The sequence below is a fragment of the Sphingopyxis sp. NFH-91 genome, from assembly GCF_021401285.1.
Taxonomy (GTDB): Bacteria; Pseudomonadota; Alphaproteobacteria; order Sphingomonadales; family Sphingomonadaceae; genus Sphingopyxis; species Sphingopyxis terrae_A.
In genome coordinates this window covers 168,609-225,477 of record NZ_JACBGA010000004.1, presented here as the reverse complement: position 1 = coordinate 225,477, position 56,869 = coordinate 168,609, and the positions used below count along the sequence as shown (strand labels likewise).

Sequence of the window (56,869 nt, the reverse complement as noted above, 5' to 3'; positions counted from 1 at the left end):
ACGTCAGCGCGATGCGACCGTCCTGCGGCACTCGGCGTTCGGCAATGTCGAGCCGCGCCATGACCTTGATGCGGCTGACGACGACGGGCGCGACATGCGGGGGCATGCGCAGATGTTCGCGCAGCACGCCGTCGGCGCGCATCCGCACGACAAGCCCGCTTTCATAGGGTTCGATATGGATATCGCTGACCCCCTGGCGCACCGCTTCGGCGATGATCGCGTTGATGAGGCGGATCGCGGGGGCATCATCGGCGCTGTCGAGCAGATCCTCGGCGCTCGGCATGCCGCTCGCAATCAGATCGATGTCGCCGCCATCGAGCGAGCCTGCCATTGCCGCCGCCGACGCGTCGACCGCATAATGGTCCGAGAGCAGCCGGTCGAAATCGGCGACGCTTGCCGTCACGACCCGCAGCGGGGCGGCGAGGTAGCGCTTTACCTCGATCAGCACCGCCGGGTCGCTCCCCTCGCGCAGCGTCGCGAGCCAGCCTTCACCGTCGGGTGCGATAACGACGCCGTGACCGCGCGCGAAGCCATAGGGGATGTCGACCGGCACCGTCTGCGGCGCGGCGGCCGGCACAGCGTCGGTCACGGCTGGCCTCCCTCGGACGGCGGCACATCGACGGGCGTGACGCTGCCGTCCGGACGGCGCAGCGCAGGCTGCTCGCCCGGCCCGACCGTCACGTCGGCGGCCGTCGCCGCGCTCGGGAGCGGCGGCGTCGTGCCCATATAATCCCGCACCAGCGTGTCGATCGCGGGTTCCTCGCCGGGATTCCGGCGCAGCTGGAAGTCGCGGATATAGCCATAGCGGCGCGCCGTCAGTGCGGCGTTGTCCTCGGCATTTTTGAGGATCGTCGGGCGGATGAAGACCATCAAATTGGTCTTGGCACGGCTGCGGCTGCGTGATTTGAACAGTTCGCCGATCAGCGGGATGTCGCTGAGCAGCGGAATCCGCTCGATCGTCTTGCGTTCGTCGTCGTTGAGCAGCCCCCCGATCGCGAGGATCTGACCGTCGTCGACGGTCAGCGTCGTTTCGAACGAGCGCTTGTTGAGGATGAGGTCGCTGTTGCGCGACGACACGGGGCCGGCGACGCTCGACACTTCCTGACGCAGGAATAGCTTGACCTCGCCCGCGCCGTTGACCTGCGGCGTGACCTCCAGCTTGATGCCGACCTCTTCGCGCTGGACGGTGCGGAAGGCATTGTCGAAATTCTTGCTCAGCGCCTCGCCCGTGGTGATCGGCACTTCCTGGCCGACTAGGAATTTCGCGGCCTGATTGTCGAGCGTGACGATGTGCGGCGTCGCGAGCAGGTTCGACGTCGTATCCGATTTCACCGCATTGATGATCGCGCCGAACACCGTGTTCTTGCCGATATCGCCCGCGAAGCCCGCAAAGCCGCCGGTGGCCGAGAGCAGCGACGCCGCCGCGGCTTCCTGCAGGCTGCTGCCGAGCGCGCTCGACGTCTGGGTGACGACGGTCGTGCCGTCGACGGTCGTCGAATCCTGCGTCAGCTTGGTTGCGGCATAAGCGCCCCCCAGCGTCAGGATATTGGGCTGGGCATTGCCATAGCTCGTCGCGGCGAAGGGGATATTCTTGCCACCGAGCAGGAACTGGACCCCGAGGCGCTTTGCCGCATCGTCGCCGATTTCGACCACGATCGCCTCGACAAGCACCTGCGGACGGCGCGCGTCGAGTTGGCGGATCAGTTCGCCGAGCATCCGCTGCACATCGGCATTGGCGGCGACGATGATCGCGTTCGCGCCTTCGTAGCGGGTGACGATCGCCGGACCGCGCGTCGCAATGCTGCCGCCTGCCCCGCTGACCGTGGTCGGCGCGGCGCTGGCGGTGGTCGTGGCCGCGGGGGCCGGAGTGCCGCCGCTGCCACCCGACGAAGACGATGAGGATGCCGGCGGCAATCCCGCCTTCTGCGCCGGGTCGCTGCCGCCGCCGACAAGCTGTTGCAGCGTCGGGAGCAGCGTTTCGGCATTGGCATGTTCCAGCCAATAGACGCGCAATTCGGTACCGCCCGCAGCGCGCATGTCGAGATCGCGCGCCATCGATACGAAGCGCGCCACCATTGCCTGATCGCCGCGCAGTGCCACCGCGTTGCTGCTGTCGATCGGAACGATCGCGACCGGCGCCTGCGCGCCCTCACCCGCCGCCGGGACCAGCGCCTGAAGCGCGGCGGCAATTTCGCGCGCGCCGGCATTCTTCAGCGCAACGACCTCGCTGGTCGAGGTGTCGCGGTCGATGCTCGACGCGAGCGCACGGATGCGCCGGATATTGTCGGCGAAATCCGCGACAACGAGGCTGTTCGCATTGCGGTTTGCGGTCAGCGAGCCCTGCGGGCTGACCAGCGGGCGCAGCGTTTCGACAGCCGCCATCGCGTCGATATGGCGCAGCCGGATGATTTCGGTGACAAACTGGTTCTGCGCTGCGCCGCCGCTGCCGATGCGCGTCGGCTGCGTCGCCGCGCCGTCGATCGGCTGGATGCGATAGCTGCCGTTGGGATTAGGCACCGCGACCAGACCGTTGGCACGCAGCGTCGAGAGGAAAATTTCGAAATATTCGCTGCGCGACAGCGGCCGGTCGGTGACGACCGATACCTTGCCGTTGACACGCCCGTCGATCACGAACGTCCGCCCCGTGATCCGCGCCGCATCCTGGATGAAGGCGCGAACGTCGGCGTCGCGGACGTTCAGCGTATATTGGGCCAGCACCGGCACGGGCGTCGCCGAGACAAGGGCGGCGGCCAGCATGAGAGGGAGTTTGAGGCGCATAAAACCTATTGTTTCGAAAGGAACAGGGCGACGGGAACGACGCTCGCGCCGCGCTCGACCTCGAGCGAGACGCGCGCACCGGGCGCAAATTGGCTGGCGAGCGCGGCGGCATCGGCGGCCGATCCGATCGGACGGCCGTTCACCGAACGAATGACATCGCCGGGGCGCAGGCCCGCGGCGCGGAAGACGGCGCCGTCGCCCTGCGGCTGGACCGAAAGGCCGGTGACCTTGCCGCCTTCCGTGCGCGGCGCGAAGCCGATGCCGGCCTTGAGCGCGGCGGGCGACATCTCGCCGCTCGCCGTGGTGCCGTTGGCCGCCGCACCGGGGGATCCAACCTCGGGCGTCGGGGCGGGCAGCGGCGTCGCGGGATTGGCGACCGGCGCGTCGCCGCTTTGATCGAGAAACAGGCTTTCGCGCGTGCCGCCGCGGTCGAGGAGCACATGGTCGAAGGCGACGCCGACCAGCTTGACGCCCGGCGCGATCTCTTCGCCGACGGCATAGCTGTTCTGCAGACCGTCATCGCCCGCGATGATCGCGGAGCCCCCGCCGGTCGCTTCGTTGAGATTGATCCCGAACAGCGTCAGGCCGAGCGACGTGACCGTCGCGCTGGCCGGCTCTTGCGGCCCGCTGCGGAAGAAGGGGTCGAAGCTCGAGAAAATCGCGCGGCGTTCGGCCGGCGATGCGATGACCGCGGTCTGCGGCTGCCACGTGCCCAGCGGGGCGAGCGGAACGATCAACGCCCAGAGGAGATTGACGCATTGCCAGATCAGCAGTGCGCCGAGGATGACGACGCCGATCAGCGGCGCGGCATCGCGCGGCGCCCGCCTGCCGGCACGCAGCCAGCGCGGCAGCCGAACGGCCGGTCCCCTCATCAGCGTCGCCATGACCCTATCTGTCCCCCAGCTGAAACCTGTCTCGCGAATCGCCTAGGCGCCGTCCGTGACAATCAGTTGACGGGAAGATTACAGTTTTTTGTCAGAGGGGCGAGTCCGGGCTGGCGCCGGCACCCGCCAGTGCCGCCCCGGCGCTGCGGCCGGGGCGGCTGGCAAGGGATGCCTCAGAATTTCAGCGACCCGCCCAGCGAGAAGGTCGTGCCGGTCTTGTACAGGTTGTAATAGATGCGGTTGTCGCCGCTTTCCTGCATTTCCTTGTATTTCGTACCGAAGATGTTGCGGGCCTCGAACTTGAGTTCGAGTTCCTTGCCAAACAGCGGGATACCCTGGCGCGCGACGAAATCGACCTGGATGCCCGGCCGTTCGAAGATGTCGGGCTGACCCGACGGGCCGCGCCGCGTGACGCGATCGGACGCATAGGAAATCAAGAAGGTCTGCTGCGACAGCTTGTCGGTGTCTTCGAGGCCGAATTCCAGATTGACCAGATGATCCGACTGGCCGGTCAGCGGCGCGCCGTCGCGGAAGAACTGACTCGCCAGCGTCGCGCCGGTGAACGGATAAGCCTGAACGGGATCGTTCGGCCCGACCTTCAGCTTCGATTGCGACCAGGTATAGTTGCCGATCAGCACCGCGCGGCGACTGGCCCAGAAAGCGCCATTCATGCCACTGAGGTCGAAATATTTCTGCGCCTCGAACTCGACGCCATAAAGCGTCGCCTCGGGCGCGTTGGCAAAGCGCGTCGTCACGCTGTTGCCGTCGAAGCTGGCGTAGGTTTCGATCGGATTCTTGATCTTTTTCCAGAAGCCGCCGAGCGACACGCGCTGTTCGGGTGCGAAATACCATTCGAGGCGCGTTTCCGCGTTATAGAGCTGGCTGTCGACGAGCTGCGGATTGCCCTGGAACGTGCGGTTGCTGTCCGGATCATAATAGGTCTGGAATACCAGCTCGCGGAACTGCGGCCGCGCGATCGTCTTCGACCCGCTCAGGCGGAATTGCAGCTGCGGCGAGATTTCGTAGGTCAGCGTCGCGGCAGGAAGCAGATAGTCGCGCTTGAGGTTGGTCGCCGGCGGCAGCGTCGGGTTGACCGTATAGACCTGCACCGCGCTCACGCCCTGATTGGCGCTTTCGTAGCGCGCGCCGATGTTGAGATTGAGCTGGTCGGTCAGATCGGCCTGGAGCTGGACATAGCCCGCATGGTTGCGCAGCGTCGCCTTGAAGGTCGGGTTCGACCCCGTGCTGTCGACGAGCGCGATCCCCGTCGCAACGGGGTTCGCCGGACAATCGGGTGCAACCGTCGCATCGACGCCGGGGAAGCAGATCACCGCCTGCGAGAGCAGCAGGTCGGGGCGCAGCAGCGAAATGCCGAGCGGGATGTTGTTGTTGCCCTGGAACAGGAAGTCGCGGCGTTCGGTGACGCGGTTGGTATCACTGAAGGCATAGCCGAGGATCAGCTTGACCCGCGCCGCCAGATCGTAGGTGACGTCGATACCGGCCGAATAGAGGTTTTCGTTGAGGTCCGAAAAGGCGATCGTCGCGCTGCCCGGCCGCTGGCCCGTGTTCAGCGTGTTGGTGAAGAACTGCCCATAGGGATCAGTCGGGCTGTTCGAACGGCTGTACATGAAGCTCAGCTCGAACGGCGCCTCGCGCTGCGAATTGGCGTAGCCGGCGCGGATATCGAAATCAAGGCCGTCCATCGGCTTGAACTCGCCGACAAACTGCGTGTCGATCAGCTGGCGGGCGTACCAGGCAGTGTCCTGATACTGGAAGCTGACGCCGGGGTTGGCATCGGCGGTGTCGGGCCGGTCTTCGGCACCGAGGCGCGCCTGTTTGATCGTGTCGCGGATATAAAGGTTGGTCCAGCGAATCTTGTTGTCGCCGAATTCGAGGCTGAGACCGAGCAGCGCGTTGGCAACAATGCGGTTGTCGGTAACGACGCGGCGGACATTGGTATTGAGCGACGACAGGTCGAGCGCGTTCGCAGTCTGCTGCGCAATGTCGCGCGTGCGCCATTTGGTCGTGTAGCCAGCGGTCGCGATCAGGCCGAGTTCGGCATCGCCGATCGTCCACGATTTGCCCCCGGTGACGTTCACGCCCCAGTTGACCGGCATATTGTTGTTCTGCTGCAGCACCGCATTACTGGCGTTGACGAACTGGCCAGCGATCGCCTGCTGGTTGACGCTGGGATCGTTGATGCGAAGCCCCGATGCGCGCCACGCCGCATAGGCGGGCGGCAGGTTGCGGCCGCCATCGCCGAAGCCGGTCCAGTCGCTGCCGGTGCCATAATAGGTGTAGCCGAGCTGTCCGGTGGTTTCCGAATTGCCGCCGATGCTGCCGCCGATGGTCAGAAAGGGCTCACGCGGGACCGCCTTGGTCGTCAGGTTGATGACACCGCCGCCGAATTCGCCGGGGAAATTCGCCGAATAGCTTTTCTGCACCAGCGACGAGGCAATGATGCTGCTGGGGAAAATGTCGAGCGGGACGACGCGCTTGAGCGGTTCTGGGCTCGGCAGCGGCGAACCGTTGAGCAGTGCGAGCGAATAGCGATCGCCAAGGCCGCGAACATAGACGAAGCCGTTGCCGACAACGCTGAGGCCGGTGACGCGGCCGAGCGCGCCGGCGATATTGCCTTCACCCGTACGCGCGATGTCGGCGGCGCCGAGTACCGAGACGACCTGCGGCGCGGTGCGCTCGATATTGGCGCTGCGGCGGCCGGTGACGACGATCTCCGCGCCGGGGATCGAAATGTCGGTATCGTCCTGCGGTGCCGGTTCGGCGGCATCCGCGGGCGCCGCGTCCGCGGCAGCTTCTGCCGCGGGTTCGGCCGGAGCGGGGTCGGTCTGCGCCATCGCCGTGGCGGGCGCGACGAGCGCCGTGGTGATCAAAAGCAGGCTGGCGAGCCGGTACGGCTTGGACATGGCGGTTTCCCCAGAATCCGGATCAGATATGCGGGAGGGGACGGCACGCGCCGCCCCCTCCCCGGTCGACGTTTCAATCTCAGCTGGTCGGCAGCGAGGTGCAAAGACCGCTGTTGCCGGTGCCGAAGCTGGCGGTGCCGCTGTTGCAGGTCCAGCCCTGGTACCAGGTGTCGTTGGCGTCCTTGACCGCACCGATATAGGTCGTCTTGTCGAAGAAGCCGGCGCGGGTCAGTTCGATGCTGTTGAAGGTCTGGCCGTTCAGCGTCGACATATCGAACGGCGTCACCGCGGTTTCGGTCGCACCATTGACGAAGAGGCTGGTCAGCGTCGGAACATAGGTGTCGCTGTTGCCGTTGCTGCCGGCACCGAAGATCGCCTGCACCTCGGCCGCAGTCACGCCGCTGCCGATATATTTGGTCGCCGAACACTGCATGAGCACCGACTGGAACACCGGCGCGCCAAATTCGTCGATCGCCGCATTCTGCGTCGCCGAAGCCGTCTGCGCGCGGCTGATGCGCAGGCAGGGGTTATTCGGGCTGAGCAGCACGCTGTTGTAGATGCCGTAGTCGGTGCCGCCGCGCAGCAGGATCGATGCCTGGTCGGATGAGGCGTTGGGCGAATTCTGGTAGAAGACATAGTTGGCAACGCGCGTGTTCTGGCGCGGATTGTCGCCGTCGAGCGCGTTGTCGGTATCGGCTTCGATCATCGCGTCGCCGATGTTCGCGCGCTGGACGACGATCCCGTACTGGAAGTTCGCCTTGGTTCCGACGTCGGTGTCGAGATTATCGTCCTCGGCGCCGACCGCGATGAAATATTTCATGTGCGCATGGCCGCCGAACACTTCGACCGCATCGTCCGAGCTGTTGTACGACATGATATGGTCGAGCTGGGTGCCCGAACCGACGCCCTGAAGCGTCAGCGACTGAAGCTCGCTGTTCGACGACAGGATGTAGCCCGAATAGCGGATCTGGACATAGCTCATCCGGCCGCTGCTCTCGCTGTTGCTCGCACCGCCATAGAGCGCCGGATCGACGGCGCCTTCGGTCTGGCGTTCGCACGCCGTCGTGCCCGGTGCCGCGCCGCTGGTGCCGCAATCGGTGATCTGCGCGCGGCCGCTCAGCACGACGCCGCCCCACTGGCCCGACGAATTTTCGGTGTTCAGGCCCTGGACGTTGTCGCGGCTGGTGAAGATGATCGGCAGCGTCGGGGTGCCGACCGCCTGGATCGAGTTGCCGCGGTTGACGTTGAGCCACGACGGACCCGATTCGCCGTACAGCATCACGCCCGGCTCGATCGTCAGCACGACGTTGGTCGTGCCCGACGTCGCCGCGCCCTGATCGGTGCCGACATCGACACGGCCGTTCATGCGATAGACGAGACCGGCGATCTTGGGCAGCGTGACGCTCTTGTTGATGCGCGCCGGCAGCGTGCAGACGCGGAACTCGCCGACGGTCGGATTCTTGATCGTGCCGCTGTCGGTCAGGCCCTGCGGGTCGGAAATCGTGGGACAGCCCGCGGCCGGGGTCACGCTGGGGGTCGGGGTCGGCGTCGGGGTCGGCGTCGGCGTGGGGGTCGGCGTCGGATTGATGATGATGGTGCCGCCCTCACCCGGCGACGCGATATTGTCGGCGCCGCAGGCTGCCAGGACAGAACAGGCCACGCCACTGAGCATGACCAAACGAACGCGCGCAAAAGCCGCCATGAAAATCTCCGTTCCCCGTGTGCGCGCCCTCGGCACGCTGCTGAACATTCATCCGCGAACGAGAAAAGGAATCGCCCCTCGCCCCCGGTGACGCCGCCACTAGGGTGATTCGATGACGGTCTGACGGTAGAGCCATGACAGTTGAGTGACTCTTCGGAGTCGTTTCGATGACATGGCGCGAACCTGCGCCTCTGCGCCGCCGCGCCAGTTGCGCGATCCCGAAAAATAATTGCGCGGTGCTCGCTTGCATCGCCAACAAAGCTTTGCTAGGCGCCCGCTCCTACCTGGTGCCGGACCCGATCCGGACCATCATGATGTGCGGTCGTGGCGGAACTGGTAGACGCGCAACGTTGAGGTCGTTGTGGCCGAAAGGCCGTGGAAGTTCGAGTCTTCTCGACCGCACCAGTCAGTCCTGCAGGACTTCAGAAATCGGCAGTAATCTGGGATCGCCCCGCAAGGGCGCGCCTTTGGGCGCGGTTTGCGTCTCGCTCGATCCGCACTGCAGTCAGAGACCCGCAATACTCGCCACCAAAACGGCAAAAAGGAAGCCCGGTCTCAGCCGGGCATTTTGGTGACTGCAGTCGATAGTTCGGTTCAGAACCCAAAGGCGGCACGTTGCTCCCGCCAGCACAGAGGCAGATCCATGCTGCTCAGCATCGTTGCCGTCAGCTTTGCAGGCTGGCGCCCTTCGACGATGGCTGTCACAATATCGGGGGCGAGGCACGACAGGCCGACCAGTTTCGCAAGACGCGTTCGGCATCGACCATGTTCCGCCGCGATCGACGCTACCGCTCGTCCCGGATTCTCCAGGACCAGCTTCCGCGCCGCGTGCGCTTCCGCGACAAGCTGGACCAGTTTCTCGTCTCGCGCTCGTGGCGGAACGGCGGGCGTCGATGGAGACAGGATCAGCCGCAGCGCATGTCCGCGCCTTACCTTGATGACTGGGCAATGCAGGACGGTCTCTTCGAGGGCGCCTTCTTCACTCGGCACTGTCCGCCGTCAGCACCAATGGCACAGATTTGAGGTTGTGATTTAAGGAGGATCTGGGCTTCGTCGTAGTGACGAAGGAACGAAGATGAAGCCCAGATCCTCCAATGTAAAATCGCCCGCCAAGGCCCCAGCAGAGCGGGTAGTGAAGGACATCCGCCGACAGGCCCGGCGCCACTTTTCGGCCGAGGACAAGATCCGCATCGCGCTGGATGGCCTGCGCGGGGAAGACAGCATCGCCGAGCTATGCCGCAAGGAAGGCATTGCCCAGAGCCTGTATTACACCTGGTCGAAGGAGTTCATGGAAGCTGGCAAGCGCCGCCTGGCCGGCGACACCGCCCGTGCCGCGACCACCGGAGAGGTCCAGGACCTGCGCCGCGAAGCCCGGGCCCTGAAGGAATGCGTGGCCGATCTGACACTGGAAAACCATCTGCTCAAAAAACGTATGGCCCGCCCCGTCTGCAAGGGGGATTTTGAAGTGTTCTGATCAGTCTGCGTCAACGTATGCGGTCTCATGGGTGACCCCATGGCCAAGATGGACATCCGCACGTCTGGAGCCACAATAAAGACGCCGGCAACGAGTGCCATTTTTTTGGCCGGGCTTTCCAGACGCCGATCGACTGTCAGGCCATCTTCACGATCCTTCCTGCAAACATCGTTGGCCTATGCACGAAGATGCGTGCGGCCGATCCGGTTATGCCGCGACTGGGTAGCCGCGTTCGAACGTCGCGTCCTTGCGCAAGGCCGCCCATGCGATCCGCGCCAGCTTGTTGGCCAGCGCGACGACGATAGCATTGCGGTGGACTCCTCGCTCGATCATTCCTGTCAACCAGCGCCCCAACGGGGTCTCGCTTCGCGCCAGCGACGGCAATGCTGCTCGGGCACCGTGGATGAGCAAGGTGCGCAAGTAGGTGTTGCCTCGCTTGGAGATGCCGAGCAGCCGCGGCTTGCCGCCGGTAGTATGCTGACGGGGCACCAGACCGAGCCAGGCACCCAGGTCTCGGGCTTTGGCAAAGCTGCTGGCATCGCCCACGGCTGCAATCAGGGCAGTTGCGTTCAGCACCCCGACGCCGGGGATGGATGTGAGCCGCCGGGCAGCCGCGTCATTGCGCGCCAGCTCGACAAACTCGCCGTTCAGCGCTTCCACCCTGGTATCGAGTTCGCGCCATTCGGCACGCAGTTCGGCCACCAACTGGCGCAGACGCGGTGACAAGGTCGTATCCTCATCGGCCAGCAGGGCATCGATGCCGAGTTCCAGCTTGCGCCGCCCAACCGGGAAAATGGTCCCGCGCTCCAGCAGGATCGCCCGCAACTGGTTGGTCAGGCTCCTGCGCTCAGCCACCAGGCGCGAGCGAACCCGGTGGAGCGTCTGGATGTCCAACTGCTCCTGGGTCTTGAGTTCGACGAAGCGCATCGTTGGACGCGAGGCGGCCTCCGCGATCCCCTCGGCGTCGCGGTCATCGTTCTTCTGTGCTTTGACATACGGCCGTACGTACTCCGGCGACATCAGCCGGATCTCATGTCCGTGCGCGGCGAACAGGCGCCCCAGATAATGGGCACCGCAACATGCCTCCATCGCGACCACGCACACAGGAAGCTTGGCAACGTAGTCGACCAGCGTCTGGCGGCGCATCGACCTGCGTACGACGACAGCTCCCGCCGCATCCACGCCAACCACACTGCAGGCATTCTTGCCCAAATCAACGCCAAGGATCACAATAGACATCGGTCCGCTCCTTTCCTCTTCAAGCACCAGCATCATATCCGATGCCGGGGAAAAGGGGCGGGCCATCCCATAAAGCATGGTCGCGGATGGGGGCAACGACGAATGAGATATCCCGCATCCGAGAAGCTCGAGATCATCAGAACCGTCGAGCAGTCGCACCTGTCGGCCAAGCGCACGTTGGACCAACTCGGCATCCCTCGTCGGACATTCTACCGCTGGTATGATCGCTACCTCGAAGGCGGGCCGGAGGCGTTGGAAGATCGGCCATCGACGCCGAGCCGGGTGTGGAACCGCATCCCGGCGGGCATCCACGACCAGATCATCGAGCTGGCGCTGGAACAGTCTGAGCTGAGCTCCCGGGGACTGGCCGTGCGCTTCACCGATGGGCAGCGCTACTTCGTGTCGGAATCCACGGTTTACCGCCTGTTGAAGGCCCACGACCTGATCACCAGCCCGGCCTATGTCGTGATCAAGGCTGCCGATCAGTTCCACACGAAAACCACGCGGCCGAACGAGATGTGGCAGACCGACTTCACCTACTTCAAGATCATCGGGTGGGGCTGGATGTATCTGTCGACCGTGCTCGACGACTTCTCGCGCTACATCATCGCCTGGAAGCTGTGCACCAACATGCGAGCCGAGGACGTCACCGACACGCTGGACCTCGCCCTGGCGGCTTCTGGTTGCGACAGCGCCACGGTGCTGCACAAACCCCGGCTACTCAGCGATAATGGCCCCAGCTACATCGCGGGTGAGCTGGCGGAATACATCGAGGCCCGGAAGATGAGCCATGTCCGCGGCGCCCCGTGTCATCCCCAAACCCAGGGCAAGATCGAGCGCTGGCACCAGACCCTGAAAAACCGCATCTTGCTGGAAAACTACTTCCTGCCCGGCGACGTCGAAGCCCACATCGAGGCCGTCGTCGAGCACTACAATCACCAGCGATACCACGAGAGCCTGGCCAACGTGACGCCTGCCCACGCCTACTTCGGCAGGCTCCGGCAATCATCAAACTGCGCGAAAGGATCAAGCGACAGACCATCGAACATCGGCGCTTGCAGCACCGCAAGTTCGCCGCCTAACATCAACCCCCTGACGAGGTACGCACTCCGCTAATCTACGCCGCGAGTTGTGCCGAATGTTCTGACGACGGACAGTCCCTTGCCGCATGGCAACCTCCCCTCCTTGGCCCCGCCCTCGCTGGCGGGGTCCTTCTTTTAGGCCCGGCGTGCTGACAATCGCGGCGGCAGCCGGCTTCTATCGCGGCCGCACCGCCATTGGCACATAGACGAGCAGGAACAGCAGGAAAGCCGCCGCCCACAGCCCGCCCGCGGCCGCAATGACCGTCAGATAATCGAAGGGCAGCAGCGGCGCGACCACGCGCAGCAGCGCGCCCGCGTGAACGAGAATATAGATGAGGACCGTCGCACGGTCGGCCTCGAGCGGACGACCGGTATGGCCGCGCGTCGCGCGCGTCATCACCGCCAGCGTCATCGCCCCCATCGCGCCCGCCCCGAGCGCATGAATCGCGCTCGACACCGGCAGCACCGGATGCAGCGTCGCGCAGCCGAGCAGGATCAGCCCCGTCGGCAGCCACGCGTAGGAGATGTGAAGGACGAAAACGAGCGGATCGCTGAGCGCCTTCATCCCAGCCCAGCGCGCGAGGCGAATGAACTGGAGCACGCCCGCCGCGATCAGCAACCCGGCTGCGATGGCGCTGGCTGGCTCCGCGACCCACGCCGCGAGCGCGAGCGCGGTGGCGCCGATCACCGCCATGTCGAAGCGGTTCGGCAAGGTCGGCAGGCCCTCGCTGCTCCCCCGTCGCATCAGCCAGTTGCGCGTGAAGGCGGGGGTGATGCGCCCGCCGATCAGCGAGATCAGCAGCAGGATCAGCGCAAAGCCCAGATGCACGCCGAGCGCGGGGTCGGCGAGCGCCCCCATCATCGCGGCATGATCGAGCGCGCAGGCGGCGGCGAACAGGAAAAGGATGATCAGGATCGGCTTGTTGCGGTTGCCCGAGGCGAAAATCTCGCGCGCCGCATAGGCGAGCAGAATCAGCAGATAGACGACATCGAGCACCGCGCCGACGAGCGGCGGCACCGTCGCCGAAAAGAGGATCGCCAGCCGCGCCGCCAGCCACAGGCCGTCGACCGCCGCGACCCGCCAGCCCGTCACCGTCGGCCGCCCGGTCCAGTTGGGCATGGCGGCGCTGACGAAGCCGCCGATGATCGCCCCGAGATAGCCGAACAGCATCTCGTGCTGGTGCCACGCGAGCGGCTCCATCGCGATCGGCAGCGTCAAGCGCCCGCCAAGCGCGCCGACCCACAACGTCACGACGACGACCGCCCACAGCGCGCCGCATCCGAAGAGCAGGCGATAGCCGCCGCGCAGCCAGAGCGGCGACCGCGCTCCGGCATCGGGCGCCGCGGCGGCCATCATCGCCATATTCATGCCCGCGCGCCCTTCCGCCACAGGCCGATGATCACGACCTGCCACGCGATCGCGACCGCGCCGACTATGAACACCACGTCGCCGAAGGTGCGGACCCAGCGCAAGGTTTCGAGGAAGCCCTGCTGCAGGAAGGTATCGCTGCGCGCATACCACATGCCGGTGGTCACGCTCGCCTCGAACTGGAACATGCCGACCGGCAGCAGGCTGGTGAAGATCATCAGCACCAGCCCCGCGTTGAGCCCCCAGAAGCCCGTGCGCATCAGCCGCTCGTTGAACGCGATCTCGGGCCGGATGTAGCGCAGCACCAGCAGGGTGAAGCCCAGCGCGAGAAAACCGTAGACCCCGAACAATGCCGCATGGGCGTGAACCGCGGTGGTGTTGAGCCCCTGGAGGTAAAAGAGCGCGACCGGCGTGTTGATCATGAAGCCGAAGACCCCGGCGCCAAGCATGTTCCAGAAGGCGACCGCGACGAAGCATATCAAGGGCCAGCGCAGCGAGCGCATCCACGGCGCGCGGTCGCGCAGGCTCCAATGCTCCCACGCCTCGTAGCCGAGCACGATCAGCGGTACGACCTCGAGCGCGCTGAACGCCGCGCCGACCGCCATCACCGGGGTCGTCGTCCCCGAGAAATAGAGATGATGGAAGGTGCCCGGCACCCCGCCGACCATGAACAGCGAGGCCGAAGCGAGGCTGGCCGCGGTCGCGATCCGTTTCGACACGAGGCCCATCGAGGCGAAGATGAAGGCGATGGCGGCGGTCGCGAAGACCTCGAAGATGCCCTCGACCCACAGGTGGACGACCCACCAGCGCCAATATTCCATGATCGTGATGTGGGTGCGCTCGCCATAGAAGAGACCCGAGCCGTAGAAGAGCCCGATCGCGACCGTCGAGACGGTGAGCAGCAGGAGCAGGCTCCGGTCGCCTTCCTTTTCGCGCCGCAGCGCGGGCATCATGCCGCGCAGCATCAGCACCAGCCAGAAGAGCAGCCCCGCGAACAGCGCGATTTGCCAGACGCGGCCGAGATCGAGAAATTCATAGCCCTGATGCCCGAGCCAGAAGCTCAGTCTCTCGGGCATCGCGTGCGCGATGGCGAGATAATTGCCCGCGAACGAGCCGGCGACGACGAGGATCAGCGCCCAGAAGAGCAGGTCGACGCCGAGCTTCTGATGCTTCGGATCGCCGCCGTGGATCACCGGCGCGAGGAACAGCCCGGCGGCGAGGAAAGCGGTCGCTATCCACAGTACCGCGCTCTGCACATGCCAGGTGCGGGTCAGTGCATAGGGGAACCACTGCGAGACATCGATGCCGTAGAAGCTCTGTCCCTCGATCGTGTAATGCGCGGTGAAGCCACCGATGAAGACCTGGAAGATGAACAGCGCGGCGACGACGAGCAGATATTTGCCGAGCGCGCGCTGCGACGGGGTCAGCGCCGCGAGCGTCAGCGGATCCGTGTCGGCAGGGGCGAGCGGCGTGTCTTCGTGGCGGCGCAGAAACGCCCAGCCCCAGATCAGCGAGCCCACGCCCGCGATCAGGATGACGACACAGGCGAGCGACCAGAGAATATTCTCCGGCGTCGGCTGGTTGCCGATCAACGGCTCGGGCGGCCAGTTGTTGGTGTAGGTCGCGACCGTCCCCGGCCGCTCGGTCGACGCCGCCCACGCGGTCCAGAAGAAGAAGTCGGCCAGCTTCTGCCGCTTCTCCGCGCTCGGCAGCGTATCCTCTTTCATCGCATAATTATCGCGCATTTCGCGCAGCGCCGGATCGGTGCCGTAGAGCGCGTCATAATGCGCCGCGACGATCGCAAGCGCGCGGGCGCGGCGGTCCGACACGGTAACGACGCCGGTCGCCGGATCGAGGGCGTTATGCCGATATTCCTGCTTGAGCTGATAGGTCAGCGCCGCCTTCTGCTCGACGGCAAGATCGTCGAACGGCTTGCCATAGCCGTCCTCGGCCGCAAGGCTCAGCCAGGCGGTGAGTTCGCGGTGCAGCCAGTCGGCCGACCAGTCGGGCGCCTGGTAGGCGCCGTGGCCCCAGATCGAACCGAGCTGCATCCCGCCGGTGCTCTGCCACGCCGCCTGCCCCGCCATGATATCGTCGTGGGTCATCAGGAGCGCGCCCGAGGCGCTGACGACCTTCGCGGGGATCGGCGGCGCCTTGCGATAGACTTCGGCGCCGGCCACCCCCAATATGGCGAAGGTCACGGTCAGCACCGCGATCAACGTCCACCAAAGCTTGCGATATTCGCCCATTGCAACCCCCTGTTTCTAAGCCATTATCCGCAGAACATGCGATTAGCCCGCCGGCGCCGCGGCCTCGGCACCGGGTTCGTCGAACAGGATCGTCAGCAGCAGCGACGTGTCCGCGACCGCTTCGAGCGCATGCGGGGTTCCCGGTTCGAGGAATAGCCAGTCGCCCGCCCGAAGCTCGGACGGCGAGCCGCCCTCGAAACGCACATGGCCCGCGATGCCGTATAGCGTCATCGATCCCGTGACCTGATGCGGGGCGATCGAGCTTCCGGCGCGAACGACGAGGTGAATCGCCTCGAATGACGCGGTGCGCGCGAGCGCCACGCTGTGCGTGGCGGCGTCGCCAACCGGTCCGAGCCGGGCAATGTCGCCCGAGCGGCAATGGGGCTGTGCCATCGTCAGGCGCGCACCCAGCGGCGAGCGAGGCGCCTTGCACGCGCGAGCGTCTCACCGATCGACCGGCGCAGGAGCAACACAGCGCCATCCTGTCGTAAGGGCGCGGCGCGCCGCAGATCGAGCGGTCCTGATCCGATCACTTCTCCGCATTCGGGACAGACCATGCCATCCTCCTTCGCCTGTTTTCGCCGGGGTCCTTCCGATCCCCGATGGCGACGCTTCTAGCACAGGCGCGACACGCCGATTTGCGCTGGCGCAAAGAGCTCCACTTTTGCTCCGGCGCCGTTAGAAGCGAGTCATGGCCGCCCGAACCTCCGTCGATCCCAGGACGATCCGCACTCTCGCGCTGCTGGCCGGACTGCCGTCGGCCACGCGCGAAGAGGTGATCGCATCGGGACGGTTGCGCGAACTGCCGCATGACACCCGCATTTTCGGCCAGGGCGAGCGCGCCGGCCGCGCGCACGCGCTGCTCGCAGGCTGTGTGCGTATCTCGCAGGTTGGGAGCGACGGCGAAGAGATGCTCGTGCGTCTTATCGGGGCCGGCGAGATTTTCGGCTGCGTCCCGTTCCTCACCGACGGGCTCTATCCCGCCGATGCGACCGCGATGGTCGACTCGGTCGAGATCAGCTGGGATCCCGCCGATCTGCTCGCGCTGATGCGGCGGCAATCGCAGGTCGCGATCAACATGGCCGGCATCATCGGCAAGCGCCTCGGCGAAGCGCAGGAGCGATTGCGCGAGCTCGCGACGCAGAGCGCCGAGCGCCGCATTGCGCGGACGCTGCTGCGCCTGCTCGAACAGGCCGGCTGCCGTGACGACGAGGGCGTGCGGATCGCCTTTCCGCTCCGGCGCAAGGACATCGCCGACATCGCGGGGACCACGCTCCACACCGCGAGCCGAACGCTCGCCGAATGGGATCGAAGGCGGCTGCTGGTCAGCCGGAATCAGCATCTGACGATTGTGTCGGAGGCGGAGCTACGGCGCATCGCCGAACGGACGGCGGACTGAGCGAGGTTGCTGAACCAGCGGCATAATCCGCATCCGTAAGCCGAGGCCCCCGCGCTGCCCGGCCCGGCGGCGCGACGGACCGGGAACCACACCGCTTGCGCGGTTGGAAGGCTAGCCCGCTTTTTCCCGATCGAAACGCCGGCCAATCCGTCAGACAGACCGCGCGCACTTGGTCGCGTTAAAGCACCTCCCTGTCAGCCTAACGCGGCATTAAGCCTCTTTTATCTTTAAAAGCGCCCGTCGCGCGCGCAACCTGCCCGTCTTGGTGTCGTGCCAGAACAGCGGATGCGCGCCGTCTCCTTGACGGCGAAGCCCTCCCAAAAATCGCAACAGCATAGCTAGATAGCAGGAGAGACTGCCATGCCTCGTCACGGCGTATATCCGCGCGACATCGTTCCGCCGCGCTCAAAATATTCCGACGCTGGCCGCTTCGGCCGCATGTTCGGCGAATTGCCCCCCTTTGCCGCCGATACCCCCGATGTCCGCGCCGCGCTGATGGAGATCGGCAAGCCTGGCGGGATCATGGATGCCAAGGACAATCTGGCCAAGACGCCCGCCGAGCTCATCACCAACCCGGCGCTGTCGGCGAAGAACAGCGACAACCCCAACCTGACCGCGGGCTTCACCTTCCTCGGCCAGTTCCTCGACCATGACATGACGTTCGACCCGACCTCCAGCCTCGAACGGCAGGCCGATCCCGAACAGATCGCCAATTTCCGCACGCCGAGCCTCGGCCTCGACAATGTCTACGGCGCCGGGCCGGGCGGCAGCCCGCATCTCTACGACACGCAAGGCGGCAAGGGCGGCAAATTCCTGCTCGAAGCGACGGGCACCGCGAACAAGTTCGACCTGCCGCGCAACAGCCAGAAGGTCGCGTTGATCGGCGATCCGCGCGATGATGAAAATCTCATCATCAGCCAGCTCCAGGTCGCGTTCCTGAAATTCCACAACGAGGTCGTCGATTATGTGAAGACCAAGATCAAGCTGACCGGCTCCGACGAGATTTTCGCCGAGGCGCAGCGGATCGTGCGCTGGCATTATCAATGGATCGTAGTCCATGAGTTCCTGCGCCGGACCTGCGGCGATGCGGTGGTCGACGATGTGCTGCAGAACGGGCGCAAATATTACAGCTGGCACAACGAGCCCTATATTCCGGTCGAATTCTCGGTCGCCGCCTATCGTTTCGGGCACAGCCAGATCCGCCCGTCCTACCGCGCGAACTTCACCGGCAACGGCGGCAATCCCTTCTTCGCGATGATCTTCAAGCCCACCCCGTCGGACCCCGACGATCCCGACGACCTGTCGGGCGGCTGCCGCGCGCCGCGGCGTTTCGTCGACTGGCCGACCTTCTTCGACTTCGCCGACGGCAATGTGAAGCCGAACAAGAAGATCGACACGACGCTGTCGACCGCGCTGTTCCGCCTGCCGGGCTCGGTGGTGCCCAACCCCGATCCCAAGACCAACCCGGCGTCGCTCGCGCAGCGCAACCTGCTGCGTCACCTGACCTTCGCGCTCCCCTCGGGCCAGCGCGTCGCCCGCGCGATGAAGCTGCCTGAGCTGTCGAAGGGCGACCTTGCCGACCTCAAGCCTCACGGCTTCGACGACCGCACGCCGCTCTGGTTCTACATCCTCCGCGAGGCGCAGACGGTGGAGAATGGCGAGCGGCTCGGCCCGGTCGGGGCGCGGATCGTCACCGAGGTGTTCCTCGGGCTGCTCCACGGCGACAAGGGCTCCTATCTGGCACAGGATCCCGAATGGCAGCCCTTCCTGCCGACCGTCGATGCGTCGAAGACGGGCGACGATTTCAGGATGGTCGACCTGCTGCATTACGCGAAGGTTGCGTAGAGAGCGGTCCGCGAAGATTGGCCGCCGGCATCGTGCGCCTATTGCCGGCGGCCAATTTGTGCCCTCCCCCCCCCCCCCCGCCCGGGATTATCGCCTCGCGCGGATGCAGCCTGCCGGGGGATGCGTTTCGGTCGACTTGGACTTCGCATTACTCGATCGGCGCGTATGCATTCTCGATCGCGAAAGGTCGATCCTCGGCAATTTCATGCGGCTGAACCCCGATTCCAGCGAAAATGCATGGCCGTGCAGGTCAAATCCGCGGCAACGAAGGAGACATTTCTCGATTATCGGACGCGGCTGATCGAACAGGGAGCGGCAGACAGCATGCTGCTCATCTGCCACTCCCCTTCCTTCGACGTCGCGAGTGCCGGTGATCCATCAGCCACAATCCTGACGGGCAGCCGGTTGGCCCGACTGGCGATCGATTGCGGCCTGACGCAATGGATCCTCGATCGCGCGCGCTAACTATCCGCCATTTGGCGATCCGGGCCGGAACTCCTCGTTCTCCTGAAATTCATCGGCCAGCGCCTGAAGGAAACGGCGCCGCGCTTCATCGCTCGGGATGACGCTGGACGAGAGGACATTAAAGGCGCCAGCCTTGTCCAAAGCCTGAAAGGCTCTCGTTCGCTGCGCGGGCGTGCCGGTCAATGCATCGTTTATAAGGGCGATGGCGATCGCCGCGCGCTTGGATACTTCACGCTCCTCACCATTGATGCGAACCTTGATCGGCTCACTGGCAACGGCGATGAGCAGTTCATTCATCATTCGATGATCGGGGGATCGGTCCTTCGGCGGTCGCCCCTTCGGATTGCCGGATCGCCCCGGCCGGAACCGATGCTCGCGCGGCGGCTTCCCCTTCCCCACCTCATAGGGCATTTCAGAATAATCATTCGACATGGTCGACTCCATTTTCAGTTGCTTCAACGTGGGGTTGTTCGGGTTCGGGCTCCGCGTGGACCAGCACGGCCTTTCTGCCGGTGAGGCGTTCCCATCGGGCAATGGTGCGGTCGACGTAGCGGGGCTCATATTCGACGAGGCGGGCGGCGCGATCGATGCGCTCGGCGGCTATCAGCGTGCTGCCGGAGCCGCCGAAGAGATCGACGACGATGTCGCCGGGCGCGGTCACATCGAGTAGCGCCTCGGCGACCAGCGCTACCGGTTTCACGGTCGGATGAAGCTCGAGCGCCTTCTTTCTTCGCTTCCCCACCCCGGCCATACCGGGAAAGCTCCAGATGTTCGTGCGGTTCCGACCGTTCTTTCCAAGCTCGACATTGTTGAGATGCGGCGCGGTGCCGTGCTTGAACACGAACACGAGTTCATGCTGGCTCCGATACAGCGAGCCCATTCCGCCCTGCCCCTTGTCCCAGACGCATATATTCAGGCGCTTGTCGAAGCAGGCGTCGCCGGCCTCGATCAGCTCGCCGACATGGGCATGGTCCATACAGACGAACGCGATCGCACCATCGGCGAGGATCGCGGTGAGGTTCGAGAAGGCGCCGGACAGAAAGGCCACGAACTGCTCGCGCGACATCTCGCCCGACGCCATCGCGAATTCGTCATGCTCGCCGCTACCCGAGACATGGCCGTTGATCTTCACATTATAAGGAGGATCGGTGAATGCCGCCTTCGCAACACCTCCGTCCATCAGACGCGCGATCACAGCGGGGTCCAGGCTATCGCCGCAGATCAGCCGGTGCGCACCCAGTATATAAAGGTCGCCTCGCTTGGCGCGCGGTGGAGCGGTGTCGTCCGCGGGCTCCTCATCAAGATCGTCATAAAGCCCGGCCTGGTGATGACCGACGATGCGATCAACTTCGCCGATGCTGAACCCGGTGAGGCCGATATCGAGTGTCGGCACTTCAGCGCGGATCTCTTCCAGCTCAAGCCGCAATGCCTCAACATCGAAGTTCGCAACTGCCGGCAGCTTGTTCGCTGCGAGCGCATAAGCACGCAGCTCGGCATCGCTCAAATGCTCGATGCGGATCACCGGCACCATGTGCCAGCCGAGCTGCTTCGCGATCTCCCAGCGCAGGTGGCCATCGACGATCACTCCGGCGGCGTTGATCGCGAGCGGTTGCAATATGCCATATTCGGCCATACTCGCCTCGACCATTCGGCGCTTGTGCGCGGGATGCTTGCGGACCCGCCGCGCGGCAGGCGACAACTCGGACAGCGCCACATGCTCGTGCGGACATTGCACCGACTGACGGTTTGATCCCGTCGAACTCTTGTTGGGCTTCGGCACGCGGACCTCCTCGTTTGAGGTCTCGCCGACATGCGAAAACGAGACCTGGTTAAACTCAGTCCTCGTCTTCTGGCGCCGCCCTTCCGCAGAAGGGCGCTTGCGGCCTATATACGCGTCCACGCGCTCGGCCGCAACCAGTCACGCGAATTTTCTGATTTTGTTTGAAGAGTTTACATTTCTTGGAAAGCGCGGCTTTCCCTGATCTGGCCGACTGCTTTCCCTGTTATTGGCAATATCTTTCCCTGTTCTGCCGCGTAGGGAAAATCGCTCCAGAAACACCAGAAAAGCGGGGCGTTCGAGCAGCAGAAATTAGCCAAAACAGATCAAAATTTGGAATTACCCTGTTTATTCCCTGCTTATCAGGGAAAATCAGGGTGAGACCGGAGCTGTCCGGACTGCGTCGCGCACCATACAGTCCTGCGGGACTTCAAAAATTGGGCATTCACTTGGAATTACCCCGCGGGGCGCGCCGTTTGCGTCGGCGCTTTCAGCTATTGTCGTCGCGCTTAAGCCCGGCCATCGAGATGAGTCCGCTGCGACGGGCGACGGTTGGTCCGCCGCCCGCCGCAACCTGTCTGCATCACCTCCGCGGCGAAGCAGGCATCGCTATTTGCCCGCCAGCTCCTTCACCAGCGCCGGCGCGGGATAGATGGTTTCGAGTGCTTCCTGCACTGCAGCGGTCGAAACGACGACGGTACGGTTGAGCGTGCCGTCGTAACCGTAATTGCCCCCGAGCGAGTGGATATTGCCGTCGAACGCGGCGCCGATGACGGTACCCGCCTTGTCGATCACCGGCGAGCCCGAATTGCCGCCGATAATATCATTGGTCGTCACGAAGTCATAGGTGACCGCCGGATCGATGGCCGCCTTTTTCGCCGCAAAAGCCGGGGCGACGTCGAACGGCGGGTTGCCCGTCGCGCGGTCGAAGGTACCGCCCATCGTGGTTGCGATCGGTACCGCATTGCCGCGCTCGATCCAGCCCTTCACTTGGCCATAGGAAATGCGCAGCGTGAAGGTCGCGTCGGGATAGAGCGTGTTGCCATAGGCGGCGAAGCGCGCGTCGGCGATCTTGCCGCCGGCGACGGCGAGCGGACCGCCATAGGCCTCGTCGACCGCGTTTTTTAGCGCGCGCTGGCGCGGCGCGAGGCGCAGCGCGAAGCGGATCATCGGATCGTCGCTGGCCTCGATCGCCGCAAGTCCGCCGTCCCACAACGTCTGGCGATAGGCGGGATCGGCGAGCTTCGATCCTTCGACGAGCCGCTTGGCGAGCTGTTCGGGACTTTCTTGACCGAGCAGCAATTTGGTGTCGGGATCGTCGGCACCCAGATATTCACGCGCCTTCGACAGGCTCCATTCGAGCGTCAGTTCGTCGAGCCAGGGATAGACCGGCTTCGCATCGAGCAGGCTCTTCTTGGTCAGCGGCAGCGCGCTGTCGGTGTAGCCGGGCAGGCGCTCGCCATTGGGCTTCGAGCGCTCCTGCGCCGCATAGACGAGCGTTTCGGCATAGCCATAAAGATCGCTCATCGGATTGGTGAAGCGCGCCGGCAAATAGAGCGAGCGATAGGCGCCGACCGCCTTGTCGACCGACGCCCAGGGATCGCCGATCGCGGCATTCCCCTCGCTCTTCTCCTTGAGCTCGTCCTCCTTGGCGACCAGTGTCGCGGTGAAGGCCGGGTCGTTCAGCGCCTTCTGGCGGCCGATATAGACTTTCAGGCTGTTTTCGAGCCCATTGAGAAGATCGAGCCCTTCGCGTTCATGATCCTTGCTTTCCTCCATCGCGCGCAGCAGGCGCCCGCGCAGTTCGGAATAGGTCGTCACCGTGATCGGCAGACGCAGTTCGCGCTCGAAGGCAAGCTGGCTGGTCGTGTAGAGCCGGCTGGTCGAACCGGGGTTGCCGACGACGAAGGTCATCTCGCCCTCACGCGGCGCGCGCGGGTTCCATTGCAGGTGCGCGGGCGTCGCGACCGGCTTGCCATTCTCGTACGCGCGCAGGAAGCTTGCATCGAGCGAATAGCGCGGGAAGTTGAAATTGTCGGGATCGCCGCCGAAGGTCGCGGCGCGATCTTCGGGCGCCCATGCCAGCCGCACGTCGGAATATTTGCGATATTTGTAGAGCTTGTACTGACCGCCGCCGAACAGGGTGACGACCTGACAGCGCGTCTTGTCGGTGTCGGGACAACCGCTCTTTTCGATCTCGGCGATCTTCGCGTCGCGCGCCTTGGTCAGCGCTTCACCCGCGAGCGATCCCATCGCCGCCTTGATGGCCCCGGTGACGTCGCCGATGCTGGTGACGACCTCGGCCTGCTGACCGGGGCATTTGAGTTCCATGTCGCGGCGGTCGGCGACATAACCGTCGTTGAGATAGTCGGCGCCCGCCTTCGAATTGTCGAACAGGCAGCTTGCGACACAATGGTGGTTGGTCAGGATCAGGCCTTCGGCCGATACGAAGCTTGCCGAACAGCCGCCAGTCAGACGCACCGCGGCCGCCTGCACCTTGCCCAGCCATGCCTGGTCGGGCGCCCAGCCATACGTCTGTTTCACCTGCTGCGCCGGAAAGGCATCAAAGGTCCACATCCCCTCTTCGGCGAGCGCGGGAGGGGCGAGCAGAGCAGCGCCGGCGAGCGCGGCCGCGGCGAACGAAATGGGGCGATATTGGGTCATTGGCAAAATCCATCATTTGAATCATCGACATCCCGCGCGGAGAATGGCCATGCGGGCATGGCGCACACCTTGCGCCGGATCGGCCGCAATCTCCACCGACAATTTCGCGTTCGCCAAGATTGCTTCGTGCCACCAGCCGGTTGCAGTTTCGTGCGCCGCCGCCTACGCCGCCTTCCCATGCGTATGATCCTGCTCGCCGCCGCGCTGCTCGCCGGCGCCTCGCCCCTCGCCGCACAGACGGCGACCGCCCCTGCCCCCATATTGACGACGCCCGAGGCGAAGGACGTGTGGACCCACGCCGATCCCGAGGTCGCCCGCGTCACCCATGTGTCGCTGAACCTCGATGTCGATTTCGCGACCCGCACGCTGGGCGGCACCGCGACGCTCAATCTGCTCACCGCCAAGAATGCGCAGTCGATCGTTCTTGATGCCGACAATCTGGCGATTTCTTCGGTCACCGATGCAAATGGCAAGCCGCTAAAATGGGCGGTCGGCGATGCCGATCCCGAACTCGGTTCGGCGCTGACGGTCGAACTCGATGGCGCGCAGCGCATCGTCCTGGCCTATCGCAGCCGGCCGGGAGCCAATGCGCTACAATGGCTGCCGCCCGAAATGACTGCGGGCAAGACCAAGCCCTATCTCTTCAGCCAAGGCCAGGCGATCCTCAACCGGAGCTGGATTCCGACGCAGGACAGCCCCGGTATCCGTCAGACCTGGGATGCGACGCTGACCGTGCCGGGCGATCTCGTCGCGGTGATGAGCGGCGAGAAGCTGAGCGGCGACAAGGGCGAAGCGCTGCCCGACGGTCGCCGCCGTTTTCGCTTTCGCATGGACAAGCCGGTGCCGCCCTATCTGATCGCTTTCGCGGTCGGCGACCTTAAATTCCGCTCGCTCGGCTCACGCTCGGGCGTGTGGACCGAAGCGACGATGCTCGACGCCGCGGCGCGCGAATTCGGCGATGTCGAAAAGATGATCGACGCGGCCTCGGCGCTCTATGGCCCTTATCGCTGGGGCCGCTACGACATGCTCGTCCTGCCGCCCTCCTTTCCCTATGGCGGCATGGAAAACCCGATGCTGACCTTTCTCACGCCGACGATCATCACCGGCGACCGGTCGAACACCGACGTCGTCGCGCACGAACTGGCGCATAGCTGGTCGGGCAACCTCGTCACCAATGCGACCTGGTCCGACAGTTGGCTCAACGAAGGCTTCACTACCTATTTCGAGAACCGGATCATGGAGGCGCTCTATGGCAAGGAGCGCGCGGCGATGTATGCCGATCTCGACTGGGACAATATGATGCGCGACATCGACGCCAATGGCGGCCAGACCGGCGCCAAGACCCGGCTGCACGGTGCACCCGGCGACGGCACGCTCGATTATACCAAGGGGTCCAACTTCCTGCGCATGATCGAAACGACGGTCGGCCGCGCGCGCTGGGACGCCTATCTCAAATCCTATTTCGACCGCCATGCCTTTCAGCCGCAGACGACCGCGGGTTTCCTGACCGATCTGCGCGAAAATCTGCTGAAGGGCGACCCGGCGCTCGAACTGTCGCTGCAACTCGACCGCTGGTCCTATGCCGCGGGCCTGCCCGACAATGCGGTGCACCACAAGAGCGCGACGCTGGCCGCGGTCGATGCCAAGTTTGTCGCCTTCAACGCCGGCGGTCCGGCGCGCGCCATCGCGCCCGAAGGATGGACGACGCAGCAATGGCTGCGTTTCCTGAACGGCATCCCGCGGACGCAGAGCGCGGCGCGGCTCAAGGAACTCGACGAAACGCTGGGTCTGTCGGCGTCAACCAACGCCTATGTCCGTTCGGCCTGGCTCGAGCTTGCCATCGCCAACCGCTACGAACCCGCGCTACCGTCATTGCGTCAGTTCGCGGGCACCGTCGGGCGCGGTCTGCTAATCCAGCCGCTCTACACCGGGCTGAAGCGTCAGGGCGCGTGGGGCGATGCGATCGCGCGCGACCTGTTCGCCCGCTCGCGCGCCACCTATCACCCCGCGGTGGCATCGGGGATCGAGAAGATCCTCGCTGGCGACTAAGCCGCCGGGGCGCCGCCGCCGAGCGCCTGATAGAGGGCGACATAAGCGTTCAGGCGGTCGGCGCGGAGCTGGATCAGCGCGAGATCGACGCCGACCAGCGACCGCTGCGCGTCGAGCTGTTCCAGATAGGGCGAATAGCCCGCGCGATAGCGGTTGGTCGCGTGCCGCAGCGCATCGGCCACCGCCGCGCGCTGCGCCATCAGCGCCTGTTCCTGCGCGTTGAGCCGGTCGATCGCCGCCAGCTGGTCCTCCACCTCCCGAAAGGCGGTGAGCACCGTCTTGTGATAGGCGAAAGCCGCCTGATCGCGCTGCGCGGTCGCGGCGTCGAACTGGCCTTGCAGCCGTCCGCCCGAAAAGACCGGCGCCAATATGCTGCCGCCGACCGACCAGATGCTGATCGGATCGCCCAGCGCCGAAGAGATCACCGCCCCCGCCGAAGCCGCCAACCGGACTTGCGGCAGGAATTGCGCCCGCGCGGCGCGCAGATTGGCGTCGGTCGCCGCCAGCGCATATTCAGCCTGCGCGATGTCGGGCCGCCGCCGCACCAGTTCCGACGGCAGCACCGCAGGCACCGGCGGCACCGCGAGCGCGGCAAAACCGCCGCCGCGCGCGATTGCATGCGGCGTATCGCCGACGAGCAGCGACAGGCCGTTTTCCTGCCGCGCGATTGCCGCCTCGATCGCCGGGATCTGCTGCGCCGTCGCCTGATATTCGGCCTCGGCCTGTCGCAGTTCGAGCCGCGAGGTATAGCCGGCCTCGGCGCGGCTGCGCGCGAGACGTAGCGCCTCCGACCGCGAGGTCAGCGTCTCGGCGAGCAACTGCCGCCGCGCATCGAGCGCGAGCAGCGTGATATAGCCGCTCGCCGCTGCCGCACTGACCGACAGTGTTGCCGCCTCGCGCGCCGCCGCAACCGCCGCCGCATTGGCCCGCGCCGCCTCGCGCGTCGCGGCTTTGCGGCCGAACAGGTCGATCTCGTAGCTCGCCTGGAACACCGGCTGCGCGGTGAAGCTTTCGGTTGGCTGGCCGAAGGCGTTGACGCTGCGCGCCTCGGCCCCTTGCCCGCTCAGCGACAGGTTCGGCAGCAGCAGCGACCGTGCGACGCGCTCTTGAGCCCGCGCTTCGGCAACGCGCGCCGCCGCGATGGCAAGGTCGCTGTTGTTCGCGCGCGCCTGTTCGACCAGCGCGGTCAGCCGCGCGTCGCCGAATGCCGACCACCAGCGGCTGTCGATCGCCGCACCGTCGGTCGGCAGCGCAGTGCGCCAGTCGGCGGGCGGTGCAACCGCGCTCGCGGCGGGCGGCGGCGTCAGCGCGGGCGCGCAGCCCGCCAATGCCAGCGCCAGACCGGCAAACGGCAAGGTGAGCCGCCTCATTCGCCGCGTCCGGTATGAACCGTCGCCACCACCGACATGCCGGGACCGAGCCGCTCGGCTAGTTTCTGTTTCGGGTCGATGCGGATGCGCACGGCGATCCGCTGCGGCACCTTGACGAAATTGCCCGATCCGGTGTCGGGTTTGATGATGCTGAACTCGCTGCCCGCCGCAGGGGCGATATTTTCAACAACACCCTTCAGCTCGGCGCCGCCCAGCGCATCGACGCGCAGCGTCGCGCGCTGGCCGACGCGGACATTCGCGGTCTGCGCTTCCTTGAAATTGGCGACCACCCAATGCTTCTCGGGCACGAGATACATGAGCTGGGTGCCCGGGCTGACGAGCTGGCCGACGCGGACCGACACTTCGCTCAGCTTGCCCGCGCGCGGGGCGCGAACGATCGTGTTCTGAAGATCGATGTCGGCCAGACCGCGCGCCGCCTTTGCATTGGCCACCCCGGCCTCCAGCCCGCCGCGCCCGACGCTCACCGATCGCACCTGCTCCTCGGCGATCGCGCGCTGCGCCTCGGCCTGCCGCACCGCTGCTTCGGCCTGGCGGAGCCCCGCGAGCGTCTGGTCACGTTCGCGGATCGACACCGATCCTTCGCCGACCAGATCGTTGACGCGCCGCATATCGGCCTGGGCACGGGCGAGCTGCGCGCGGGCGTTGGCGACCGCCGCCTCCTGCGCCTTCACTTGCGCCTCGGCCGAGCGCCTGCTCTGCGCGCTATTGTCGAGCGAGGCGGTCTGCGCGGCAATATTGGCGCTGCCCTGCGCAACGCGCTGGCGGTAGATGCGGTCGTCGATCCGCACCAGTTCCTGCCCCGCCGCGACAGTCTGGAAATCCTGCACCAGCACCGCGGTCACGTAGCCGCCGACCTGCGGCGCGATGATCGTCGTCTGGCCGCGCACATAGGCATTGTCGGTCGTCTGGCTGTTTGCTCGGAAGGGGGGCAGTCCCCAAGCGTAGAGAATGGCGAGCGCGCCGACGAGGATGATCGCGCCGAACAGGATGATCCGTCCGCGCGAACGCGGCGGCGCCCAGCCCTCGGCCGGCGCGTCGGCGGACGATTCCGCCGGGGTCGGATCGGCAGCAGCCGGCGCGGGGGTCGGCATCGGGTCCGGCGTCGGAGCCGGTGCCCGCGTTTCGGGCGCGGGCGGCGCGCCTTCCTGTTTGTCGTCTCTCATTGATTTTGCGCCCTCAGTTTCTGCAAGACTTCAAGTTCCCGTGCCAATGGATTGATTCCGCGGCGTCGATCATAAACCCAGCGCGCGAACATCGCGACGAAGGCGATCGCCGCCAGGCTGCCGATCACGACGAACACGTCGTTGAATGCCAGGATCGTCGCTTCGCGCGCCGCCTCGCGCACCACCTGCCCCGCGGCGGTCGCGCTGCGCAGCGCCGGGTCGGTGATGCTGCCGGTCAGACTCGCCGCGATCGCGTTGATCCCCTGCGCCAGTTCGGGGTTGGTCGTCGACAGGCTCTGCCCCAGCGTCATCAGATGCGCCTTGGTGCGCAGTGTGTGAAAGGCCGATAGCGCCGCGACCCCGGCAAGCCCGCCGATCGTCTGCGACAGGCTGAACACCGCCAGAAAGCTGACCATATAGGCAGGGCCGCGCGAAATGGCGCGCAGCAGCCCTTCGAGTAGCAATGGACCCATCACATAGACCGCGGCGAAGGCGATCGCGCCTTGCGAGAAATACAGGTTCACCGGTCCGGTACGCAGACCCGAATGGGTGTCGAGGAACGCGCCCACGGTAATGACGGCCAGCGCAACGAGGATCGGCCGCCGCAGGTCGGTCGGGTCGAGCCGCGCGATCGAAAGCACTGCCCCCATCAGCGTCGCGAACGACAGCACCGCATAATAGGTGACAAGCTGATCGTTGACGAGGCCGGTGGCGGACAGCAGCCCGCTCGCCCCGAAATTCTGTTCGGACGTCAGCACGCGGACGAGTGCGCCGGTCAGCGCGAATTTTATGAGGTTGCGGCTGCCGATCCAGCGCGTGTGGAGCATCGGATTTCGCCGGTAATGTTCGATCAGGAAGGCGGTGCCGATCAACACCACCGACGCAGCCAGCGCGCCGCCGAGCCACGGCGTCGACCACCAGATGATGCGCCCCTGCACCAGAAAGGCGCAGAGCAGCCCGACGCCGACTGCCAGGATCGGAAAGGTGATAAGGTCGAGCTTTTCGAACGAGCGGATCGTTTCGCCCGGCGGGAGCTGCAATATGTTGACCGCGCCGACCGCGACGAGCGAGAGCGCGAATTGCAGCACGAACAGATTGCCGATGTCCCCGTCGGCGAGCAACAGCGGCGATATGGAGCGCGCGAGCGGAATCGCCACCTGTCCCAGCCCGATGCCGAGCAGGAAGCCCGCAATCCGCATCTTCGCCGGCAAGCCTTGCATCATGTAGAAGGCAGCAAGCGTCGTCAGCCCGCTCGCAGCGATCCCCGACACGCCGCGCGCGATGAGCTCCATGCGGTAACCGGCATCGAAAAGCTGGACGAAATTGGCAATCAGGAGCGCGATCATCGTCGCACGCACGAAACGCTGAATACCGAATTGCTGGCGCGACTTATAGAGCAGGATGCTCATGCACGCATTGGTCATATTATAGGAAACGGTGACCCAGCCCGCATCTGCGGGCGTCAGGTCGAGATGCCCCTGCAGCACCGTCAGATTGGCGATGAGCAGGCCATTCTGGAAACCGCCGACGATCGCAAGATACAGGCCAATGACGAAATAACCGACCTTGCGCCCGACGGGATGGTCAGGCGACGCGGGCGACCCCGGCATGATCGGGCGTTCGTGCGGCTTGAACACATAGGCGCCGCCGGCTGCCGCGGGCGCTGCGGGATCAGCCACGCGCGTGCCTCCATCCTGCGCGCGGCCGTCGGCACGCGCGCGCCGGGCCGAAGTGCAAGGCGCCCCTGATCCGCATCTTGTGCGCCACGATATGCTCCTGACCGGCGAAGGCAAAGCGGGGAAATGCTTTGCCGCCGGTTCGGTTCCGCGCGGCGCATACGAATGGTGCCTGTCTGGCGATGCGCGTCAGTCGGCGGCGAGATCGCGGCGCGCGTGGCGGAAGACTTGGGCGCTTCCCCATATGGCAAGCAGCGCCATGATCGCGGCCACCAAAAGGTCGGGCCAGCCCTGCCCGGTGCCGAACACGCCGAGCGCCGCCGCCATCACCGCCAGATTGCCGATCGCATCGTTGCGCGAGCATATCCAGACCGAGCGCATATTGGCGTCGCCGGTCCGGTAGCGATAGAGCATCAGCGCGACCGCGACATTGGCGGCGAGCGCGACGACGCCGATCATCCCCATCGTTTCGGCATGCGGTGCGCTGCCGCCGATGAAGCCCCAGATCGTCGACGCCAATATCCACAGCCCGAACGCCAGCATCGTCGCAGCCTTCAGCATCGCCGCGCGTGCGCGCCATGCGATCGCCATGCCGGCGACCGTCAGGCTGATCGCATAATTGGCGCTGTCGCCCAGAAAATCGAGCGCATCGGCCTGCAGCGCGCGCGAATCGGCTGCGACGCCCGCGACGATTTCGACGAGGAACATCGCCCCGTTGATCAGCAGCGCGATCCACAGGATGCGCCGCCACTTGGGGTCGTTCAGCGCGGTCGCTCCGCTTTTTTCGGCGCAGCATTGGTCGGCCATCGCCTGCATCTCCTTCCGTCTCGGCCGCCGCAGGAATTGCCGGGCGGCCGCTTGGTTCTTCGAGTCGGCCTCCTATATGCACCCTGTAGCAACTACAGGGTCAAGCGATGAAGATCGGCGAACTGTCGCGTGCCACTGGCACCAACATCGAAACAATCCGCTATTACGAGCGGATCGGCCTCCTTCCCGCCCCGGCGCGGACCGATGCCAATTACCGCAGCTATGACGACGCGCATCGCGCGCGGCTGCGCTTCGTGCGCCACTCGCGCGAACTGGGCTTCACGATCGAGGAAATCCGCTCGCTGCTCGACCTCTCCGATCATCCCGAGCGTGACTGCACCGACGCCGATCGCATCGCGTCCGCGCATCTGGAACAGGTCGAGGCGAAGATCGCACAGCTTTCGGCGCTGCGCGATGAATTGACCCGCATCGTCGGCCGCTGCCGCGGCGGCTTGGCCGGCGATTGCCGGGTGATCGAGGCGCTGGGCGATCATGGTCAATGCGACGGCGCGCATTGACGAGACGCCGTCGCAGGGGCGACGCGAGAGGCGGCAGCTGAAAAAGGGAAAGGTGGGACGATTCTGTTGCCCGGCTCGTCCCCAGCCGCTGGTATCCGATTCTGTTGCCCGGTTCGGTCCGAACCGCGTTCTATTTGTCTAACCTTAGGCCGTGAGGCTTATCGGTTAGGCAGCAAGAGCGAGTGCTTCGTTATCGTTAGCACCTATTGGTTTTGAGCCTTTAACGGGTTACTCAGCCCGGAAGAAAACATCGTCTTTGAACACACGTCGATCCTGGTTCGGCCCCGTCAGAAGCCCGCGCACCCCTTCGAAAAGGACGCGGGCTTGTGGTGGAGCCGCCGGGTACTGCCCCCGGGTCCGCTGTGTCTATTCCACGACACCATTTATCCTCATAGCCGGTCGAAACCGGCTCTCCCCATATAGGAAGCCCGCCCGCACTTTGGAAGAGCGCAGGCGGGCCTTTCGTCCTGAATCGACACCGGACCCACGCCGGCGCGCGATGAAATGCTATTTCTTGCGCAGTTCGTCGCGGATTTCGGTGAGCAGATCGACCTCGCTCGGCCCCGCGGGCGCTTCGGCCGGCGCTTCCTTGCGCACCACCTTGTTCACTGCCCGCACGAGCAGAAAGATGATCCATGCCAAAATCAGGAAGTTGATCACCGCCGTAATGAAGGCACCATAGCCGATCATCGCGACGCCCGCCTTTTTCAAGGCTGCATAGTCGGTCGCGGCGATGCCGTCGGGAATGCTGCCGAGCAGGATGAACTTGCTCGAAAAATCGACCCCGCCGAACAGCCAGCCGACGAGGGGCATGATGACGTCCTCGGTCAGCGATCCGGTGATCGTCGCGAACGCGCCGCCGATGATGACGCCGACCGCCAGATCGATGACATTGCCGCGCGCGATAAATTCCTTGAACTCGTTCAGCATCTTATTGCTCCCCGAACTGCTGATCCTGCCGTCATGGTGGTGCGCCGGTCATTGCGCAAAAGCAAGGGGCATCCTATTATGTGTATTGTTGCGGCAAAACGCCGCCTGAGGGAGCCTGATGACCATGTCCTATCGTTCCGCCCGCTGGCTGATTGTTCCGGCCGCCGCGATGAGCCTGTCGGCCTGCGGCATCAACAGCGTTCCGACCAAGGAAGAAGCCGCGAAGGCCAAATGGGCCAATGTCGAAGCCGCCTATCAGCGCCGCGCCGACCTGATCCCCAACCTCGTCGAAACCGCCAAGGGTGCCGCGAAGATCGAGCAATCGACGCTCGAAGGCGTCATCCAGGCGCGCGCATCGGCGACGCAGGTGAAGCTGAGCACCGACGACCTGGAAGACCCCGCGAAGGTTCAGGCCTTCCAGCAGGCGCAGGGCAATGTGTCGAGCGCACTCGGCCGCCTGCTCGTTACCGTCGAACAATATCCCGAGCTCAAGAGCCAGGCGCGCTTTGCCGACCTGATGACCCAGCTCGAGGGAACCGAAAACCGCATCAACGTAACGATCCAGGACTATAACGCTGCGGTGCAGGACTATAACACGACGATCCGCACCTTCCCCGACATAATCGGCGCCAAGATCGTCCACGGCGCCAAGCCGATGACCCCCTATAAGGCGGTCGATCCCAACGCGAACGTCGCGCCCAAGGTCGATTTCGGTCAATAAGGTGGGCCTGATCGCCCAGCTTCGTTCCATAGCAACGGCGGCCCTCTCCGGGCTGCTGTTGCTGACGGCTGCGCCCGCGGCGGCGCAGGATTTCCCCAAGCTCAGCGGGCGCGTCGTCGATCAGGCGGATATCATTCCGGCGGCCGAGGAAGCCAATCTGACCGTCCAGCTCGAACAACTGGAAAAGACCACGGGGCATCAGCTCGTCGTTGCGACGGTGAACAGCCTCGATGGCAATGACATCAGCGACTATGGCTACAAGCTCGGCCGCGCGTGGGGCATCGGCGGCAAGGAGAATAACGACGGCGTCGTTTTCCTGATCGCCCCCAACGAACGGAGGATGAACATCTCGGTCGGCTATGGGCTTGAACCCGTGCTGACCGACGCGCTGTCGGGCCGGATCATCCGCGACGTGGTGACGCCCAAATTCAAGGCCGGCGACATGCCCGGCGGCATCCAGGACGGCGTGAATGCAATCGCCGAGCAGATCCAGCTGCCGCCGGAGGAAGCCGCGGCGCGCGCCGCGTCGGCCGCGAAGGCCGAGCGCGACCGCGCCGACAATGGAAATATCGGCGGGCTGATCTTCGTGGCCTTCATCATCTTCTTCTTTTTCATCCTGCCGATGCTCGGCGCCTTCGGGCGTCGTGGACGGCGGCATCGCAAGCATCGCCCATGGGGCGGCGCCCCGATCATCATCTGGGGCGACAATGACTGGGGCGGCGGTTCGGGTGGCGGCTGGGGCGGTGGTTCCTGGGGCGGCGGGGGCGGCTTCGGCGGCGGAGGCGGCTTTTCGGGCGGGGGCGGCAGCTTCGGCGGCGGCGGTGCCTCGGGCGGCTGGTAAGGGGGACGCGCAATGAAAGTCAGCCATGTCAGCGAAGCCGATCACGACATCGTGACCGCCGCGGTCGCCGAGGCCGAACGGCACACCGATGGCGAGATCGTCACGGTGATCGCCGCGCAGTCGAACGACTATGACGATGTCGCGCTCGTCTGGGCGAGCGTCATCGCCTTTATCGCCATGTCGGTGATCGCGCTTTTTCCCGATTTCTATCAGGGTCTCTACTACCGGCTGAGCGGGGGCTGGGGGCATGAACTGACCGCCAATAAATGGCTCGGCACCGTCATCGCGGTCGGGGTGCTCAAATGGATCGGCGTCTGGCTGGTCCTGCTGTGGCGCCCGCTGCGCCTGTGGCTGACGCCGCGCGCGATCCTCGCCGCGCGCGTCCGCGCCCGCGCCATCGACCTGTTCAAGGTCGGGACCGAGGCGAAGACAATGGGCCGCACCGGCATCCTGCTCTATGTTAGCCTGCGCGAACATCGCGCCGACATCGTCGCCGACGAAGCGATCGCCGCCAAGGTCGCGCCCTCGATATGGGGTGAAGCGATGGAAGCGCTGATCGACGAGGTGCGCGCCGGTCGTCCGGGCCATGGCATGGCCGAGGCGGTCCGCCGCATGGGTATTGTGCTGGCCGAACATTTCCCGAAGAGCGACGGCAACCCCAACGAGCTGCCCGACCGGCTGATCGAGCTTTGATCCTTACCCTTTCGCCGACGGAGACGATATGACCCGCCCCGCAGCCGGCACGCCCGTCGAAACGCGCTGGGAAGGCCGCTTCATCACGGTGAAACAGCAAGGCAATTGGGAATATGTGTCGCGGTCGCGCGGCATTCACGCCGCGGTGATCCTGGCGATCGACGAGGACGCCGACGGGCGGCACATCCTGCTGGTCGAACAATATCGCGTCCCGCTCGGCAAATATTGCCTCGAACTGCCCGCGGGGCTTGTCGGGGACGACAGCGCGGGCGAGGCGCCCGAGCTTGCCGCGGTGCGCGAACTCGAAGAGGAAACGGGCTACCGCGCGACCGAGTGGCTGACCGTCGGCGAATTCTACAGTTCGCCCGGCATGGTCAGCGAAAGCTTCACCCTGCTCCGCGCGACCGGGCTGACCAAGGTCGGCGAAGGCGGCGGCGTCGATGGCGAGGACATTGCGGTCCACCGCGTCCCGCTGCCCGAAATCGCCCCCTTTATCGCCGCAAAGCGCGCCGAAGGCTGCGGTATCGACGTGCGCGTCGCGATGCTGCTCGCGGGCGGGCTGCTCGCGCTGTCCTGACGGTCAGCGCGCGCCGAAGCGCCAGCGCAGCAACGGCCGTGCGAGCAATATCCCCGCGAGGAAGCCGCCGACATGTGCCCAGATCGCGACGAGGCCGAATCCCGCGCCGCCCGCAAAGCCGATCAGGACCTGCACCCCGATCCATGCTGCCGCCAGCCATAGTGCGCGCACCCAATGCGCCGGAATCGGTCCCAGCGCCTGCGTCTCGGAGCGACTGAAAATCAGCGCGAACACCGCGATCAGCGCCGAAATCGCGCCCGAGGCGCCGATCATCGGCACCGGCGATTGCGGATCGGCCAGATATTGCGCGAAGGCCCCCGCATAGGCGCCGGCGACGAGCAATACCGCCATCGCCTTCGTCCCCAGCGGCGCTTCGAGCTGGCGGCCGATGAACAGCAAGACGACCAGATTGAACACCAGGTGGAGGATGCCGCCGTGCAGTAAAGCGGAGGTCAGCGGGGTGAGCGCGAAGGGCACGAAAAAGCCCGGCGCCGCAATCGGCTCCATCGCAAAGCGCGCGGGAATGAAACCCGCGCGCACGATCGCCTCGACCTGATAGCCGCTGATCGACAGCAGGATGAAGATCACCGCGCATAGCACGGAAACTCCCGTGACCAGCGGTGCGTCCTGCGGTTTCATTTCGGCGCGATCGTCAGATGAATTCGATCTTCGTGACGAGATAATATTTGTCGCCCGCCGGAACGGTGACTTCGATCTCGTCATCGACCTTGCGGCCGATCAGCGCGCGGCCAAGCGGCGAATTATAGCTGATCTTGCCCACCTTGGCGTCGGCCTCGGCCTGCCCCACGATCTGATATTTGACCGGCTTGTCGTCCTCGTCGGCGAGCGTCACCGTCGCACCGAATACGATGCGGTCGCCCGACAGCGTCGTCGGGTCGATGACCTGCGCACGCGACAGCTTGTCCTCCAGATCGCCGATGGTCGCTTCGACCTGGCCCTGGCGTTCCTTCGCGGCGTGATATTCGGCATTTTCCGAAAGGTCGCCATGCGCGCGCGCTTCCTCGATCGCATCGACGATGAGGGGGCGTTCGGCTTTGAGAGTGGCGAGCTGCGCGCTCAGCTTCTCATAGCCTTCCTGCAGCATCGGAACCTTTTCAACGCTTGCCATTATCCTGTTGTCCTTCGTCAATAATCCACCGCCAGCGAAACTTCGCCGGGGCGGCTGAGCCGCTGTTTCCGTCAATGTAGGGAGATGAAGCGGTCCCTCAATAATAGTCCTGAAGCGGCTTTACTTCAAGAGAGTGCGAGCGCAGCGCGCCAATCGCATGGGTTGCGGCATCGCTGCCCGCCGCCGTCGTATAATAGGCGACGTCGGCCGCGAGCGCCGAGGCGCGGATCGACTGCGAGTCCTGGAGCGACTGCCACCCCTCGGTCGTGTTGAAGATCAGTTGCACATCGCCGTCCTTGATCCGGTCGACGATGTGCGGACGACCTTCGGCGACCTTGTTCACCCGTTCGACGTCGATGCCCTGCCCCGCCAGATAGTCGGCGGTGCCGCCGGTCGCGATCACCTGCCACCCCCAGGCGGCGAGCTGCTTCACCGACGCGACGATGCGCGGCTTGTCGCTGTCCTTCACCGACACGAAGAGCCGCCCGTCGGTCGGCAGGCGGTCTCCCGCGCCGAGCTGTGCCTTGGCAAAGGCGAGATTGAAATCGCTATCGATTCCCATGACTTCGCCGGTGGACTTCATTTCAGGCGACAACACCGGGTCGGTGCCAGGGAAGCGCGCGAAGGGGAAAACCGCTTCCTTGACCGCGACATGGTCGATGTCGCGATTGATCTTCGGCAGATCGGCAAGGCGTTCGCCCGCCATCACCCGCGCCGCGATCTTGGCGATCGGCGAACCCACCGCCTTGGCGACAAAGGGCACGGTGCGGCTCGCGCGCGGGTTGACCTCGATCAGGTAGACCTCACCATCCTTCACCGCATATTGCACGTTCATCAGCCCGCGGACGTTGAGGGCGCGCGCCAGCGCGTCGGTCTGCCGCTCGATCTCGGCGACGATGTCGGCGGGCAGACTGTACGGCGGGATCGAACAGGCGCTGTCGCCCGAATGGACGCCCGCTTCCTCGATATGCTGGAGTACCCCGGCCACTACGACATCGGTGCCGTCGCACAGCGCATCGACATCGACCTCGATCGCGTCGCGCAGATAGCGGTCGATCAGCACGGGCGAATCACCCGACACCTGCACCGCGGTCTCGATGTAATTTTCGAGCTGCGCCTGATCGTCGACGATCTCCATCGCGCGGCCGCCGAGCACATAAGAGGGGCGCGTGAGCACCGGGTAACCGATGCGCGCCGCGACCGCGACGGCTTCTTCGCGGCTGCGCGCGATGCCGTTCTCGGGCTGCTTGAGGCCCAGCTTGTTGACCAGCGCCGCAAAGCGTTCGCGGTCTTCGGCGAGGTCGATCGCGTCGGGCGAGGTGCCGAGGATCGGGATGCCCGCTTCCTCGAGCGCCTGCGCGAGCTTGAGCGGCGTCTGGCCGCCGAACTGGACGATCACGCCCACAAGCTCGCCCTTCGACTGCTCGACGTGCAATATTTCGAGCACATCCTCGGCGGTCAGCGGTTCGAAATAGAGGCGGTCCGACGTGTCATAGTCGGTCGACACCGTTTCGGGGTTGCAGTTGACCATGATCGTTTCATAGCCCGCCTCTCCAAGCGCGAAGCAGGCGTGGCAGCAGCAATAATCGAACTCGATCCCCTGCCCGATCCGGTTCGGCCCGCCGCCGAGAATGACGATCTTCTTGCGGTCCGACGGGTTCGCCTCATTCTCGGGCTCGCCGAAGGTCGGGGCTTCATAGGTCGAATAGAGATAGGGCGTTTTGGCGGCGAATTCGGCGGCGCAGGTGTCGATGGTCTTGAACACCGGCCGCACGCCGAGCTTGTGGCGCAGGCTCCGCACCTCGCCTTCGGTGACGCCGCCGGTCATCGCCTTCACTGCCTCGTGAATCAGCCCGCTGCCGCGCGCCGCCGCCGCGCCGGTGCCGGGCCGCAGATGCGCCGACTGCAGCGCCAGATAGGCGAGCCTTTTGTCCGAAAAGCCCATCGCCTTCAGCCGGCGCAGCCCCTCGGCATCGCGTGGCAGACCATTTTCGAGCACGCCGTTCTCGGCCTCGACAATCTCTGCGATGCGATCGAGGAACCACATGTCATAGCCCGCGATGCGGTTGATCTCGGCGAGCGACACGCCCTCGCGGATCGCCTGCGCCGCGATCAGCAGCCGGTCTGGAGTGCGCTGCGCCAGTTCGCTTTTCAATTGTTCGTGGCTCGCGCCGACCAGCCGATCGACGAAGTTGAAGCCCGACAATCCGGTCTCCAGCCCGCGCAGCGCTTTCTGCATCGATTCATGGATCGTGCGGCCGATCGCCATCACCTCGCCGACCGACTTCATCGCCGTCGACAGCAAGGGCTCGGCGCCCTTGAACTTTTCGAAGGCAAAGCGCGGGATCTTGGTGACGACATAGTCGATCGTCGGCTCGAACGACGCCGGGGTCACCCCGGTGATGTCGTTCAAGATTTCGTCGAGCGTGTAGCCGACCGCGAGCTTCGCCGCGACCTTGGCGATCGGAAAGCCCGTCGCCTTCGACGCGAGCGCCGAGGAGCGCGACACGCGCGGGTTCATCTCGATCACGATCAGGCGGCCGTCCTTCGGATTGACCGCGAACTGCACGTTCGACCCGCCGGTTTCGACCCCGATCTCGCGCAGCACCGCGATGCTCGCGTTGCGCATGATCTGATATTCCTTGTCGGTCAGCGTCAGCGCGGGGGCGACGGTGATGCTGTCGCCGGTGTGGACGCCCATTGGATCGACATTTTCGATCGAACAGATGATGATGCAATTGTCCTTGCGGTCGCGCACCACCTCCATCTCATATTCTTTCCAGCCGAGGAGCGATTCCTCGATCAGGACTTCGGTGGTGGGCGAGGCGATCAGGCCGCCGCGAACGATATGCTCGAACTCCTCGCGGTTGTATGCGATGCCGCCGCCGGTGCCGCCCATGGTGAAGCTGGGCCGGATGATCGAGGGCAGGCCGGTGCGTTCGAGCACCGCGAACGCCTCGTCGAGCGTGTGCGCGATGCCCGAGCGCGCACTTTCCAGCCCGATCTTGTCCATCGCGTCGCGGAACTTGATCCGGTCCTCGGCCTTGTCGATCGCCTCGGCATCGGCGCCGATCATCTCGACGCCATATTTGGTCAAGGTGCCGTCGTTGAACAAAGCCAGCGCGGTGTTCAGAGCGGTCTGCCCGCCCATCGTCGGCAGTACCGCATCCGGGCGCTCTTTTTCGATGATCTTGGCGACGATCTCGGGCGTAATCGGCTCCACGTACGTGGCGTCGGCCAGCTCGGGATCGGTCATGATCGTCGCCGGGTTGGAGTTGACGAGGACGATGCGATAGCCCTCCTCCTTCAGCGCCTTGATCGCCTGCGTCCCCGAATAGTCGAACTCGCACGCCTGACCGATCACGATCGGGCCGGCGCCGATGACGAGGATGGATTGGATGTCGGTTCTTTTGGGCATTATTTCTGTTCTTCTGCTGCGTATGATTCGTTGCCGACGAAGCCGAGTTTGATGTGGTCCGAGAATTCTGGCTTCTTCAGCTCTCGAAACACGCAATCGATCGTTTCGTATTTTGCATCCGGCGTCGGCATCACTGCGACCAAGTTATCGCTATCGAGTTTTAACGTGCCAGGCTTCGCGCCGCATTGTGTCTCCACACGTGCCAGCCCCGCCTTCAATCTTTCCGCGTCGGAATCTGTGGGGCTGGCCGCGCATCCCGCCAATGTCAGCATAAGCGTGATTGCCGTAACGGCGCGAGCAATCACTTCAACCCACCCACAAACTTCTCGAACAGATAGAAGCTGTCCTGCGGCCCCGGGCTCGCCTCGGGGTGATATTGCACGCTGAACGCCTGCTTGCCCATGATCGCGATGCCGCAGTTCGATCCGTCGAACAGGCTCTTGTGCGTCTCGACCACGCCTGCGGGCAGTGTCGCGGCGTCCACTGCGAAGCCGTGGTTCATACTGGTGATCTCGACCGCGCCGTCCGCAAAATCGCCGCCGACGCGCTGCACCGGATGGTTCGCGCCGCGGTGGCCCTGGTGCATCTTGATGGTCTTGGCCCCCGCCGCGATAGCGAGCATCTGGTGGCCGAGGCAGATGCCGAAGATCGGCACACCCCGCTCGAGCAGCCCCTGGATCACCGGCACCGCATATTCGCCGGTCGCCGCGGGGTCGCCGGGGCCATTCGACAGGAACACGCCCGCGGGCTGGTGGCTCAGCACGTCGTCGAGTGTCGCGGTCGCGGGGACCACGGTGACGCGCGCGCCGGCCTTCACGAGGTTACGGAAGATATTGTCCTTCGCGCCATAATCGATCGCGACGACATGAGGTCTGCTATCCCCCTCCCGCTCGCGGGATTGGTTAGGGGTGGGCATGTTCTCAGATATCGGTGCAGACGTTGGCCGACCGCCGGCTCCTCCCGCATGCAGGAGGGGAGGAGCATACCCCTTGCCCAGCGTCCAAGTCCCCGCATCCCAATCACCCGTATCCGTGCGGCTGACCTCCTTCGCCAGGTCCATGCCCTCCAGCCCCGGCCAACCGCGCGCCATCGCCAGCAGCGCGTCGATGTCGAATTTGCCGTCGGGGCTGTGCGCGATCACGCCATTGGGGGCGCCCGCATCGCGGATGCGGCGGGTCAGCGCGCGCGTGTCGATGCCGGCCAGCCCGATCAGGCCCTGTTCGGCCATCCATTCGGGCAGCGTCTGGACGCTGCGGAAATTGCTCGGCGCGGTCGGCAGTTCGCGGGTGATGCAGCCGATGGCCGCCCGTGCGCTGCGTTCGATATCCTCGGGATTCGCGCCGACATTGCCGATGTGCGGAAAGGTGAAGGTAATGATCTGCCCGGCATAGCTCGGGTCGGTCAGTATCTCCTGATATCCGGTCATCGCGGTGTTGAAACAGATTTCGCCGACACCCGCCCCGGCGGTGCCATAGCCCACGCCCCACAGGACCGTGCCATCGGCAAGAACGAGGACGCCGGTCGCTCCAGAAGGCGCGGCGGATGGATTGGCTGGTGCCATTTAAACTGCTCCGGACGGGGGGCTAAACGGCCGACCAAGTAGGCGGCAAAAAAGTGATTCACAAGCTATCGGATTTGGAATCTTCCCGCTAGAGAGGCTCTTTCCGAAATTTGCAGCACATGGGGACACGCATGATTCGCGATGACATCAAGGCTGCGCAGGTTGCCGCGATGAAGGCCGGCGACAAGGCGCGTTTGGGCACCATCCGGCTGATGCTGGCCAAGATCAAGGACCGCGACATCGAACTGCGCACCGGCACGGCGCCGGCCGACGACGATGTGCTCGTCACCGACGTCCTCCAGAAGATGGTCAAGCAGCGCCGCGAATCGATCGCCATGTACGAACAGGGCGGCCGCCAGGAACTTGCCGACGCCGAAGCGGCCGAGGTCGTGGTTATCGAGGATTTCCTGCCCGCCCAGCTTTCCGAAGCCGACGCCACCGCCGCAATCCGCGCGATCGTCGCCGAACTCGGCGCGACCAGCGTCAAGGAAATGGGCAAGGTGATGGCGGCGGTGAAAGACCGCCACGGCAGCCAGCTCGACATGAGCAAGGCAAGCGGATGGGTGAAGGCGGCGCTGAGCTGATTTGAAAACGGCCCGCCCCTGGCCCCTCCCGCAAATGGGAGGGGAACTGGATGGGCCGCCAACGCATATTCTCCCCTCCCGCTTGCGGGAGGGGTCGGGGGAGGGCCTGTTGGATAAGGGCTACAAGCGTCCAACCGCACGCTCCCGCGAACTGCGCCTCAATGCCACGCCTGCCGAACGAGCACTTTGGGCGCGACTGAGCGCCCGCAAGGTTGGAGGCGCCCGCTTCAATCGCCAATTTCCGATCGGACCGTTCATCTGCGATTTTGTTTCGCGTTCTGCAAAGCTCGTTATCGAAGTCGATGGCGGCCAGCACACGGTTGATGTAGCGAAAGACGAAGCACGCACCGCCTATTTGCAAGCTCAGGGATATCGGGTGATCCGTTTCTGGAACAATGACGTGTTGGAACGGATCGAGGGTGTCGTGACCGAGATCGAGGCCGTCCTTGAAATATGCCCTCCCCCGACCCCTCCCATAAATGAGAGGGAAAAAGATTGACCCTCACCCCGCAATGGCTGGATGAACTGCGCTCGCGGATCACGCTGTCGACCCTCATCGGGCGGACGGTGAAGATCACGCGTGCGGGGCGCGAGTATAAGGCCTGTTGCCCCTTCCATAACGAAAAGACCCCCAGTTTCACGATCAACGACGAAAAGGGCTTCTACCACTGCTTCGGCTGCTCGGCGCATGGCGATGCGATCCGCTGGATGACCGACCAGCGCGGCCTGTCGTTCATGGACGCGGTAAAGGAACTCGCTGCCGAGGCGGGGATGGACGTCCCCGCGCCCGACCCGCGCGCCGCGAAAAAGGCCGAGGAGCAGGCGAGTCTGCGCGACGTGGTGCAGGGCGCCGCCGACTGGTTCGCGCAGCAGCTTGAAAGCACCAACGGCGCCCCGGCGCGCGACTATCTGGCGAGGCGCGGCATTTCGGACGCCACCCGCCGCGCCTTTGCCTTCGGCCTCGCCCCCGACAGCCGCAGCGCGCTGAAAGAGGCGCTCAAGAAATTCCCGACCGCGATGCTGGTGGAGTCCGGCATGCTCATCGCGGTCGACGACAAGGAACCCTATGACCGGTTCCGCGGCCGGCTGATGATCCCGATCCGCGATGCGCGCGGGCGCGTCATCGCGTTCGGCGGCCGTATCCTTGGCGACGGCGAGCCCAAATATCTGAACTCGCCCGATACGCCGCTCTTCGACAAGGGGCGCACGCTCTTCAACCTCGACAAGGCAAGCCCCGCCTCGCGGCAGACGAACCGGGTGATCGTCGTCGAAGGCTATATGGACGTCATCGCTCTTGCCGAGGCGGGGATCGCCGACGCCGTCGCGCCGCTCGGCACCGCGCTGACCGAGAACCAGCTTGGCATGCTGTGGCGGATGGTGCCGGTGCCGCTGCTGTGCTTCGACGGCGACAATGCCGGGCAAAAGGCCGCGATGCGCGCGGCAACGCGGGCACTGCCACTGCTCCGCCCGGGCTTCAGCCTTGCCTTCGCGACCCTGCCTGCGGGGCAGGATCCGGACGATCTTGTTCGCGCCAAGGGCGCCGCAGGCTTTACAGCCATCCTCGACGAAGCGCAGCCGCTCGTCGAACGGCTGTGGGCACATGAGGTTGCGGCGGGGCCGCTCACCACCCCCGAAGAGCGCGCGGCGCTCAAGACGCGGCTGCTCGCCCATGCCGACGCGATCCAGGATGCCGACGTGCGGCACCATTATCGCGAGGCGTTTCGGGAGCGGCTCGACGCGCTGTTCGCGCGCCCGCGCGCCGAGCGTGGCGGGCGCGTTCCCTGGGCGCCGCAGGCATCGCGCGGGGGCGGGCGCCGCTTCGCGCCCGACCCGCGCCTGCAACCTCCGGCCGACGAGACGCGTTCCATCGGCAAGGCCGGAATCGCAGCGCCGCTTGCCGCGGCGTTGCTTGGCGGACTGCTCCGCTATCCACAGGCGATCGCCCGCAATGAAGAGGCGCTCATTCGGCTCGCTGTGCCCGATTCTGCCGACGCCGAACTGCTCCGCGCAATACTTGACAGCGCGGCAGCGCAAGAAGGGCTTGATACCGAGGGGTTGCTTGCCATATTGGAGCCAATGAAAGTGTATAATAGGGCGACGACATTGCTCAGAGCCGACGGAATGCACTTCTCATTCAATCGAAGGCTCGAAGGCGAAGAGGTTGAAGCGGCTCGGGAAATCGCGCTGCGTGACCTTGACGAATATATCGGCGTGCTCGTGACGCAGCCCGAAATCCGCGCTCGGCTTGCCGAGGCGACCGCGGACTATATGCGCACGATGGACGACGAGGGCCATGCCCGACAGCAAAAGCTGCGCGCGATGGATGAGGAACTAACCCGCCGCCTGGCCGCGCTGTCCGACAGCAGCCAGAGCTGACATATATTGCCCCAAGGCAGGAACGACTGAAGCATATGGCCACCAAGAACACCGAAGCCGACACCGACGCGCCGCTGATCGACCTCAACGAGGCCGACGTCAAAAAGCTGATCGCGCGCGGCAAGAAGCGCGGCTACCTGACCTACGACGAGCTCAACGAAGCCCTGCCGCAGGATCAGATGTCTTCGGAGCAGATCGAGGATATCATGTCAGCGATTTCTGACATGGGCATCAACATCGTCGAAAGCGACGAGGATGTGCAGGAAGAAGCCGAACAGGAAAGCGATGACGATATCGACGTCAGCGCCAACACCGGTTCGGTGTCCAATCCCGCGATCGAAAAGAAGAAGGAAACGGTCGATCGCACCGACGACCCGGTGCGCATGTACCTGCGCGAAATGGGCGCGGTCGAGCTTTTGAGCCGCGAAGGCGAAATCGCGATCGCGAAGCGCATCGAGGCGGGCCGCGACACGATGATCCTCGGCCTGTGCGAAAGCCCGCTGACCTTCAACGCGATCATCGAATGGTCGAACGCGCTCAACAACGGCGACATGCAACTGCGCGAGATCGTCGACCTCGAAGCGATGCTGTCGAAGGATCCGGCGCCCGAAAACCTTGATGACGAGGGCGAAGGCGACGACGGCGAAATCAGCGAAAAGACCGCGGGCGTCTCGTTCAAGGACGAGGACGAGGTCGAGGAAGAACCTTCGGCTGACGGCGATGACGAGGACGGCGAAGGCTCGTCGGGCAAGCGCGAAAGCTTTGAGGAAGACGACGAGGACAACACGCTGAGCCTCGCCGCAATGGAAGAATTGCTCAAGCCCGACGCGCTCGAGAAATTCGCCAATATCACCAAGAGCTTCAAGGCGTTCCAGAAGCTTCAGGACGCCCGGCTCGAGGCGCTGTCGACGGCGGGCGACTTCCCCGACGCGCAGGAAAAGAAATATCACAAGCTGCGCGAGGAACTTACCGCGCAGGTCGAAAGCGTGCAGTTCCACGGCACCAAGATCGAATATCTGGTCGACCAGCTTTACAGCTACAACCGGCGCCTGACTGCGCTCGGCGGCCAGATGCTGCGCCTTGCCGAACGCCACAAGGTGCCGCGCAAGGCCTTCCTCGACCATTATGTCGGGCGCGAGCTCGAAGAAAACTGGCTCGACGAAGTCGGCAAGCTCGACAAGAAGTGGGCGGCGTTCGCCGAGAATGAGGGCGCGGCGGTCGACCGCATCCGGACCGAGATTTCGGAAATCGCCCAGGCGGCGGGCATGAGCCTGCCCGAGTTCCGCCGCGTCGTGAACATGGTCCAGAAGGGCGAGCGCGAAGCGCGCATCGCCAAGAAGGAAATGGTCGAGGCGAACCTGCGTCTCGTGATCTCGATCGCGAAGAAATACACCAACCGCGGCCTGCAGTTCCTCGACCTCATTCAGGAAGGCAATATCGGCCTGATGAAGGCGGTCGACAAATTCGAATACCGCCGCGGCTACAAGTTCAGCACCTATGCGACCTGGTGGATCCGGCAGGCGATCACCCGCTCGATCGCCGACCAGGCGCGCACGATCCGCATCCCGGTCCACATGATCGAGACGATCAACAAGCTGGTGCGCTGCAGCCGTCAGTTCCTCCACGAAAGCGGCCGCGAGCCGACGCCGGAGGAAATGGCCGAGCGTCTGTCGATGCCGCTCGAAAAGGTCCGCAAGGTGATGAAGATCGCCAAGGAGCCGATCAGCCTCGAAACGCCGATCGGCGACGAGGAAGACAGCCACCTCGGCGATTTCATCGAGGACAAGAACGCGGTCATCCCGGTCGACGCCGCAGTGCAGTCGAACCTCAAGGAGACGGTTACGCGAGTTTTGGCCTCGCTTACGCCGCGCGAGGAGCGTGTTCTCCGCATGCGCTTCGGCATCGGCATGAACACCGACCATACCCTAGAAGAGGTCGGCCAGCAGTTCAGCGTGACGCGCGAACGTATCCGCCAGATCGAGGCGAAGGCGCTGCGCAAGCTCAAGCATCCGAGCCGCAGCCGCAAGATGCGCAGCTTCCTCGACCAATAGGTCGATCCGTACCGAAAAATCAGACACCCCGCCCCAACCGGCGGGGTGTTTTGCTTCGGCCTCGGCGTGACATTTTTGCTGCACCGCACAAAAACCTGGCACAGCATCTTAAAATTTTCATCTTTCCCAACCAGATGAGACGCCGTTGGCGTATCGCTTCAGCCTCGGTTCAGGCGATCACGCCGATTGGCACATTGTCCCGATTGATGGGAATAATTTCAACAAATACGGGCGTATTCCTCGAGCAGGGATGCAAAAAAGCCCGGAAAATGGAGAGAATGACCAATTGGCACGCCCATTGCTTAGTCATGGGCAGGAGCGGCCTCCCCACCGCCGCCAAGAGGAAAGACCGAACGATGGCAAACGAAAACCAGAATATCTTCTCCCGCCAGGACACCTTCTTCGGCATCTGCGAAGCGGTGGGCCAGGATTTCGGCTTCAACCCCCTGTATCTGCGTCTCGCGTTCGTCGCACCGCTCTTCTTCTTCCCGGTGCAGACCTTCGCGGCCTATTTCGGCCTCGGCCTGATCGTGCTCGCGTCGCGCTTCTTCTTCCCGTCGCAGCGCGCTGCCGATACGGCCGACGCCCCGGCGCTCACCGAAGCGGCGCCGGCAGCCAAGGCCGAAAAGGCCGAGGAACTCGCGCTCGCCGCCTGATTCGAACCGGGGCCGGCTCTCCCTCTCCCTTGCACCGGCCCCGCCCATGTTGCGGCGCTCCACTTGACCGCAACAGCGCAGGGACCGGCAGCTCAACCCGCTGCCGGTCCCTTTGCGCGTCGAACCGAGGCCCGCTGTGCAGGAGTGGGACAGAAGCGCCTGAAATCGCTCGCCCCTCATAAACGCGACGTTTACGACGTTCGGCTAATGCTGATCCCTGATTTGCAACGGCGCCGGTCGCAAGAGCCGCCGCAACAGACGAGGATGCAGCCTTGAGCCAGTCGCCCCAGCCCCAGGCCCAGCCGCGCGGCATTGCCGAACTGCTCGACACGCTCGTCGCGAGCGAGGGAACGGGCGCGCACGGCCATGTCAAATCGGGTGCGCTGTCGAGCGGCCCCGACGCGATGCGCAACCTTGCCGACGCGGTCCATTTTCTCTGCCTGCTCCACGGCCGCTATCCCGGCATCGTCGACAGCGCGGCGCGCAAGGCGGTCGATGCGGCATCGCGCAAATGGATGGATGAAACCGCGCAAGCCTTTGCGCAGGAACGCGCCTTCCTGTCGAAAATCGCGGCCGCAGTCGGTCCGGTGCCGAGCACCCAGGGCCAGGCCCAGTGCGAAGCGGCGGTCGCCGCGCAGCGCAAGGCGCTCGACATGCTCGCCGAATCCGATCGCAATGGTTGCGCGATTGGCGCGGCGATCGCGCTGACACTCGATTGGCGGACGATCCGCGTCCTGCTCGACATCAGTGCCCAGCGGCTTGACATGAAAGTCCCACGCTGCACCCTGCCCGACCTGCGCGAAACCGCTCGTCTTGCCAATGCCGTCGCCGAAACACCGGCGGTCGAGCGCGCGATGGCCTTTGGCGCGCAGCAGCTCATCGCACAGCACACCGGCCTGTGGGATCTGATGGCCGCCCGCGCCGCCAGCCGCACGCACGCCTGACCGGGAACGTCCACGCCGCGGCAGCCGTGGCGACGCTCCGCTTGCACCCTTCCCTCGCGCTCGCTATGCCCATCCCGGTTGACGTTCACGTTAAGGGAAAGGGCGAGCCGCCATGCGCTTCGAAGGAACCAGCGCCTATATTGCAACCGACGACCTGAAGGTCGCGGTCAATGCCGCGACGATGCTGCGCCGCCCGTTGCTCGTGAAGGGCGAACCCGGCACCGGCAAGACCGTGCTGGCCGAGGAAGTCGCCAAGGCGTTCGGTGCGCCGCTGATCACCTGGAACATCAAATCGACGACCAAGGCGCAGCAGGGCCTCTATGAATATGACGCGGTTGCGCGTCTGCGCGACGGACAGCTCGGCGAAGAGCGCGTCCACGACATCCGCAACTATATCAAAAAGGGCAAGCTGTGGGAGGCGTTCACCTCCGAACAGCTTCCGGTGCTGCTGATCGACGAGATCGACAAGGCCGATATCGAATTTCCGAACGATCTGCTTCAGGAACTCGATCGAATGGCGTTCCACGTCTATGAAACCAACGAAACGGTGACCGCGCGCGAACGCCCGATTGTCGTCATCACCTCCAACAATGAAAAGGAACTGCCCGACGCCTTCCTGCGCCGCTGTTTTTTCCACTACATCAAATTCCCCGACCGCGACACGATGGCCGAAATCGTCGAGGTCCACTTCCCCGGCATCCAAAAAACGCTGGTCAGCCGCGCGATGGACATCTTCTACGACGTGCGCGACGTACCCGGGCTCAAGAAAAAGCCCTCGACCAGCGAGCTCATCGACTGGCTGAAGCTGCTGCTCGCCGAGGACATGCCGCTCGAGGTGCTGCAGAACCGCGACGTCGGCAAAGCGATTCCGCCGCTGCACGGCGCGCTGCTCAAGAATGAACAGGATGTGATGCTGTTCGAAAAGCTTGCCTTCATGGCGCGCCGGCAGGGTAGCTGAGCCAGCCTCGCTCGCAAAGACCGCCGTTACAGCTGGTAGGCAACCTCGACGTCGCCCCAGCGGCGACCGTTGATGACCGCGGGCATATAGACGTTGCGCACCGTCACATAGTTGGTGCCGTCGCCTTCCTGGCGATACACCGACATGAAGAAGGGCGCGCTGCTGCGCTTTGCCGCCGCGTCTACATCGTCGAACAGGATGCGGCCGTTGCGACAATGCGCGGTGTCATGTTCCAGATCGCCCGTCGGCGCGCGCGAACATTCGGTGATATGCGTCGGCAGAAAGCCGTTCATGTCGCCCGCCGACGACATCTTGATTTCGGGATGCTGCGCCACGGTGCGGTCGAACAGTGGCCGCCAATGGGCGTCGGCCCAGTCGCAAAGGCTGGTACGGAAGCGTTCGGGGTTCGATCCCGGCACGCGCACATAATTGGTGTCGAACAATTGTTCCATCGTTAGCTCGCCACGCGCGAGCGCCGCTTCGGCCAAGGCGACGAATTCGTCGCGGACGGACGCAGCCAGATCGACGATCGCGCTGTCCTGGGGGCTGACGCCGGCGGAAATCACCGCGTTGAACATGCGGTTCGATACATTTTCCATCGTCAGGATCGAATCGCGCGTCCTGTTCAGCGTCGCGCCATTGTCGCGTACCGATCCGACGACGCGGTCGAGCGCCTCGCGCACCTTGGCGCCATTGGCGTGCACCATCGCGCTCGATTGCGCGATACGGTCGCTCTGATCATCGAGCAGCGCGACGAGATGCGTCGCATCGTGCAGCGCATCGGTGATCGTCTCGAACTGCGCCTCCGCCCGCCCCGACTGCTCGACCCCCGACTGGATTTCGGTGACGAGACCGGCGGCTTCGGTCGACAGGCTGCCGATCGAACGACGGATTTCGTCGGTGGCGCTGCGCGTATTCTGCGCCAGCTTCTTCACCTCGGCGGCGACGACGGCAAAGGTGCGGCCGGCATCGCCCGCACGCTCGGCCTCGATCGCGGCGTTAAGCGCGAGCATGTTGGTGGTCTTGGCAATCTGCTCGATCGACTGGCTGACCTGCTGCACCTGCTCCATCACCGACGCGAAATTGGTTACATGCGTGCCCAGCCGCGCGACCAGATCGATGACCGAGCGGAATTCGGTGACGGCGCTATTGACGCGCTCGGCCCCGGCGTCGAGCTGTTCGCACGCGCGCGCCGACAACAGCTTCGCCTCGTCGGTCGAATCGGCGATCTGGCGCTGGTCGGCCTCCAGGCTGACGACATAATCCTCCAGCCGGCCCAGCTCCGAAATCTGGCGCTGCATCTGGTCGGTGGCGCGCTGGATCTGGCCCGCGGCATCGCTGCAGCCGACGGCAAGCTCGCCGCAGTCGCTGGCAACCGACTGGTCGAGATTCTGCGCGGCGGAACTGATCGGTTCGAATTTCATTGGCGCACCCACTTCTGACTCCGGGCGAACCTTGGCGCACATTGGTTAACGCCGCGTCAATGCTTGGTCGGGACCAGTTCGATCAAAGCCTTGCTTCGAGTTGGGCCAGCAGCGCCTGCACCGGCCGCGCCGCTTCGTCGGCGGTCCATCCCGCCTCGATCCGCGCGATACGGTCGAACAGGCGCTCGCTCGCCGCGACGATCCTCTGGAGATTATCGTCAAAATGCGCGCACAGCGCATGGTCGGCAGGAACTGGCGCGCCGATGTGCGCTGCGCTGTCATCGGGACCGGCGCCGGGGTCGCCCGCGAACATGGCGCGGCGGTGGAGCAGCCAGGCGATGATGTGCATCAGCCGCGTTGTCGTCTTCAGCGATTCGCACGCCAGCCCGACCTGCAGGATCGGATCGCGCGCCACCGCCTCGAAATCGCGATGCGCGCGGAAGGCGGCATGCGCCTCGTCGGCGAGCAGCATCGCCTCGACATAGAGATTTTCGACCTGCGCGCGCTGCACCGGCTGCGTCGCCATGCCGTTCCGGATCGGTCCCCTGAACATCGGCATCGAATGCCACGCCACGCAGCGGCGCCGCAAGGACGCTAACCATGAATTTAGGGAGCGTCCCGTTTTGAATCAGGCGATTATGTCGGGCAGCAACTGATCCTCGCACCAGCTGATCTCGTCGCGCAGCTTGAGCTTGCGTTTCTTCATCCGGGCAAGCTGGAGCTGATCGGGAACCGTCGCGTCGGCCAGTGCGATGATCGCGGCGTCGAGATCGCGATGCTCGAGCCGAAGCAGTTCCAGGCGCTGGGCGATTTCTTCCGGGTTCACGCCGCTTCCCTGCCACGATCACGGCCCGTCCGCAACGGGGACCATCTGGCCGAAACGCGACCATCCGGGCGGGACAAGCGGGGCGAATCATGTTTTACTCGGAGCTGCCAACCGAGTCGAAAAGGAGAATGGCCTATGAGCAGCTCGCACCTTTCCGCCCTGAAGTCCCGCCACGCGGACCTCGACGCGAAAATTGCGAATGAAGAGCGCCGCCCCGCACCGGACATGGCCTTGCTGGCGCAAATGAAGAAGCAGAAACTCAAGATCAAGGAAGAGCTGCTCGCCGAAACCTGAGGCGAGCAGAGCGCTATCGCCCGCTGATGCCTTTCGACGCGAAACGCATCAGCGTCGGCGGTAGAGCGAAGCCTTCTTGTCAAGCGCCGAAATATAGGCCGGAACGTCCATCTTCTGAACCACCTGCCGCCGCACTGCATGCGGATCGATCGGTCGCTCAAACGCCACCCCGAACTTGCCTTCGCCTACCCAGACGACATGCCCCGGCACAAAGCCGATATTGCGCAGTTCGATCTCGGCCGTTGCGCCTTGCGCGAGTCCCGGCACGACGGCCTCGGCCAGCATGCCACCCGCCGACAGGTTGCGCACACGCACCGTCACGGGCCTGGACTGACCCGGAAAAAAAAGATTGGCCTGCATGAACAGGCTGTCGCGGTCGGCGCTGCGCGACAGCGAAGCGACCTCTTCGTCCAGCGTTGATGGTATGCGCGATTCCATGGCGACCCGTTCCCCGAATTGCGTTCGGAGCGACCCTAGGGCCCGGTACTTTACCGAATCGTAAACAGCGGCGCTTCTGTCCCGATTGGGATCAGTCTTCGCGCGAGATCCGCTCGTTGCGTTCGTGGCGTTCCTGCGCCTCCAGCGTCATCGTCGCGATAGGACGCGCTTGCAGGCGGGCGAGCGAAATCGGCTCGCCGGTCACGGCGCAATAGCCATATTCGCCTTCGTCGATGCGGCGCAGCGCCGAATCGATCTTCGCGATCAGCTTGCGCTGACGGTCGCGCGTCCGCAGCTCGATCGCCCAGTCGGTCTCGCTCGATGCACGGTCGGCAAGATCGGGTTCGCGCAGCGGACCGTCCTGCAAATGGGCCAGCGTCGATTCGGATTCGGTGAGGATCGACTTCTTCCAGGCGAGCAGCAGGTTACGGAAATATTCCTGCTGCCGCTCGTTCATGAACGGCTCGTCGTCGCTGGGAACATAATCCGAATCGAGATTGGACTTGGCTTCGCGGAGAGCGTCGGCGCCTACTTCGGCAACATTGGTCGGCATGAGGAGCGTCCAAGTCCTTTCCTGATCGCCTGGCTCGCCGAGCTTGGCGAACCAAGGATTGCGCCGGGCCTATAAACAGCCCTCCGATGCGATACAAGCGCGAAGCGGACCGCTTGCCCGCGCGCGGCTGAAGCGGTGCTGAACCGGCCCGGCGGAGGCCGCACTCACGACAAGCCGCGCCCCAGCTCTCTCGACCGCCGCATGCCGCTGCAAATTAACCGGTTGAGGCCATTTGGCGTGAAACACGTATTGTTTTGGGACAGTTACGCGCATTTCGGTTGATTTCGCATATCAATTCCCGCTGTCGGACAATCAAACGCGGTTAACGCAATTGCCGCGTTCACAAAGCTTTGGCCTTTTGGCGCTAGCGAAGGCGCGCACGGGTGTCGGTCAATGACATGGGGCGCACCTGCAACGGGAAAGAGAGAGTAACCTATGTCTGTCCGAATGGCCCTCGCCAAGCTTTGTGCCTGCACCTGCGGCGGCGCGATCATCGGTAGCGGCGCGATGCAGATCGCCGACGTACCGGCTGCGGCTGCGCAGGTCCAGAAATCGGGCTCCTGTTGCAAGAAGGTCGTGCGCAAGCGCCACGTGGCGAGAAAGCCCGTCAAGCGCGTCCGCCGCGTCGTCACGACCAAGCGCGTGATCCGTACCGTGACCCCGCAGCAGCAGGTCGTCACCCAGACGATCCCCCTGCCCCCCATCCCCTATGCCCCCTTCCCGCCGCGCGGCGAAGGCTTTGGCGGCGGCAGCAGCGGCGGCGGCGTGACCGTTATCGGCGGCGGCTTTGGCGGCGGCTTCGGCGGCGGCTTCTTCGGCGGTTTCTTCGGCGGCAGCTCGGGTGGCAGCAGCGGCAGCGTGGTCGTCACCTCGACCACCACCGGCGGCCTCAGCTCGACTACCAGCAGCACCTCGGGCGGCGTTTCGACCTCGACGGGCGGGGTGAGCACCTCGACCTCGACCGGCGGCGTTTCAACCTCCACGGGCGGCATCAGCTCGACCACGTCGACGGGCGGCGTCAGCACCTCCACCGGCGGCGTTTCGACCTCGACCGGTGGCGTCAGCACCTCGACGGGCGGCGTATCGACCTCCACGGGCGGCGTGAGCACCTCGACCGGCGGCGTTTCAACCTCATCGGGCAATGTCAGCTCCTCTTCGTCGAGCAGCAGCTCGTCGTCGAGTTCCTCGTCCTCCTCTTCTTCCTCGTCGTCGAGCTCGTCGTCGTCGGGCGGTGGCAGCTCACACGGCAGCTCTGGTTGGGGCAGTTCGTCGAAAGGCGGCTCCTCGCATGGCAGCTCTGGCTGGGGCAGCTCGTCGAAAGGCGGAAGCTCGTCGCACGGCGGGTCTTCGTCGCACGGCGGAAGCTCGGGCAGCTCGGGCGGTTCGGGCAGCAGCAGTTCCTCAAGCTCGTCGTCGAGCAGCAGTTCCTCTTCATCGAGCAGCAGTTCGTCGAGCGGCGCGACCTCGTCGGGCGCGACCGGTGGCAGCAGCAGTTTCGGCGGATCGAGCAGCAGCTCGTCGTCGTCATCCTCGTCGAGCAGCAGCTCGTCGAGCTCATCCTCCTCGTCCAGTTCCGGCGGCAGCACGAGCAGCGGATCATCCGGTGATCCAACCCCTGTTCCTGCGCCTCCGATGATGCTATTGTTCGGTGCAGCAGCAGCCGCGCTCGTTGCGCGCCGCCGCGCCGCGAATCGCAACGGCGACGAAGCTGACGCGGCCTAACGGATCCACTGGAGGTCATGGGGGGGGAGACCCAGACCACCTTCTGGGGGCCACTCTTAGGGGTGGCCCCCTTTTTTTGCGTCCTGATGATATCCGCGCAGGGTTGCGCCGCGAAGGCAGCAACGCCATAGCGCGGCGATGCACGATATCCGCCTGATCCGGGAAAACCCGCAAGCTTTCGACGCCGGCCTCGCGCGCCGCGGCTTCGAACCCATGTCGGCGACCATCCTCGCCGCCGACGCCGAATTGCGCGCGCTCCAGACCGCGATCCAGGCCTCGCTTGCGCGCCGCAACGAGGCCTCGAAACTGATCGGTCAGGCGATGGCGCAGGGCGACAAGGATCGTGCCGAATCGCTCAAGAGCGAGGTCGCCGCGCTAAAGGAAAAGCTCCCGGCAGAGGAACAGGCCGAACGCGACCGGCTCGCCGCACTGCAGGACATATTGGCGGCGCTGCCCAACCTGCCGGCCGACGACGTGCCTGATGGCCTCGACGAAGAGGGTAATGTCGAAATCGCGCGCTGGGGAACCCCGCGCAGCTTCGATTTCCAGCCGCGCGAACATGCCGATTTCGGTCCCGCGTTGGGGCTGGATTTTGAGACCGCGGCCAAGATGTCGGGCGCGCGCTTCGCCTTTCTGAAAGGGCAGATGGCGCGGCTCGAACGCGCGCTCGGCCAGTTCATGCTCGACATGCAAACGGGTGAGCCGGGCTATGTCGAATGCGCAACCCCGCTGATGGTGCGCGACGAGGCGGCGTTCGGCACCACGCAGCTGCCCAAGTTCCGCGAGGACCTGTTCCAGACGACCGATGGTCGCTGGCTGATCTCGACCTCAGAGATGAGCCTGACCAATGCGGTGCGCGAAGAGATCCTGCCCGAGGCCGACCTTCCCGTCCGCATGACCGCGCTCACGCCCTGCTTCCGGTCGGAGGCTGGATCGGCGGGGCGCGACACGCGCGGATATATCCGCCAGCACCAATTCTGGAAGGTCGAGCTTGTCTCGATCGTCCGGCCCGAGGATGCGGACGCCGAACTCGAACGTAAGACCCGCTGCGCCGAAGCGGTGCTCGAAGCGCTCGGCCTGCCCTATCGCAAGATGCTGCTATGTGCGGGCGACATGGGCTTTGCGGCGCGCAAGACCTATGACCTCGAAGTCTGGCTGCCGGGCCAGGGCGCCTATCGCGAGATTTCGAGCTGCTCGAACTGCGGCGATTTCCAGGCGCGCCGGATGAACGCCCGCTTCCGCCGCGACGACGCCAAGGCGAATGAATTCGTCCATACGCTCAATGGTTCGGGGCTTGCTGTGGGCCGCACGCTTGTCGCCATCCTGGAAAATTATCAGCAGGCAGACGGCAGCGTCGATGTTCCGCCCGCACTCTTGCCCTATATGGGCGGGATCACGCGGCTGGTGCCCTGATCCGCCATTGCGAGCGCAGCGAAGCAATCTCCAGCCTTCGACCAAGCGCAAATATTCCGCTGGAGATTGCTTCGTCGCTGCGCTCCTCGCAATGACATAAAGTCTGGAAAAGCCATGCGCATCCTTCTGACCAACGACGACGGTTATCACGCCCCCGGCATGGCCGTGCTCGAAGCGATCGCGCGCCAGCTTTCCGACGACATCTGGGTCTGCGCCCCGGCAGAGGAGCAGTCGGGCGCCGGCCACTCGCTCACCCTCTCGCGCCCGGTGCGCGTGCGCGAGCATGGCGAACGGCGCTGGTCGTGCACCGGCACCCCGACCGATTCGGTGATGATCGCGATGGGCAAGCTGATGCCTGAAAAGCCCGACCTGATCCTCTCGGGCGTCAATCGCGGCGCGAACCTTGGCGACGACATCACCTATTCGGGCACCGTTTCGGCGGCGATCGAGGGTGCGCTGGCCGGCATCCCCGCCATCGCGCTGAGCCAGGTCTATGCGCGCGAAGGCATGGGTGACGCCGTGCCGTTCGAGGCGGCCGAGGCATGGGGCGCCAAGGTGCTGCGCCCGCTCGTCGCCATGGCGATGACGCCGCGAACGCTGATCAACGTCAATTTCCCCGCCATCCCCGCCGAAGCGGTGAAGGGCATCCGCGTCGTGCGGCAGGGCTTCCACGATTACAGCCGCGGCTCGATCGTCGAGGGCACCGACCCGCGCGGGTATCGCTATTACTGGTTCGGGCTGCACGGGATCGAACATTCGCCCGGCCACGACACCGACCTCGAGGCGATCGACGACGGCTATATCGCAGTGACGCCGCTGCAACTCGACCTCACCCACGACGCCTCGCTCGCCGCGCTGCGCGGCGCCTATGCCGTGCGATTGGCGTCGGATTAACCATAGTAGATTTCCCGGCGCGGCTCTGCCAGAGGACCGCGGTGGGGAAAATTCATCATTATATCGGCGCGTTGACCGGCGCCCTCGCCTTGTCGGCCTGTATTCCGGCCACCACCGCTCCGGCTCCGCGTGCGGCTGCACCGACGCAGCAGGCCCGCGCTTCCGACTTCGAGCGCGGTTCACTTGGCGAGGTTGTCGGCGGCGACGCGCGCCCGACCTGGGCGCTTCAGCGCGTCGCGGCCAACGCCCGCGATATTGCCGCCTCGACCTATGTTGTGCGTCCCGGCGACACGCTGCGCGCGATCGGCGCGATGACCGGCGCGGGGTCCGAGGGCATCGCGATGGAGAATGACCTTGCGCCGCCCTATACGCTGCACCCGGGGCAACAATTGCGGATTCCGGCGGGTCGCT

The 56,869-nt window shown here is 64.8% G+C and carries 50 protein-coding genes, 1 tRNA gene, 1 other RNA gene and 2 pseudogenes (2 of these 54 only partly in view); 24 read left to right on the top strand and 30 right to left on the bottom strand.

The genetic code is table 11. From position 1 onward, the window contains the following. The 5 genes from L0963_RS11315 to L0963_RS11295 all read right to left on the bottom strand — a co-directional run. Positions 1 to 589, bottom strand: the 5' end (the start) of a protein-coding gene (locus L0963_RS11315) for a GspE/PulE family protein (protein WP_234179581.1). 914 nt of this gene lie to the left of the window's left edge; only the first 589 of its 1,503 coding nucleotides appear in the window; it begins with the start codon at positions 587 to 589; its stop codon lies beyond the left edge, outside the window. Continuing rightward, a complete protein-coding gene (gene gspD, locus L0963_RS11310; protein WP_234179579.1) occupies positions 586 to 2,778 on the bottom strand; it encodes a type II secretion system secretin GspD in 2,193 nt (730 codons plus the stop codon). The genes L0963_RS11315 and gspD overlap by 4 nt, the downstream gene beginning before the upstream one ends. Before the next feature lie 5 nt (positions 2,779 to 2,783). Further along, on the bottom strand, positions 2,784 to 3,650 hold the full coding sequence (locus tag L0963_RS11305) for a type II secretion system protein N (protein WP_234179577.1): 867 nt from the start codon (positions 3,648 to 3,650) through the stop codon (positions 2,784 to 2,786). Between the two features lie 185 nt (positions 3,651 to 3,835). Next, entirely contained in the window at positions 3,836 to 6,586 is a 2,751-nt protein-coding gene (locus L0963_RS11300) for a TonB-dependent receptor domain-containing protein (protein WP_234179576.1), read from the bottom strand. A gap of 79 nt (positions 6,587 to 6,665) precedes the next feature. Further along, positions 6,666 to 8,288: a hypothetical protein gene (locus L0963_RS11295; RefSeq protein WP_234179573.1), complete on the bottom strand. Its 1,623-nt coding sequence runs from the start codon at positions 8,286 to 8,288 to the stop codon at positions 6,666 to 6,668. Positions 8,289 to 8,606: 318 nt separating this feature from the next. Here L0963_RS11295 and L0963_RS11290 point away from each other — a divergent pair. The 3 genes and pseudogenes from L0963_RS11290 to L0963_RS11280 all read left to right on the top strand — a co-directional run. Next, positions 8,607 to 8,693: transfer RNA gene (locus L0963_RS11290), tRNA-Leu, on the top strand. Positions 8,694 to 9,053: 360 nt separating this feature from the next. Further along, on the top strand, positions 9,054 to 9,311 hold the full coding sequence (locus L0963_RS11285) for a hypothetical protein (RefSeq protein ID WP_234179570.1): 258 nt from the start codon (positions 9,054 to 9,056) through the stop codon (positions 9,309 to 9,311). A gap of 52 nt (positions 9,312 to 9,363) precedes the next feature. After that, a pseudogene (locus L0963_RS11280) lies at positions 9,364 to 9,729 on the top strand (transposase); the annotation flags it as partial. 240 nt (positions 9,730 to 9,969) lie between these two features. On the opposite strand, the gene L0963_RS11275 reads toward L0963_RS11280, so the two are convergent. Continuing rightward, complete coding sequence (locus tag L0963_RS11275; protein WP_066531508.1) at positions 9,970 to 11,001, bottom strand: IS110 family transposase; 1,032 nt, start codon at positions 10,999 to 11,001, stop codon at positions 9,970 to 9,972. A 72-nt stretch (positions 11,002 to 11,073) separates the two neighbouring features. On the opposite strand from L0963_RS11275, the pseudogene L0963_RS11270 reads away from it, so the two are divergent. Beyond that, positions 11,074 to 12,083 (top strand): annotated as a pseudogene (locus L0963_RS11270) (IS3 family transposase); the annotation flags it as partial. A 175-nt stretch (positions 12,084 to 12,258) separates the two neighbouring features. Here the strand turns inward: L0963_RS11270 and L0963_RS11265 are convergent. Genes L0963_RS11265 through L0963_RS11250 form a run of 4 tightly spaced genes read right to left on the bottom strand, consistent with a single transcriptional unit; the run spans position 12,259 to position 16,258 of the window. Further along, a complete protein-coding gene (locus L0963_RS11265; protein ID WP_234179567.1) occupies positions 12,259 to 13,452 on the bottom strand; it encodes an NnrS family protein in 1,194 nt (397 codons plus the stop codon). Beyond that, positions 13,449 to 15,701 carry a nitric-oxide reductase large subunit gene (locus L0963_RS11260; RefSeq protein ID WP_234179565.1) on the bottom strand — a complete coding sequence of 751 codons (2,253 nt, stop codon included), beginning with the start codon at positions 15,699 to 15,701 and terminating at the stop codon, positions 13,449 to 13,451. The genes L0963_RS11265 and L0963_RS11260 overlap by 4 nt, the downstream gene beginning before the upstream one ends. 42 nt (positions 15,702 to 15,743) lie before the next feature. Beyond that, entirely contained in the window at positions 15,744 to 16,094 is a 351-nt protein-coding gene (locus L0963_RS11255; protein WP_234179563.1) for a hypothetical protein, read from the bottom strand. A 2-nt stretch (positions 16,095 to 16,096) separates the two neighbouring features. Beyond that, complete coding sequence (locus tag L0963_RS11250) at positions 16,097 to 16,258, bottom strand: hypothetical protein (protein WP_234179560.1); 162 nt, start codon at positions 16,256 to 16,258, stop codon at positions 16,097 to 16,099. A 134-nt stretch (positions 16,259 to 16,392) separates the two neighbouring features. Here L0963_RS11250 and L0963_RS11245 point away from each other — a divergent pair, with 134 nt between their 5' ends. From L0963_RS11245 to L0963_RS11235, 3 genes are all read left to right on the top strand, one after another. Beyond that, on the top strand, positions 16,393 to 17,100 hold the full coding sequence (locus L0963_RS11245; RefSeq protein ID WP_234179557.1) for a Crp/Fnr family transcriptional regulator: 708 nt from the start codon (positions 16,393 to 16,395) through the stop codon (positions 17,098 to 17,100). 360 nt (positions 17,101 to 17,460) lie between these two features. After that, positions 17,461 to 18,945, top strand: a complete 1,485-nt coding sequence (locus L0963_RS11240; RefSeq protein WP_234179554.1) for a peroxidase family protein — start codon at positions 17,461 to 17,463, stop codon at positions 18,943 to 18,945. Positions 18,946 to 19,182: 237 nt separating this feature from the next. Further along, positions 19,183 to 19,410, top strand: a complete 228-nt coding sequence (locus tag L0963_RS11235; protein WP_234179551.1) for a hypothetical protein — start codon at positions 19,183 to 19,185, stop codon at positions 19,408 to 19,410. Here L0963_RS11235 and L0963_RS11230 read toward each other — a convergent pair whose 3' ends face one another. The 3 genes from L0963_RS11230 to L0963_RS11220 form a co-directional block, all read right to left on the bottom strand. After that, entirely contained in the window at positions 19,411 to 19,842 is a 432-nt protein-coding gene (locus L0963_RS11230; RefSeq protein ID WP_145923508.1) for a DUF5681 domain-containing protein, read from the bottom strand. Next, positions 19,832 to 21,043: a DNA modification methylase gene (locus L0963_RS11225; protein WP_442800561.1), complete on the bottom strand. Its 1,212-nt coding sequence runs from the start codon at positions 21,041 to 21,043 to the stop codon at positions 19,832 to 19,834. The genes L0963_RS11230 and L0963_RS11225 overlap by 11 nt, the downstream gene beginning before the upstream one ends. A 753-nt stretch (positions 21,044 to 21,796) precedes the next feature. Next, positions 21,797 to 23,851, bottom strand: a complete 2,055-nt coding sequence (locus L0963_RS11220; RefSeq protein WP_234179548.1) for a S46 family peptidase — start codon at positions 23,849 to 23,851, stop codon at positions 21,797 to 21,799. Between the two features lie 177 nt (positions 23,852 to 24,028). On the opposite strand from L0963_RS11220, the gene L0963_RS11215 reads away from it, so the two are divergent. After that, a complete protein-coding gene (locus tag L0963_RS11215; RefSeq protein ID WP_234179545.1) occupies positions 24,029 to 25,900 on the top strand; it encodes a M1 family metallopeptidase in 1,872 nt (623 codons plus the stop codon). Here L0963_RS11215 and L0963_RS11210 read toward each other — a convergent pair. The 4 genes from L0963_RS11210 to L0963_RS11195 form a co-directional block, all read right to left on the bottom strand. After that, the gene (locus tag L0963_RS11210) at positions 25,897 to 27,270 is read right to left on the bottom strand and encodes an efflux transporter outer membrane subunit (protein WP_234179543.1); all 1,374 of its coding nucleotides are present in this window, start codon (positions 27,268 to 27,270) and stop codon (positions 25,897 to 25,899) included. The genes L0963_RS11215 and L0963_RS11210 overlap by 4 nt on opposite strands. Further along, on the bottom strand, positions 27,267 to 28,454 hold the full coding sequence (locus L0963_RS11205) for an HlyD family secretion protein (protein ID WP_234179541.1): 1,188 nt from the start codon (positions 28,452 to 28,454) through the stop codon (positions 27,267 to 27,269). Before L0963_RS11205 ends, L0963_RS11210 begins: the two co-directional genes overlap by 4 nt. After that, entirely contained in the window at positions 28,451 to 30,133 is a 1,683-nt protein-coding gene (locus L0963_RS11200; protein ID WP_234179539.1) for an MFS transporter, read from the bottom strand. Before L0963_RS11200 ends, L0963_RS11205 begins: the two co-directional genes overlap by 4 nt. 186 nt (positions 30,134 to 30,319) lie before the next feature. After that, on the bottom strand, positions 30,320 to 30,937 hold the full coding sequence (locus tag L0963_RS11195) for a cation transporter (protein WP_234179537.1): 618 nt from the start codon (positions 30,935 to 30,937) through the stop codon (positions 30,320 to 30,322). A gap of 107 nt (positions 30,938 to 31,044) precedes the next feature. Here L0963_RS11195 and L0963_RS11190 point away from each other — a divergent pair, with 107 nt between their 5' ends. Next, positions 31,045 to 31,455, top strand: a complete 411-nt coding sequence (locus tag L0963_RS11190; protein WP_062902086.1) for a MerR family transcriptional regulator — start codon at positions 31,045 to 31,047, stop codon at positions 31,453 to 31,455. A 90-nt stretch (positions 31,456 to 31,545) separates the two neighbouring features. Here the strand turns inward: L0963_RS11190 and ssrA are convergent. Further along, positions 31,546 to 31,904, bottom strand: a transfer-messenger RNA (tmRNA) gene (ssrA, locus tag L0963_RS11185). 58 nt (positions 31,905 to 31,962) lie between these two features. Then, positions 31,963 to 32,385, bottom strand: a complete 423-nt coding sequence (gene mscL, locus L0963_RS11180; protein WP_003047324.1) for a large conductance mechanosensitive channel protein MscL — start codon at positions 32,383 to 32,385, stop codon at positions 31,963 to 31,965. A 118-nt stretch (positions 32,386 to 32,503) separates the two neighbouring features. Here mscL and L0963_RS11175 point away from each other — a divergent pair, with 118 nt between their 5' ends. Genes L0963_RS11175 through L0963_RS11160 form a run of 4 tightly spaced genes read left to right on the top strand, consistent with a single transcriptional unit; the run spans position 32,504 to position 35,217 of the window. Beyond that, on the top strand, positions 32,504 to 33,106 hold the full coding sequence (locus tag L0963_RS11175; protein WP_003047327.1) for a LemA family protein: 603 nt from the start codon (positions 32,504 to 32,506) through the stop codon (positions 33,104 to 33,106). Positions 33,107 to 33,116: 10 nt separating this feature from the next. Continuing rightward, positions 33,117 to 33,947 (top strand): TPM domain-containing protein, encoded by an 831-nt coding sequence (locus L0963_RS11170; RefSeq protein ID WP_409372296.1) that lies wholly within the window; start codon positions 33,117 to 33,119, stop codon positions 33,945 to 33,947. Between the two features lie 12 nt (positions 33,948 to 33,959). Next, the gene (locus L0963_RS11165) at positions 33,960 to 34,640 is read left to right on the top strand and encodes a TPM domain-containing protein (protein ID WP_234179536.1); all 681 of its coding nucleotides are present in this window, start codon (positions 33,960 to 33,962) and stop codon (positions 34,638 to 34,640) included. A gap of 28 nt (positions 34,641 to 34,668) precedes the next feature. Next, positions 34,669 to 35,217, top strand: coding sequence for an NUDIX hydrolase (locus tag L0963_RS11160; protein WP_234179534.1), 549 nt, complete (start codon positions 34,669 to 34,671; stop codon positions 35,215 to 35,217). A gap of 3 nt (positions 35,218 to 35,220) precedes the next feature. Here L0963_RS11160 and L0963_RS11155 read toward each other — a convergent pair whose 3' ends face one another. The 5 genes from L0963_RS11155 to carA form a co-directional block, all read right to left on the bottom strand. Further along, positions 35,221 to 35,856, bottom strand: a complete 636-nt coding sequence (locus tag L0963_RS11155; protein WP_062902082.1) for a rhomboid family intramembrane serine protease — start codon at positions 35,854 to 35,856, stop codon at positions 35,221 to 35,223. A 13-nt stretch (positions 35,857 to 35,869) separates the two neighbouring features. Next, the gene (gene greA, locus L0963_RS11150) at positions 35,870 to 36,346 is read right to left on the bottom strand and encodes a transcription elongation factor GreA (protein WP_003047342.1); all 477 of its coding nucleotides are present in this window, start codon (positions 36,344 to 36,346) and stop codon (positions 35,870 to 35,872) included. Positions 36,347 to 36,443: 97 nt separating this feature from the next. Then, positions 36,444 to 39,764, bottom strand: a complete 3,321-nt coding sequence (gene carB, locus L0963_RS11145; protein ID WP_234179531.1) for a carbamoyl-phosphate synthase large subunit — start codon at positions 39,762 to 39,764, stop codon at positions 36,444 to 36,446. Beyond that, positions 39,764 to 40,036 carry a hypothetical protein gene (locus L0963_RS11140; RefSeq protein WP_062767961.1) on the bottom strand — a complete coding sequence of 91 codons (273 nt, stop codon included), beginning with the start codon at positions 40,034 to 40,036 and terminating at the stop codon, positions 39,764 to 39,766. Before L0963_RS11140 ends, carB begins: the two co-directional genes overlap by 1 nt. Positions 40,037 to 40,065: 29 nt before the next feature. Continuing rightward, positions 40,066 to 41,325: a glutamine-hydrolyzing carbamoyl-phosphate synthase small subunit gene (gene carA / locus L0963_RS11135; protein WP_234179528.1), complete on the bottom strand. Its 1,260-nt coding sequence runs from the start codon at positions 41,323 to 41,325 to the stop codon at positions 40,066 to 40,068. 131 nt (positions 41,326 to 41,456) lie between these two features. On the opposite strand from carA, the gene L0963_RS11130 reads away from it, so the two are divergent. The 7 genes from L0963_RS11130 to L0963_RS11100 all read left to right on the top strand — a co-directional run bounded on the left by L0963_RS11130 (position 41,457) and on the right by L0963_RS11100 (position 48,894). Then, complete coding sequence (locus tag L0963_RS11130) at positions 41,457 to 41,909, top strand: GatB/YqeY domain-containing protein (protein ID WP_234179526.1); 453 nt, start codon at positions 41,457 to 41,459, stop codon at positions 41,907 to 41,909. A gap of 109 nt (positions 41,910 to 42,018) precedes the next feature. Further along, on the top strand, positions 42,019 to 42,408 hold the full coding sequence (locus L0963_RS11125; protein WP_234179522.1) for an endonuclease domain-containing protein: 390 nt from the start codon (positions 42,019 to 42,021) through the stop codon (positions 42,406 to 42,408). Further along, positions 42,405 to 44,285 carry a DNA primase gene (dnaG, locus tag L0963_RS11120; protein ID WP_234179519.1) on the top strand — a complete coding sequence of 627 codons (1,881 nt, stop codon included), beginning with the start codon at positions 42,405 to 42,407 and terminating at the stop codon, positions 44,283 to 44,285. The genes L0963_RS11125 and dnaG overlap by 4 nt, the downstream gene beginning before the upstream one ends. 35 nt (positions 44,286 to 44,320) lie before the next feature. Continuing rightward, positions 44,321 to 46,336 carry an RNA polymerase sigma factor RpoD gene (gene rpoD / locus L0963_RS11115; protein WP_058813480.1) on the top strand — a complete coding sequence of 672 codons (2,016 nt, stop codon included), beginning with the start codon at positions 44,321 to 44,323 and terminating at the stop codon, positions 46,334 to 46,336. A gap of 356 nt (positions 46,337 to 46,692) precedes the next feature. After that, positions 46,693 to 46,992, top strand: coding sequence for a PspC domain-containing protein (locus L0963_RS11110; RefSeq protein WP_062902077.1), 300 nt, complete (start codon positions 46,693 to 46,695; stop codon positions 46,990 to 46,992). 272 nt (positions 46,993 to 47,264) lie between these two features. Further along, positions 47,265 to 47,936, top strand: coding sequence for a DUF6975 family protein (locus L0963_RS11105; protein WP_062902076.1), 672 nt, complete (start codon positions 47,265 to 47,267; stop codon positions 47,934 to 47,936). Positions 47,937 to 48,048: 112 nt separating this feature from the next. Further along, on the top strand, positions 48,049 to 48,894 hold the full coding sequence (locus L0963_RS11100) for an AAA family ATPase (protein WP_003047362.1): 846 nt from the start codon (positions 48,049 to 48,051) through the stop codon (positions 48,892 to 48,894). Between the two features lie 26 nt (positions 48,895 to 48,920). Here L0963_RS11100 and L0963_RS11095 read toward each other — a convergent pair whose 3' ends face one another. The 3 genes from L0963_RS11095 to L0963_RS11085 all read right to left on the bottom strand — a co-directional run bounded on the left by L0963_RS11095 (position 48,921) and on the right by L0963_RS11085 (position 51,144). Next, entirely contained in the window at positions 48,921 to 50,318 is a 1,398-nt protein-coding gene (locus L0963_RS11095) for a methyl-accepting chemotaxis protein (protein ID WP_186401874.1), read from the bottom strand. Between the two features lie 82 nt (positions 50,319 to 50,400). Next, complete coding sequence (locus L0963_RS11090; protein WP_234179516.1) at positions 50,401 to 50,871, bottom strand: DUF1465 family protein; 471 nt, start codon at positions 50,869 to 50,871, stop codon at positions 50,401 to 50,403. 75 nt (positions 50,872 to 50,946) lie between these two features. After that, a complete protein-coding gene (locus L0963_RS11085) occupies positions 50,947 to 51,144 on the bottom strand; it encodes a YdcH family protein (protein ID WP_234179514.1) in 198 nt (65 codons plus the stop codon). Positions 51,145 to 51,279: 135 nt separating this feature from the next. Between L0963_RS11085 and L0963_RS11080 the strand changes: the two genes are divergently transcribed. Then, positions 51,280 to 51,438 (top strand): YdcH family protein, encoded by a 159-nt coding sequence (locus tag L0963_RS11080; protein ID WP_003047371.1) that lies wholly within the window; start codon positions 51,280 to 51,282, stop codon positions 51,436 to 51,438. A gap of 48 nt (positions 51,439 to 51,486) precedes the next feature. On the opposite strand, the gene L0963_RS11075 is transcribed toward L0963_RS11080, so the two are convergent. From L0963_RS11075 to L0963_RS11065, 3 genes are all read right to left on the bottom strand, one after another. After that, positions 51,487 to 51,876, bottom strand: a complete 390-nt coding sequence (locus L0963_RS11075; protein WP_234179510.1) for a PilZ domain-containing protein — start codon at positions 51,874 to 51,876, stop codon at positions 51,487 to 51,489. 91 nt (positions 51,877 to 51,967) lie between these two features. Beyond that, the gene (dksA, locus tag L0963_RS11070) at positions 51,968 to 52,429 is read right to left on the bottom strand and encodes an RNA polymerase-binding protein DksA (RefSeq protein ID WP_003047377.1); all 462 of its coding nucleotides are present in this window, start codon (positions 52,427 to 52,429) and stop codon (positions 51,968 to 51,970) included. A 707-nt stretch (positions 52,430 to 53,136) separates the two neighbouring features. Next, complete coding sequence (locus L0963_RS11065; protein ID WP_234179508.1) at positions 53,137 to 54,015, bottom strand: hypothetical protein; 879 nt, start codon at positions 54,013 to 54,015, stop codon at positions 53,137 to 53,139. Positions 54,016 to 54,289: 274 nt separating this feature from the next. On the opposite strand from L0963_RS11065, the gene serS reads away from it, so the two are divergent. From serS to L0963_RS11050, 3 genes are all read left to right on the top strand, one after another. Next, complete coding sequence (serS, locus tag L0963_RS11060) at positions 54,290 to 55,564, top strand: serine--tRNA ligase (protein ID WP_234179506.1); 1,275 nt, start codon at positions 54,290 to 54,292, stop codon at positions 55,562 to 55,564. 114 nt (positions 55,565 to 55,678) lie between these two features. Next, positions 55,679 to 56,458 carry a 5'/3'-nucleotidase SurE gene (surE, locus tag L0963_RS11055; RefSeq protein ID WP_062902069.1) on the top strand — a complete coding sequence of 260 codons (780 nt, stop codon included), beginning with the start codon at positions 55,679 to 55,681 and terminating at the stop codon, positions 56,456 to 56,458. A gap of 41 nt (positions 56,459 to 56,499) precedes the next feature. Continuing rightward, positions 56,500 to 56,869, top strand: partial view of a peptidoglycan DD-metalloendopeptidase family protein gene (locus L0963_RS11050; protein WP_234179503.1) — the beginning only. The gene runs 701 nt beyond the window's last position; 370 of the gene's 1,071 nt are visible here — the first part of the coding sequence; its start codon is at positions 56,500 to 56,502; the stop codon falls past the right edge of the window.

Excerpts from the sequence above, each read along its gene's own strand:
- L0963_RS11250 (WP_234179560.1), bottom strand. The coding sequence starts at position 16,258 with ATGGTCTGTCCCGAATGCGGAGAAGTGATCGGATCAGGACCGCTCGAT.
- L0963_RS11245 (WP_234179557.1), top strand. The coding sequence starts at position 16,393 with ATGGCCGCCCGAACCTCCGTCGATCCCAGGACGATCCGCACTCTCGCG.
- L0963_RS11300 (WP_234179576.1), bottom strand. The coding sequence starts at position 6,586 with ATGTCCAAGCCGTACCGGCTCGCCAGCCTGCTTTTGATCACCACGGCG.
- L0963_RS11305 (WP_234179577.1), bottom strand. The coding sequence starts at position 3,650 with ATGAGGGGACCGGCCGTTCGGCTGCCGCGCTGGCTGCGTGCCGGCAGG.
- L0963_RS11235 (WP_234179551.1), top strand. The coding sequence starts at position 19,183 with ATGGCCGTGCAGGTCAAATCCGCGGCAACGAAGGAGACATTTCTCGAT.
- L0963_RS11210 (WP_234179543.1), bottom strand. The coding sequence starts at position 27,270 with ATGAGGCGGCTCACCTTGCCGTTTGCCGGTCTGGCGCTGGCATTGGCG.
- L0963_RS11075 (WP_234179510.1), bottom strand. The coding sequence starts at position 51,876 with ATGGAATCGCGCATACCATCAACGCTGGACGAAGAGGTCGCTTCGCTG.
- L0963_RS11165 (WP_234179536.1), top strand. The coding sequence starts at position 33,960 with ATGAAAGTCAGCCATGTCAGCGAAGCCGATCACGACATCGTGACCGCC.
- serS (WP_234179506.1), top strand. The coding sequence starts at position 54,290 with ATGCACGATATCCGCCTGATCCGGGAAAACCCGCAAGCTTTCGACGCC.
- L0963_RS11100 (WP_003047362.1), top strand. The coding sequence starts at position 48,049 with ATGCGCTTCGAAGGAACCAGCGCCTATATTGCAACCGACGACCTGAAG.
- dksA (WP_003047377.1), bottom strand. The coding sequence starts at position 52,429 with ATGCCGACCAATGTTGCCGAAGTAGGCGCCGACGCTCTCCGCGAAGCC.
- L0963_RS11190 (WP_062902086.1), top strand. The coding sequence starts at position 31,045 with ATGAAGATCGGCGAACTGTCGCGTGCCACTGGCACCAACATCGAAACA.
- L0963_RS11080 (WP_003047371.1), top strand. The coding sequence starts at position 51,280 with ATGAGCAGCTCGCACCTTTCCGCCCTGAAGTCCCGCCACGCGGACCTC.
- L0963_RS11175 (WP_003047327.1), top strand. The coding sequence starts at position 32,504 with ATGACCATGTCCTATCGTTCCGCCCGCTGGCTGATTGTTCCGGCCGCC.
- greA (WP_003047342.1), bottom strand. The coding sequence starts at position 36,346 with ATGGCAAGCGTTGAAAAGGTTCCGATGCTGCAGGAAGGCTATGAGAAG.
- L0963_RS11275 (WP_066531508.1), bottom strand. The coding sequence starts at position 11,001 with ATGTCTATTGTGATCCTTGGCGTTGATTTGGGCAAGAATGCCTGCAGT.
- L0963_RS11090 (WP_234179516.1), bottom strand. The coding sequence starts at position 50,871 with ATGTTCAGGGGACCGATCCGGAACGGCATGGCGACGCAGCCGGTGCAG.
- L0963_RS11265 (WP_234179567.1), bottom strand. The coding sequence starts at position 13,452 with ATGAATATGGCGATGATGGCCGCCGCGGCGCCCGATGCCGGAGCGCGG.
- L0963_RS11205 (WP_234179541.1), bottom strand. The coding sequence starts at position 28,454 with ATGAGAGACGACAAACAGGAAGGCGCGCCGCCCGCGCCCGAAACGCGG.
- L0963_RS11110 (WP_062902077.1), top strand. The coding sequence starts at position 46,693 with ATGGCAAACGAAAACCAGAATATCTTCTCCCGCCAGGACACCTTCTTC.
- L0963_RS11095 (WP_186401874.1), bottom strand. The coding sequence starts at position 50,318 with ATGAAATTCGAACCGATCAGTTCCGCCGCGCAGAATCTCGACCAGTCG.
- carB (WP_234179531.1), bottom strand. The coding sequence starts at position 39,764 with ATGCCCAAAAGAACCGACATCCAATCCATCCTCGTCATCGGCGCCGGC.
- L0963_RS11225 (WP_442800561.1), bottom strand. The coding sequence starts at position 21,043 with ATGGCCGAATATGGCATATTGCAACCGCTCGCGATCAACGCCGCCGGA.
- L0963_RS11240 (WP_234179554.1), top strand. The coding sequence starts at position 17,461 with ATGCCTCGTCACGGCGTATATCCGCGCGACATCGTTCCGCCGCGCTCA.
- L0963_RS11215 (WP_234179545.1), top strand. The coding sequence starts at position 24,029 with ATGCGTATGATCCTGCTCGCCGCCGCGCTGCTCGCCGGCGCCTCGCCC.
- carA (WP_234179528.1), bottom strand. The coding sequence starts at position 41,325 with ATGGCACCAGCCAATCCATCCGCCGCGCCTTCTGGAGCGACCGGCGTC.
- L0963_RS11260 (WP_234179565.1), bottom strand. The coding sequence starts at position 15,701 with ATGGGCGAATATCGCAAGCTTTGGTGGACGTTGATCGCGGTGCTGACC.
- L0963_RS11285 (WP_234179570.1), top strand. The coding sequence starts at position 9,054 with ATGTTCCGCCGCGATCGACGCTACCGCTCGTCCCGGATTCTCCAGGAC.
- L0963_RS11155 (WP_062902082.1), bottom strand. The coding sequence starts at position 35,856 with ATGAAACCGCAGGACGCACCGCTGGTCACGGGAGTTTCCGTGCTATGC.
- gspD (WP_234179579.1), bottom strand. The coding sequence starts at position 2,778 with ATGCGCCTCAAACTCCCTCTCATGCTGGCCGCCGCCCTTGTCTCGGCG.
- L0963_RS11130 (WP_234179526.1), top strand. The coding sequence starts at position 41,457 with ATGATTCGCGATGACATCAAGGCTGCGCAGGTTGCCGCGATGAAGGCC.
- L0963_RS11160 (WP_234179534.1), top strand. The coding sequence starts at position 34,669 with ATGACCCGCCCCGCAGCCGGCACGCCCGTCGAAACGCGCTGGGAAGGC.
- L0963_RS11195 (WP_234179537.1), bottom strand. The coding sequence starts at position 30,937 with ATGGCCGACCAATGCTGCGCCGAAAAAAGCGGAGCGACCGCGCTGAAC.
- rpoD (WP_058813480.1), top strand. The coding sequence starts at position 44,321 with ATGGCCACCAAGAACACCGAAGCCGACACCGACGCGCCGCTGATCGAC.
- L0963_RS11230 (WP_145923508.1), bottom strand. The coding sequence starts at position 19,842 with ATGTCGAATGATTATTCTGAAATGCCCTATGAGGTGGGGAAGGGGAAG.
- L0963_RS11220 (WP_234179548.1), bottom strand. The coding sequence starts at position 23,851 with ATGACCCAATATCGCCCCATTTCGTTCGCCGCGGCCGCGCTCGCCGGC.
- L0963_RS11140 (WP_062767961.1), bottom strand. The coding sequence starts at position 40,036 with ATGCTGACATTGGCGGGATGCGCGGCCAGCCCCACAGATTCCGACGCG.
- surE (WP_062902069.1), top strand. The coding sequence starts at position 55,679 with ATGCGCATCCTTCTGACCAACGACGACGGTTATCACGCCCCCGGCATG.
- L0963_RS11255 (WP_234179563.1), bottom strand. The coding sequence starts at position 16,094 with ATGGCACAGCCCCATTGCCGCTCGGGCGACATTGCCCGGCTCGGACCG.
- L0963_RS11295 (WP_234179573.1), bottom strand. The coding sequence starts at position 8,288 with ATGGCGGCTTTTGCGCGCGTTCGTTTGGTCATGCTCAGTGGCGTGGCC.
- mscL (WP_003047324.1), bottom strand. The coding sequence starts at position 32,385 with ATGCTGAACGAGTTCAAGGAATTTATCGCGCGCGGCAATGTCATCGAT.